A 57,671-nucleotide genomic window follows, 5' to 3' on the forward strand; every position below is an offset into this window, starting at 1 on the left:
TTTTTCATATGAAAAATTTTCGGATTACCTCGTTGTGCGCCAGTCTGCTGGCAGTGGCTGTGGGCGCGCTTTCGTCCTTCACCCACCCCTTGGCCGACCGCGAAACCCGCTCGGTGGGCTCGTTCACCGAAATCAGCCTCGGCGGCTCGGCCCGGGTGGTGGTGAAGCAGGGCAGCCCCCAGAGCGTGGCCGTGGAAGGCAGCAAGGAAGACCTGGCCGATTTTGAAACCGCCGTGCAGGGCAGCAAGCTGCGCCTGGCCTTTCGCGACCAGGAAGGTAAGATGTTCAACAACAAAAAGCACGGCCCCGTGACGGTGTACGTGACCGCGCCCAGCCTCACAGCGCTGCGCGTGGGCGGCTCTGGCAAGATGGAGGTGAATGGCGCGCTGCAAGCCGATGCCATGGCTTTGGCCGTGAGCGGCTCCGGCGATTTGCTGGTGCCGCAGCTCCAGGCCGGGCGCCTCGAAACGGCCGTGTCCGGTTCGGGCGATGTGACCGTGGGCGGCACCTGCCCCAGCAACGACATCCGCATCAGCGGCTCGGGCAAAGTGCGCGCTCACGACCTGAAAACTGAAACCAGCCGCGCCCGCATCAGCGGTTCGGGCGATGCCCACGTGTATGCCAGCCGCACGGCCGAGGGCACCATCTCGGGCTCGGGCGGCATGTACGTGGCCGGGGGCGCGCAGCTCAGTAGCAGCACGCGCGGCAGCGGCCGGGTAGTGAAGGAGTAGGTATTCAGTTAAGCGTTAAAAGGGAAGAGTCAGAAACGTCTGTCATCCTGAGCGCAGCGAAGGAACTTATCACGCCAGCAGCAGGAATTACTGCAAGCTGTTTCCTCGTGATAAGGTCCTTCGCTGCGCTCAGGATGACAGACGTTTCTGACTTCTAAATTGGCCTGCGGGTATAAAATTCGGGCATCTGCCCGGGGCGGGCCGACCGCCCGCGAATGCAAGCCGTACCTTTGCCGGGCCGCTTGCCGGCTTTGCGTTTCACCCAATACCACCCCGTGTATCTTCATCAAGTGGCGGCCTACCTCCCGGAGGCCGTCGTTACCAATGCGCACTTCACTCGAATTAACGGCTTGGCCAGCGAGTGGATAATTGAGCGTACCGGCATTCAGGAGCGCCGCAAAGCGGGCCCTGGCGAAAATGCCAACACCATGGCCATTGCCGCCACCCGCGCCGCGCTGGCTGCTGCTCCCGATTTTGCCCAGGCTAGTGTCGACCTTATCGTGGCCGGCACCTACACGCCGCACGACACCATTTTCACCGCCGCGCACGCCGTGCAGCGCGATTTGGACATCAACGAAATCCCGACCGTCAGCATTTCCTCGGCCTGTTCTTCGTTGCTGAATGCCGTGGAAATTGTGGAGGGCTACTTTGCCATGGGCAAGGCCAGCCGCGCCGTGGTAGTCGTAACCGAGCACAACACGGCCTACAACAACGAGGAAGACACCATGGCCGGCCACCTCTGGGGCGACGGCGCTGCGGCCCTGCTCATTAGCAAAGAGCGGCTGAGCCCCGACGACCTGCACATTGCCGAAGTCATCACCGGTGGCGCGGCCCCCGTGAGCAAAGCCGACGAAGCCGTGACCCTGAAGCCGGTAGAAAAAGGCATTGTAATGCCTTTCGGCCGCGACGTGTTTCAGCAGGCCTGCACCTACATGGCCCGCGTGACGCAGACGCTGCTCGATAAGCACCACATTGCCACGCCCGACCTGACCTACCTCATCCCGCATCAGGCCAACCTGCGCATCTCGAAAAACGTGACCAAAGCCCTGGGCATCGACCCCAGCCGTGCCGTGAGCAACATCGAACGCCTCGGCAACACCGGGTGCGCCGGAGCTGCCATCGGCCTGGCCGAGGTGTGGGACACGCTGAAAAGTGGCGACAAAGTGATTATCACGGTGTTTGGCGGCGGGTATTCCTACGGGGCCATGCTGCTGAATAAATAAGTAAGAACAAAAGCAGGACGTCATGCCGAGCGCAGCCGAGGCATCTCGCGTGGGGTAGTAAGCCAGTCATTAGGGTTTACTACCACAAGCGAGATGCCTCGGCTGCGCTCGGCATGACGTCATTTGCAGAATAATATCAACCCCATGCTACCTCCTGCTGCTGCCTTTCTGCCCGAAATCATCTTCCAGACCAGCCGGGCCAGCGGGCCGGGCGGGCAGAACGTGAACAAGGTGGAATCGCGGGTAGAGCTGCGCTGGCACCTGCTCAACTCGGAACTCCTCACCGACGAGCAGAAGCAGTTAATTCTGGAGAAGCTGGCGGGCCAGCTCACGGCCGATGGTTTGCTGTTGCTCGTCGCGCAGGACGACCGCAGCCAGCTCCGCAATAAGGAGATTGTACTGGCTCGCTTTCACGAATTGCTGCTGCGCAGCCTGCGCCGGCCCAAGCCCCGCAAGGCAACCAAGCCCAGCAGAAGCGCCGTGCGCAAACGGCTGGAAGGCAAGAAGATTCAGGGCGAGAAGAAGGCCAGCCGACGGCGGCTGGAGTAGCAAAAATGGCCGTGCGTCGGTAACTTGGCGTTTATGAAACGGCCACGTGTTTTCATTTTCCTGCTACTGCTACTTGGCGCGAGTTTGAGCAGTTGTGAAGACTGTAGCCAGCAAACCTGCGACTGCTTCTCCGAATTCGAGGATGCGATTCAGCTGCGCTTCGATTTGGACAGCCTGCACCAGGGGTTCCGGCGCGCCGATGTACGCGGCGCCTATGTGGTGCGCTTTGCCCCGCCCGGTTTTGCCACGCCGCTCGATACCGCGCGCGAAGAGCGGCAGAGCAGCCAGGATTTTTATCGGTACGGCATCGTGCTGAACGAGCTGTTCCTGCCCCGCAACGGCACCTACGGGCCAGTGGGCTACAACTACGCCGTGGTGTTGCCCGCCAGTGGCCGGCGCTACCTGATAACCGATATTGAGTTGGCCGGCGAAACCCGCGGCAGCAATTGTTGCCGCTGCTACCGCAACACCCGCAAACGCCTGACCCTCGACGGTACCTACCTGGTGGCGGAAGACCCCAGCCGCGGGCCCGCCGCCGTGCTGCGCCGCTAGCGCCCCACTGGCAGCGCTAGTTCAGGTCCAACCCAAACAGCACGCCAAACCAGGGCTTGTGCTGATACACCCAGTGCGGGCCGTCGGGCCCGAGTAGCTGGTCGATGCCGGCGGCGAGGCCGATGTTGAAGGCCCGCGCGTCGTAGATGGCGGCTAGGCCGCCGTGCAGCACCACGCCTTCATAGTCGGCGGCAGTAGGGCGGGTGGTAAAGGTCACGTCATCGGTGATGAACGTGGAGCCTGCACCGATAAAGGCCCCGTAACCCAAACCCGTGGCCCGAATGTGCGGCGTGTTCCCAAACGGGGTGGTGCGCTTGGTGCGCAACGAATAAAAGTCGAGCCGCCGGCCCACGTATATGGCAGCGTTGAAATTGGTGTTGAGCTGCACCGGCACCCCACCCTGCGGCGGCCGCACCTTGAACGGGATGGTAAACACGTCCAGGTCGAGCCGGCGGCGTAGCAGCCACAGCCGGTTGTTGGGCTGCAGGCGGTAGCGGTAGGTGAGGGGCCGGCCAGTGGGCGCGTCGGGCGTGAGCAGCAGAGTGTCGGCGCGCTGCTGCACGTACAGTTGCCGGCGCGAAGCCAAGGCTGCGAGGGTATCGGCGGCCGGGCGGTGAATGACGCGGTAGTAGTCATCGTCGAGTTGCGCCACGTTGCCCAGCACCGCGCAGCCGCTTAGGGCCAGTGCGGCGGCGGCCAAGAGGGAGCGAAATAATAAAGAGGCAGCGTTTGTCATCCTGAGCGTAGCGAAGGACCTTATCACGACTGGACGGTTTGCATTAACTCCAACGATGCGAAGCGTGAGAAGGTCTTTCGCTACGCTCAGGAGGACATACTCCCGGGATTAATCCGCTACAGCAGCGTGCCGCGCAAAATCAGCAGCGCCACCGAGAAGTAAATAATCAGACCCGTGACGTCGACCAGCGTGGCCACGAAGGGGGCCGACGACGTGGCTGGGTCCAGGCCCAGCTTCTTGAGCAGCAGCGGCAGCATAGACCCCGCCAGCGAGCCCCACAGCACAATGCCCACCAGCGCAATGCCCACCGTGAGGGCCACCAGCGCCCAGTGCTCGCCGTAAATGGGCGTGATGGATTGCCAGATGGCAATGCGCCCAAAACCCACCAGGCCCAGAATCAGGCCCAGGGCCGAGCCGGTGATGAGCTCGCGGCGCAGCACCCGCCACCACTCGCCCAGCGTGAACTCGCCCAGCGCCATGGCCCGGATGATGAGCGACGTGGCCTGCGAGCCCGAGTTGCCGCCCGAGCTGATGATGAGCGGCACGAACTGCACCAGCACAATGGCCTTTTGCAGCTCGCCTTCAAAAAACTGCATGGCCGAAGCCGTGAGCAATTCGCCCAGAAACAGCACCACCAGCCAGCCGGCCCGTTTCTGCACCAGCGTCAGCAGCGGCATGGTGAGGTAGGGCTCATCGAGCGCCTCCGAGCCGCCGAGCTTCTGCATGTCCTCGGTGTCTTCCTGCTCCCGGATGCTCAGAATGTCGTCAATCGTCACGATGCCGAGCAGAATGCCCTGGTCCGACACCACGGGCAGGGCGTTGCGGTCGTTGCGCCGGAAAATATCGATAGCCTCCTCCTGGTCCTGGGTGGCGGTGAGCTGCACGAAGCGGCGGTCCATCAGCTCGCGCACCCGCGCCGTGGGCGCCGCCAGCAGAAACTCCCGGATGCGGATGTCGTCAATCAGCACGCCGTGCGTGTCGGTTACGTAGAGCATGCTTAGCGTTTCCGACTGCCCGCCGTGCTGCCGGATGTAGTCGAGCACCTGCTGCACCGTCCAGTTCTCGCGAATGGCAATGTAGTCGGGCGTCATCAGGCGGCCCACCGAATACTCGGGGTAGCCCAGCAGTTGCAGGGTCACTTTGCGCTCTTCCTCGCTCAGGCTCTGCACGAGCTCGGCCACGAAGTTGGCGGGCAGAAACTCCAGCAGGGCCGTGCGGTCATCGGGCGACATCTCGTTGAGGATGTCGGCCATCTTGTCCTGAGCCAGGTTGTCGAGAAAGTGCCGCTGCACTTCCAAATCGAGGTATTCAAATACCTCAGTGGCCAGCTTCAGTGGCAGCAGCCGGAAGATGATGAGCTGCTCCCGGTCCTCCTCGGCCTCAATGAGGGCCACCAGCTCCGACGGCTGATAATCGCGGAGCAGCTGCTTGAGCTTAAAAAATTCGCCCTCCTGAATCAGGGACGTGATGGTTTCCACGGTCTGCGGCTGCATGAAAAGAGGAGGGGAGGTGCTTCGCTAGGCAAGCGGGGTTGATGAAAAGAATAAGCGCCGCAAAAGTAGGGCCGAGCCGGCGGTAAACGAGTGCCGTGAGTGGAGAAAAGCAGGATTACAATTGTCATCCTGAGCGCAGCGAAGGACCTTCTCACGGCCACGCCGTATGCGAGGGCCGGTGAGCCACTGAAATTTTGTCAAAAGAGGAGAAGATTCCTCACTCTGCTCAGGATGACAGAAATCCCCATTGCTCTCCGCCCAAATCCTCCCGGCCGCCCCATCTTGCCGCCCCAACTCCGTGCTCATGCCCATTACTAATTCTGCCGCCGCGCCCCTAGGCACCCTTGTGGTGCTGGGTGGCGGCGACGACGACCCGTTTCTGCGCCTGCTCGCCGGCCTGCTGCCCGACCGCAATGCGCCTATCGAGGTGTTCACTACGGCTACCCGCCGCCAGCCTGCCCGCACCGCTGCCGCCTATGCCCACGCCTGGCACCAGCTGGGCTGCCCCCACGTGCGCCACCTGCAAGTGAACGAGGACCACCCCGCCGACGACCCCGCCACCCTGGAGCGCCTGCGTCGCGCCGCGCTCGTATTCATGAGCGGCGGCGACCAGGAGCGCATCACCGATTTCCTGCTTGGCACCGAGTTCCTGGCCATTCTCAAGCAGAAATACCAGACCGAAGCGGGCTTCATTGTGGCCGGCACCAGCGCCGGTGCCTCGGCCATGGCCGAAGTGATGCTCGTGGACGGCCACGGCTGGCGCAGCCTGCTTGGCGGCCGCATCGAGGTGAAGCCCGGCCTGGGCCTGCTGCCCGGCGTGCTGCTCGACCAGCACTTTGCCGAGCGTGGTCGCTACCCGCGCCTGATGCATGCCGTGCTGGCCCAGCCCGACTTATTAGGCATTGGTCTGAGCGAAGAAACGGCCCTTATCATTCGTCCTGGCCAGCCGGTAGAAGTGTTTGGCGAAGAAGCCGTCGTGGTGGTTGATGCCGCCGACCTCAGCCACAACAACCTGCCCGGCTTGCCCGACGGCGCGGTTATCAGCGGGCATGGCCTGCGCCTGCACCTGCTGGTGGCCGGCCAGCACCTGGACCTGGCAACACGGGAAGTATTCAATAAGTGAGTGATTTGACGAGTGGAAGCGCGGGCTGGAAACCAAGCCGGCTCGTTCACTCAGTCACCCATCAAATCATTCCATTCTTGCTAAAGTCCGGGCACCAAACCCGGCTACCTTTGCGTTGATGGCCCGAAAATATTCCGTGCGTTTCATGCCAAACTCTCGTTTCTGGTCGCGGCGCGTGCCGGGCCTGCTGCTGGTGCTGCTCACGCTGCTGCCGTGGGCCTGCACCCGCAAAACCGTTTCCTTCAACAGCACCCCCGAGCCGCCTGTGCTGGCCGTGGCCGATACGCTCACGCGCACTTCGGACACGCTTGGCGGCAAGCCCTCGCTCAGCACGGCCCGCAAAGTGGTGCTCACCAAAGAGCAGGAACGCCTGGCCAAGGAACAGGAAAAGGATACTCAACGCAAGGCCAAAAAGCCTAAGAAGAATGTATTTCTGGGGGAGCGCATCAAACGCGCCTATGTGAAGACCGGCCCCAAAGGGCGCAACCAGAAAATCACGATTTTCTACTTTCTGAAGTATCCGAAGCCGCTGAATGCCTACGCGCCGTCGCATTACTACTACGACACCAAAAAGCATAAAATCCTGCCGCTGGCCGCTATTGAGGACGAAGAGCCCAACCTAAAAATCCTGCACGGGCCCTATAAAGTCGTGCAGAACAACAAGGTGCTCGAAACCGGCTACTACGCCCTCGGCACCAGGCACCTGCGTTGGGAAACGTTTAATAGCAATGGCATTCTGCTGACCAAAACCCACTACGAAATGGGCTTTCCGCGCGATGCCAACGTGAGCTACTACGGCGAAGACCGTAGCCTCATCAACGAGGTGGTACCCTACGTGAATGGCAAGCTCGAAGGCGAGTACGCCAAGTTCCTGGTGAACGGCCAGCCCGACTGGCGCGGCCAGTTCGAAAACGGCAAGCGCGTAGGCGTCTGGACCAAGTACTGGGGCTTCCGCGCCCGCCGCCGCTACGAGTACCAGTACGGCGAGTCGGGCTACGACCCCGAAGTGACCGAACCCGAGCTTATTCGCCAGTACAACCGCAACGCCGTCCTCATCTACGACAAGGAAAAAAACTACGACCACCGCAACGACCCCGAAGCCGTGGACCGGCCCGGGGCCACGCGCCGCCCCGGCTACACGCCGCGCCCCGCGCCCCGCGCGCCTGGCAGAGTGCAGCCTAAAAACAAGAAGTAGCACTGGCTAGTGGGCGCTTAATAAAACGCGTCCTCAAAATGCTCGATGCGGAAGCCGGAGCTGAGCAGCGTGAGAGCCAGAATGTCGAAGCGGATGTCACCGCGCCAGTCCATTTCTTCCTGTAAGTGCGTGGCCGCCAACCGGAATAGCTCCTTCTTGCGCGCCGATACGAAGGTTTCGGGCTCGCCGAACTGGCCGGAGGAACGGGTTTTTACCTCGGCGAATATTAACAGGTTCGTGCCCAACTGTAACACCAAATCCACTTCGGCGCGGCCGTGGCGGTAGCCGCGCGCCAGCACTTGGTAGCCTTGGGCCAGCAGGTAGGTGGCGGCGGCTTCCTCGCCGGCCTGGCCAAGTTGGTGGGGTGCGTGGGCCATTGGGAGCGGGAGAAGGTCGGCTACATGGGCTGGCTGAGCCCGCAAGCTAGCCGAATAGCCTCTGCCTGGCAAGCATCTGCCAAAGCTTGCGGCCGGTCGTACCTTTGCGGTTCGATTTCGCCCTTGCCGCTTATGGTTTCTTCCGCTCCTTCGTTTTCGGCTTCGCTGCCTGCTGCCAGCCTGGCCGCCAACCGCGCCGTGCAGGTGCACCGGTTGGGCTTGGTCGAATACGTGCCCACCTGGCAGTTCCAGGAGGCGCTGATGGATGCTACACTGGCCATCAAAACCCAGAACCGCCTCGGTGAGGCTACCGGTGCCGCGCCGGTGCTCACGCCCAACCATCTGCTGCTCTGCGAGCACCCGCACACTTACACGCTGGGCAAAAGCGGCAAGCCCGAGCACCTGCTGCTGAACGACGAAGCCCTGGCCGCGCACGAAGCCAGCTTTCACCGCATCAATCGGGGCGGCGACATTACCTACCACGGCCCCGGTCAGCTGGTGGGCTACCCCATCCTCGACCTCGACAACTTCCGGCCCGACATTCACTGGTACTTGCGCACGCTGGAGGAGGCTGTCATCCGCACGCTGGCCGAATATGGCCTGAATGCCGGCCGCATTGCCGGCCTCACCGGCGTGTGGCTCGACTGGGAAGACGGCGCGCTCAACCCGCGTAAAATCTGCGCCCTTGGCGTGAAGTGCAGCCGCTGGGTTACGCTGCACGGCTTCGCCCTGAACGTGGCCCCCGACCTATCCTATTTCGGCCACATTGTGCCTTGCGGCATCACCGACAAAGCCGTAACCTCGCTGGCCCGTGAGTTGGGCCCCGGGGCTACCGTCACCGTAGCCGACGTGCAGAAACGCCTGCTGCCGCACCTGCTGGCCCTGCTCGGCGGCACGGAATCTGCTCCGCAGGCAACCGCGCCAGCCTTCACCCCGAAACCTGCATAGCGGCCCCTGGCAATCTGGTAAATCCGCTTAGTCCGTACGACGTTGTAATGAAGCAAGATATTTCGTTTGACCCCATCGAAGGCGTGTCTGTGGCCGTGGTGCTGGCCGCCGACCAGGCGCTGAATGCTGAAGGCCAGCCCATCTGGCAGGTCTACCTGCTGAATGAGAATGACTTTCCCCTCGAAAACGTCATCATCAATGCCAACGGCTACGGCCAGCAGCCCGATGGCGAAAAAGTCCGCACTTCCACGCTGCGTTATCTCTTCGAAGAAGTGCCGCCGCACGCCGCCGTGCCCGTCGAGCCCCTCGACCCGTCGCTGTTTCACCTGAACAATCAGTACTGGGTGAGCTACTACCGCGGCCCCCAGATTTTCGATAAAAAATTCATCTTCGTGCCCGATTCCATCGTGCCCGACAACTTCTCCCACATTCCCCTGCTCGACCGCGTGGGCGTGCTGCATAGCTAAAATTTCTCTGGTGTTGTCCCGCCCGTTGGGTTCAGCTCTCATGCCGTACTTTATGAATCATCTCGATATTCCCTTGGCGTTGTCCTGGATGTGGGCACTGCTGGTATCGTTGTTTGCCGTGCCGTCCATCATCTACATCGCGCACCTCAAAAACATGCTCGACACCCCCAACGGGCGCACCGTGCACCAGTCGCTCACGCCGCGCCTAGGCGGGGTGGCCGTGTTCGCCGGCTTCATGTCGGCGCTCACCATCTTCGCGCCCCTGCAGAACGGCGTGAAGGAGCTGCTGGCCGGTTGCATCATTCTGTTTTTCGTGGGCCTGAAGGACGACCTCGTGGGCATGTCGGTATCGAAGAAATTCGTGGGCCAGCTCCTGGCCACCGGCATTGTGATGATAATGGCCGACGTGCGCCTTACCAGCTTCCAGGGCATCCTGGGCATCGGCACGCTGCCGGTGGGCATCAGCTACGCCTTCACCTTCTTCGTAATTGTGGGCATCACCAACGCCATCAACCTCATCGATGGCCTTGACGGCCTGGCCGGCACCATTGTGCTCATCATCTGCAGCACTTTTGGCTACTATTTCTATGCTTACGGCGGGGCCAGCTTTGGCAACTACGCCTACGTTGCCATTTGCCTGATTGGCGGCCTGCTGGGTTTTCTGCGCTACAATTTCCACCGCGCCCCCATTTTCATGGGCGACACCGGCTCGCTTGTCTGCGGCTTCATCGTGTCGGTGCTGGCCATACAGTTCATCGAAATGGGGCTACGTGTAGGCCAGCCTTTTGCCGCTTCGGCTCCGTCGGTAGCGGTGGGTATTCTGTTCGTGCCGCTGTTCGATACCATCCGTGTGTTCTCGTTGCGCATGGCCGCCGGCAAGTCGCCCTTCTCGCCCGACAAGAACCACATCCACCACCGCATCCTAGCCATGGGTTTCCAGCAAATCAGCACTGTGCTGCTGCTGGCGCTGCTCAATGTCATCGTCACGCTGTTCGTTATCCGCTTCGCCTACCTGGGCAATACCATCCTCATTGCCGCGCTGGCGAGCTTCTCGGTGCTGCTTAGCATCTTCTTTGGGGTGTACCAAAGCCGCCTCACCCGCCGTCAGCTGCAAGCTGCCCAGGCCTCCGGCCAGTAACCGTTCGCCCCATGCCCGCCGCCCGCCTCTTGCGCCTGCCCTTGCCGCGCCTGTTCGGCTGGCTGCTGGCGTGCGTCTGCTTGTTGGCCGGCCAGGGCACCCAAGCCAGCGAGTACCGGCAACTGCCGCCGGCTTCGCCCACCGCCCTCTCGGCCGATTGGCTGATTCACGACGCGGCCCGCAACCGCCTCATCTTCTACCTGCCCGGCTACCACCAGCCCGCCCACGCTTACTACCAGTGGGTCCGTATTAGCCGCAACCAGTTGTTTCCGCTGGCCTTTGCCGCCCAGCCCGGCCTCAGTCTTTTCTTGGATAATCGGTTGGTATTCACTGCGCAGACTGCTACCACTTACTCGCTCGACTTAGCCCGTTTACTGCCTGCCCAACTACCACCCGGCCGCCACCTGCTGGCCGTGTGGCAGCCCGATGGCTCTCCCGCACTGGCCTCGTTTTCGGGGGTAGCTACCGTAGCCGGCACTCCCGCTGCCGGGCTGCCCAAAGCCGCTGGCTTGGCCCTGCCGCGCCTGCCGGCTCCACAAGGCCAGAACGTATACCTGGGTTTCCTGCTGCTGTTGGGGCTTTCCTACGGGGCCATCCGCGTCACCTACCAGCCCGGTCTGGCCCGCATCTTCCAGATTGAAGAACTGTTTGGCGTGAGCGGCGACCAGTCCGCTTTCCTTGTCAAACCAGCCTTTTCGCTGCTGAATTTGCTGCTGGTCCTGCTGTTCGCCCTTTCGTTTGGCCTGCTGCTCACCGCCATCCACACCGACTTGCAGAGCCTGCCGCTGCTGCGGCAATTTTTCAACGTGCCCGAGTCGGCCATCGTTGGGCGGGTCGTCCTCTACACGGGCATCATCACGGCTTTTGTGTTTGGTAAGTACCTGTTTCTGTCGCTGATGGCTTATATCTTTGGTCTTCAGCCCCTGGTCGATGTGCAGTACCGCGAGTTTTTGCGTACCACGCTTTTGGTAGGCCTGATTCTGCCGCTGGTGCTGCTGTTGTACCTCAGCCTCAACGGTACGTTTCCGCACACGGTAGCTTGGGCTGCCAGCACTGCCATCGGCTTGGTGTTGGTTGGCACGGTGCTGCGTGTAGCCCGCACATTGCACCGGCAAGCCTCTCTGCTGAATCTACATTTGTTTGCCTACCTTTGTGCTACCGAAGTACTGCCTCTTTTGGTGATACTTAAACTTATTGTCTTTACATACTGATTGATTTCGACCTCGCGGCCGAACCAATTCTCTTCCGACTCTTATTGTCCTAAGCATTACCCCCTTCCTTACTGTATGGCCGAGAGTGCAGAAAAGCCGGGCACAGGCCGGCACGCCAAGCGCATTAGCAGCATCCTGGTTACCCAGCCAAAACCCACCAACGACGTTTCCCCCTACTTCTCCATTGCCGAGAAATACGGCATTAAAGTAGATTTCCGGGAGTTTATTGACGTGCAGCCGGTGTCCTATAAGGACTTTCGGAAGGATAAAATCAATATCCTCGACTACACGGCTATTATCTTCACCAGCCGCAACGCCGTCGACCACTTCTTCCGCATCTGCCAGGAAGCCAAGCTTGAAATGCCTGCCGAAATGAAGTATTTCTGCATTTCGGAGCAGACCGCCAATTACCTGCAGAAGTACATCGTGTTGCGCAAACGCAAGCTCTTTGTGGGCGAGCGCACAGCCGCCGACCTGTTCGATGTCATTAAAAAGCATAAGGGAGAGAAGTTTCTCTATCCCTGCTCCGACATTCGCAAGGATGACCTGCCGGTGTTCATGCGGGCCAACAACCTCAAGTTCAGCGAGGCCGTCATCTACCGCACCGTTGCCAGCGACTTGTCTGACCTATCCGATGTGAAGTACGATTGCATCGCGTTTTTCAGCCCTTCCGGTATCAGCTCCCTGTTCATCAACTTCCCCGATTTTGTGCAGGACGGCACGCGCATTGCCGCCTTCGGCCCCACCACCGCCAAGGCCGTCATCGATGCCGGCCTGATTCTCGACATCGAAGCGCCCCATCCCAATGCCCCATCCATGACCGGTGCCATCGAGGCCTACATCCGGCGGCACGCGCAGACCGAGGTCAACAGCAAGGCCTCTAAAAATGATATAACCAACGAGTAAGGCGTCAATCGGATTAGATTTTTAGTTGTTTGAGACCGGTCTGGGAATTCCTGGGCCGGTTTTTTTTGTCCGAATTTTTTGAAGACGGATTTTGAGTTACATTTGGAAGCTGTTCTTCAACACCGGCCCACCCGCCTCTTCCGGTCCTCTCTCCCTCTTCTTAATCCTCTGTACCTTACACCCATGAAAGGAACTTTACTCGCAACGCTGTTGCTTTCGGCAACGGTTGGCTCGGCTTTGGCTCAGCAACAACCCCAGTTCACCCAGTACAGCCTCAATGGCATGTCGCTCAACCCGGCCTACGCAGGCATCAAAGGCTACGGAGAGATAAACGTGCTCGGCCGCTATCAGTATTACAACTACGGCACGTTCGGCGGCGCCAATGGCTCGCCACGCACCGGCCTGTTTACGGCTTCATTACCCATTCTTGCCATCAGCGGCGGTGTCGGTGTGAGTGTGTATTACGACCAGGTCGGCCAGTCAAAAATGACCAATGCCGCCCTCTCATACTCGCAGCACATCAAATTGGGAGAGGGCAAGCTTGGCATCGGCATCCAGGGCACCTATACCTACTTGGGCAAAGGCACATACATTGCCATCGACCCTGACGACATCAACGTGCCCAAAGACGCTTCCGACAGCAAGTTCGATGCCGGGGCCGGGGTGTGGTATGAAACTCCCAAGTTTTATGCTGGCCTAAGTGTCAATAACCTGTTCCGTTCGGGCTACACTTTCAAGAGCGAGGCAACCAGCAGCACCACAAGCGTGGCCAACAAATACATCGCCGAAAACCACGCTTATTTCACCGCCGGCTACAATATCGAGGCCTCCTCGTCCGTTACCGTCACTCCAAACATCCTTGCCAAAGCAGTGCTGCCAGGCAAGTACTCCGATAGCAATAAATTTGGAAATAGCAATAATTATTCATTCGAAGGTGGCGTACGTGCTACGCTCGACGACAAATATTGGATAGGTGCCAACTATCGGCATCAGGAATCCGTTTCAGGACTATTAGGCGTGAGCTTTGCTAAGGACAATGCATTGCGGTTGGGTGGTGCTTTCGATATCATTACCATCAACCAGGCTGCCCGAGCATTTAGCTCGTACGAAATCATGCTCTCCTACCGGCTGCCAAAGCCGAGCCTGTTTACCCATCCGGCTGTGCGCACTCCCCGCTACAGCTTCTAATTTTACTATTTTTTTATTCTAGCCCAAAATTGGCATTATCCTATCGGGTTAGGATAAAATTTAGTCTGGCTCACAAGTAACAAATCGGATTAACCGAGTTATTTACGCTGTTCGGCGTGTTTTTAGTAAAATTGGTTGGTTTTGGGAATGGCAGGGTATTGCACAGTATCCTAAAAAAGTGTAGATTTGCCAGCCCATCTAAATGTACTTTAGCGGTATCGGCAATTAAAACAGAATCTCTAACTCTCATGAACAAGCTTTTAGCAGTATCCCTTTTCGCTATCTCCGGTGCATTATTAGGTGGGTGCGGATTTGGTAAAGGCCCTCAGGGTGACCTGGTTGGGGCTGAAGACCGTCCCATCTTTAATCCACAGGAAGTGCCTTATGGCATGGTGCCCTGCCCGGGCGGCACGTTTCACATGGGCCAGACTGACCAGGATATTTCCGCGTCGATGGTGAACATGAACAAGCAGGTGACTATCGCCGGCTTCTACATGGACGAAACCGAGATTACCAACAACGAATACCGCCAGTTCGTCGATGCCATCAAGCAGGACTCGCTGGATGTGCTGGGCGAAGAGTATGTGATGACCGAACTCTACCCCGACACCACGGTGTGGGTGCGCGACTTCACTTACCACATGGGCGACCCGCTGCTGGAGTATTATTACACCCACCCCGCTTTCGACGATTATCCGGTGGTGGGTGTGGACTGGTTTGCCGCCAAATATTTCTGCAACTGGCGCACTAAGTTCCGCAACGCCGCCCGCGAAGAAACCGGCTTTGCCAACGACCCCAACTTCCGTCTGCCCTCCGAGGCTGAATGGGAATACGCCGCCCGCGGTGGCCGCGACCTTGCTACTTACCCCTGGGGTGGCCCGTACCTGCGCAACAGCAAAGGCTGCATGCTGGCTAACTTCAAGCCCGGCCGTGGCGACTACGCTTCCGATGGCTTCGCTTACACCTCCGAAGTAGGTTCGTTCTTCCCCAACGATTTCGGCCTGTACGACATGGCTGGCAACGTATCGGAGTGGTGCGATGATGCCTACATGGAAGCTTCGGTGCCGGTGGTGTGGGACTTGAACCCCACTAACCCCGACGACAACGAGCCCCGCAAAGTAGTACGTGGTGGTTCGTGGAAAGACATTGCGTACTTCCTCGAAACCGGCACCCGCAACTTCGAATACCAGGATTCGGCCCGTTCTTACATCGGCTTCCGTTGCTCGATGATTCAGATTGGCATGGGCACCAACAGCTCGCTCAACTAATACCAAGCGTAACATCACCCTCCCCTCAAACACCTTACTTTCAACCCCTCTCAATCGAAAAATACTATGGCAGCTAAACATAGCTTTCTCTACGATACGCTGATGCCCAAAATCTACGGCATTGGTGCAGCAGTTGTAATTGTTGGTGCTCTTTTCAAAATCGAACACTGGAATGGTGCCGACACCATGCTCATCGTTGGTCTGGGCACTGAAGCCGTTATCTTCTTCCTCAGCGCTTTCCAGCCCGCTCATAAGGAGCACGACTGGTCGCTGGTGTACCCCGAACTGAGCGAAGGCTACGACCCTTCGACCGGCAACCCGAGCTTCTCGAATGAGAGCAACAACGGCAAGGGCCTGACCATGAAGCTGGACGACATGCTGAAAAATGCTAACGTAACTCCCGAAGCGCTCACCAGCCTGGGCCAGGGCCTGAACCGCCTGAGCACCACGACGTCGCAGATGTCGCAATTGGGCGAAGCTGCTAACGTGACCGACGAATACACCAAGAAAGTGCGCTCGGCGGCCGATTCGCTCGATAAAATCAATGTGGCCTACGGCAACACGGTAGAAGCCATCTCGGCCATGTCGAACGCTACTTCGGATGCCAAAGAGTACCACATGCAGGTACAGAACGTAACCAAGAACTTGGGCGCACTGAACGCAGTGTACGAAATGGAACTCCAGGATGCCAACACGCACTTGAAGTCGATGAACCAGTTCTACGGCACCCTCAGCAAGGCCATGGACAACATGACCCAGGCCGGCAAAGACACCGAAAGCTTCCAGAAGCAAGTGTCGGACCTGACCAGCAACCTGACTTCGCTGAACCGCGTGTACGGCAACATGCTGAACGCTATGCGTGCTCCCGCCCAATAAGCGCGTGCTGGCAAGGTAGTTAGTTCATCATCCACTTATTAGCGGAAACAAACAATGGCAGGTGCAAATGAAACCCCGCGGCAGAAGATGATTGGCATGATGTACCTCGTGCTGACCGCTCTTCTGGCGCTCCAGGTAAACTCAGCGATTTTGCTGAAATTCAAATTTATTGATGACAGCCTACTGGGTGTCAACGATAAAACTTCGATTGGTGCGGATGGTACAGTAAAAGGCATCCAAGCAGCTGTTCAGAAGAACAATAACCAAGCGCGTGATTTGGCCGTGCTTAAGCAGAGCGAAGAAATCCGTGCGAAAACCAAGGATTTGGTGTCCTATCTGCGTGATGTTCGCCAAAAGCTACTGACAGCCACTGAGAACAAAGGTCCGGAAATGACCAACCTCAGCGGCGAAGATAAAGTAGCTATTACAATGCTGGGTGGCAAGCGTAATGGCTTGGCTTACACGGGCCTGAAGCCCAAGCTGAATGAATACTCGGAGTATATCAAGCAGTTTGTGCCTGGTGCTCAGCCGCTGGCCATCGATGCAAAAGACGATGCTCGGGTAACGGAAAAGGCGCAGAAGTCGAAAAACTTCGAAGAGCTCAACTTTGAGAACACGCCGGTAGTAGCCGCTTTAGCTACCATCTCGCAGAAAGAAACGGAAGTGCTGAAGTACGAGGCGGATGCGTTGTCGGCCTTGGCCCAGAAGGTAGGTGCTAAAACGATTGTATTCGACAAAATTGGTGCTTTCGCTAGTGCTGAATCAAATACGGTAGCCGCTGGTACTAAGTACAAAGCCGAATTGTTCCTGACGGCTTCGGCTTCGACAATCAGCCCCCGTATGACGCTGAATGGCAACTCTCTTTCGGTAGGTCCTGATGGCCACGGCAAAGTAGAGTTCACGGCTCGCCCTGGTGGGTTCGATGCTTCGGGCAATGCCAAGGCTTCGTGGACTGGTACGATTCGCTTCAACCAGAACGGTCGCGATACTACTTTCACCGTGAAAGTGCCTTACACCATCACCAAGCCGGTGATGCAGATTCAGTCGGCTTCGGTGCAGGCGCTGTACTTCAAGTGCGGCAACAAGCTGAACGTATCGGTACCCGCGCTGGGCGCCCAGTACAAGCCTAGCTTCTCGGCTTCCGGTGCTTCGGCTATCCAAGGCGCTAAGGTGGGCGATGTGACGCTGATTCCGAACTCGAAGGAAGTAACCCTGAACGTAAGCAGCGGCGGCAACGCCATCGGTTCGCAAACCTTCCAGGTACGTCCCATTCCGAAGCCTTCGATTGAGGCTTTCGCTGGTGGCCGTCCGGTGAATGACAAGCAGGGTACCCCCGGCACTGCCATTCGCTCGTTCAGCCTGCGGGCTATTCCGGATGCTGGTTTTGCTACCTTCCTGCCCGACGATGCTAAGTTCCGCGTGTCGCGCTATGAGGTAACGCTGGTGCGTGGCAAGCGCCCCGCTATCGGCACCAAAACCATCACCGGTCCTACCGCTGACCTGAGCGATGTAGTGAATGCCTACCGCGAAGGCGACCGCTTGTACGTGGAAGTGAAAGACGTGCAGCGTCAGAACTTCCAGGGCAACGTGGAGGCCGTGAACATGAGCCGTACGTTCAACATTCCGTTGCTATAATATTTGTGGCTTGGCCACGTTAGCGAACTATCCTACAGACAATTTGCTTTTGCCCGTTATGAAATCTTTGCACACGCTGGCGGCTATCGCCGCAGGCTTATCGCTCTCGCTGACTGCTTCCGCGCAGGAGCAGGCCACTACGGCCAGCAGCACCGGTTCGCACCGGCCCATTCCGCTCTCCGACCAGATGTTCCGCAAGAGCATCTGGCGTCAGGTTGACCTGCGCGAGAAGCAGAACAAGCCGATGTTCTCGGAAGGCAAGGAAATTAGCCGCGTGATTCTGGATGCGGTGAAGCGTGGTGAACTGCAGGCGTACAAGAACGATTCGCTGACTTCCACCTTCACGGCGGCCGAGGTGCAGGGCAATAGCTCGTACGTGGATGCAGTGGACAAGCTGAGTGCCGATGAGATTGCGGCTGGCTTCAAGCCGGAGTCCGGTGGTGATGACTGGGGTGCTCCGGCTCCTAAGAAAGTCGCTGCCAAAAAAGTGCCGAAGCTGGATGCCGCAGGCAAGCCGATGAAGGACAAAAAGGGTAAGGTTATCATGGTGAATGCGCCGGCAGCGGCGACGGTAGCTGTAGCCAAGCCCATCGGCAACGAATACCGCCCGAAGGACCTCTATGAGATGGAGATTAAGGAGGATATGATTTTCGACAAGAAACGGTCGCGGATGTATCACGACATTAAGTCCATCACGCTGCTGGTACCTTCGACGCTGGCTTCGAACACTTCGGGCATTGAGAAGCCCATTGGCACGTTCAAATACAGCGACCTGGTGAAGGTGTTCCGCGCTAATCCGCAAAACGCTATCTGGTTCAATGCCGAGAACGATGCGCAGCACAAGAACCTCGCTGATGCGTTCGAGCTGTGGTTGTTCAACTCCTACATCACCAAAGTGTCAAACGCTGGCGACAGCCGCTTGGATGACATCTACGGTGGCGCGCAGCAAGGCATCCTGGCTGCTCAGCAGACCTCGGCTGACTTGATTGAATACGAGTACAATCTCTGGTCTTTCTAAGTCCATAACGTTGAAAAACAAAAAGGCCACCGCATTGCTGCGGTGGCCTTTTTGTTTGCTGACATTTACTTAAACTGGCAGTTGGCGGGGCGGCATGGGGTGCGCGGGGGCATCGTGCTCGGCGAAGTAGGTTTGGAGGATTCTGGCTTTGGCTTTGCCCACTTCGGCCACTAATTCCGATTCGGAGAGCTCGCGGATTTTTTTGACGGACTTGAACTTGTTGAGAAGCTTGTCGGCGGTGACGGGGCCAAGGCCTTTGACGTCGGTAAGCTCGGTTTTGAGGGTGCCGGCGTCGCGGCGGGAGCGGTGGAAGGTGATGCCGAAGCGGTGCACTTCGTCGCGCATGCGCTGGAAGAGGCGTAGCGACTCGCTCCGTTTGTCGATGTAGATGGGGAGCGGGTCGTTGGGAACGTAGATTTCTTCGAGGCGCTTGGCGATGCCGATGATGGCAATCTGGCCCCAGAGGTTGAGGTCTTTCAAGGCCTTAACGGCCATGCTGAGCTGGCCTTTGCCGCCATCGACGATGACTAATTGCGGGAGGCTGGCGCCTTCGTCAACCAGGCGGCGATAGCGGCGGGTGACGACTTCGTACATCGAGTCGAAGTCGTTGGGGCCGATGACGGTTTTGATGTGGTAGTGGCGGTAGTCTTTCTTGCTGGGCTTGGAATTGCGGAAACAGACCATGGCCGCCACCGGGTTATCGCCCTGGAAGTTGGAGTTATCGAAGCACTCAATGTGCTTGGGGAGCTCGGTGAGGCGCAGGTCCTTTTTGATGGTTTCCATGATGCGCACCTCGTTCACATCCTTGCTCTTCTCGTTCATGCTTTCCTTTTCCTTGCGGGCGTAGAGCACGTTTTTGATGGCTAATTCGAGGAGCTTGCGCTTGTCGCCAATTTGGGGGACGGTGAGGGTGGTGCCGGGCAGGGGGAGGGTGACAGCGACGTTGGTGAGAATTTCCTTCGACTCGCTTTCGAACTCCTGGCGTAGCTGCATGATGAGTGGAGCCAGAATTTCAGCGTCATCCTCATCGAGCTTTTTGGTGACCTCGAGGGATTGGGTGAGGATGATGCTGCCGTTCATCACCTTGAGGTAGGTGATAAAGCCCGATTTTTCGTTGCTGGCGATGGCAAACACGTCGATGTTGGTGAGCGTGTCGCTGACGATGGTGGACTTGGCCTGGAAGGCTTCCAGCTTATCAAGCTTGACCTTGAACTGATGAGCCAGTTCGTACTGCATATCCTGGGCGGCGGCGCTCATGCGCTCCCGGAAGTACTGCTTGGGGATGCGCAGGTCGCCGTTGAGGATGTTGCGGATTTGCTGGATGTAGGCGTTGTAAGTGGCTTCGTCCTCCTTGGCGATGCAGGGGGCGTTGCAGTTGCCGATTTGCAGTTCCAGGCAGGGCTTAAACTTGCCGGCTTCAACGTTGGCGGCGCTCAGGTTGTAGTTGCAGGTGCGTAAAGGGTAGAGGGCGCGAATGAGCTCTAAAAGCACATTAAGGGACGTACCGTTGGCGTAGGGGCCGTAGTAGCGCGAGCCGTCGTTAATCTTGTTGCGGGTGGGGATGAGGCGCGGGAACCGCTCGTTGGTGAGGCAGAGGAAGGGGTAGGTTTTGCCGTCCTTGAGCAGGATGTTGTACTTGGGCTGGTGCTGCTTGATGAGGTTGTTTTCGAGCAGGAAGGCGTCGGATTCGCTGTCGACAATGGTAAACTCCAGGCGCTTAATGTTGCGGACCAGCTGCCGGGTTTTCTTGTTGTGGTCGTTTTTGGTGAAGTAGCTGCTCACGCGCTTGCGCAGGTCGATGGCCTTGCCCACGTAGATGATGCCCTCGTCGTCGAAATACTTGTACACGCCGGGCTTGTGGGGCAGGGCGGAGATTTGGGCTTGCAGTTCGGGGTTGGCGGCCATGGCGCAGAATTAGACAAACGGATTCGGCAGAACGCGGCGAGGAAAAAGGCCGCAGTTCAGCGTACGGAAATAACAAAAAATGACCGGCAAAAGTCGCCGGTCATTTTTGAAAAAGGGCAAATTTCGCGGTTCGAAACGGAGCCTAAATGTCTTTGTCATCCAAATCGCCGGCGTCGGGCACCTGCATTTTCTGGTCGGCGGGGATGGTGTCGCGCTGGCCGCCGTAATACTTCGAGCAGTCGATTTCCATGCTGAGTGGGGCGGTGGGTCGGGGGAAGGGCCCCGTGTTGATGCCAATGCTCTTGTCCTTATACACCTTCTGCATAAAAAGGCCGTAGAGCGGCAGGGCCTCGCGGGCACCCTGGCCGTAGGTGCCGGTGCGGAAGTGGATGCTGCGGTCTTCGCCGCCCACCCACATGCCGCAGACAAGGTCGGGGGTGATGCCCATGAACCAGGCATCAGAGTAGTTGCTGGTGGTGCCGGTTTTGGCCCCGATTTCGTAGGGGAACTTGAAGCCGGTGTGCAGGATGGTGCTGGTGCCGCCGGGCTCGGTGGTGCTGGCCTGCAGCATGTTGGTCATGATGAAAGCCGTTTCTTCGCTGAGCACCTCCTTGGTCTGGGGCACGAATTCGCGCAGGACGTTGCCGTTCTTGTCTTCGATGCGGGTAACCATGATGGGGGTGGTGTGCACGCCCTTGTTCACGAACGTGGAGTACACGCCGCACAGCTCGTAAATGCTGCAATCGGAAGTGCCAAAGCCCATCGACGGCACGGCATCGACGGGCGAGGTGATGCCGAGGCGCTTGGCGTAGGTGGCAATGGTTTCGGGGCCGAGCTTCATCACCAGCCAAGCCGTGATGGAGTTCATGGAGCGGGCTAGGGCCTGGCGCAGCGTAAAGGTGCGGCCCGAGAAACCGCCCTCGAAGTTGTGGGGCGTGTAGGCGGCGCGGCCAGCCACGGCGGGGAAGGTAGTGGCCACGTCGGGCCGCGGGTAGCAGGGCGAGTAGTTCTGGTCGATGGCCGCGGCGTACACGATGGGCTTGAACGTGGAGCCGGACTGGCGCTTGCCCTGGCGCACGTGGTCGAACTTGAAGAACTTGTAGTTGGGGCCGCCCACCCAGGCCTTCACCTGGCCATTGAGCGGGTTCATGGCCATAAAACCGGCCTGCAGGTAGCGCTTGTAATACTCCAGCGAGTCGTAGGGCGACATTAGCATCTCCTTCTCACCCTGCCAGGTGAACACCGGCATCTTGTATTTCTTGTGCAGGTAGTAGTTCACCGAGTCGCGGTTGCCGTCGTACTGGTCCATCAGCGACTTGTAGCGCTGGGTGCGGCGCATGGAATTGACGAGGAAGTTGGGGATAACCTTGCCATTCTCGTCGCGCCAGGGGAGTTGGCCTTTCCAGTGCTGCGAAAACCACTTTTGCTGTAGCGTCATGTGCTCAGCCAGCGACTTCTCGGCGTACTGCTGCATGCGCGAGTCGATGGTGGTGTAGATTTTCAGGCCATCGGCATACAGGTCGTGGTCGGTTTCCTTGGCCCAGCTTAGCAGCGACTTCACCACCTCGGCGCGGAAGTAGGGGGCCAGGCCCTTGCTGGGATTCTCCACTGAGTAGTGCAGCACGATGCGCTTAGCGGTGTCCTGGGCCAGCTCGGCGGTGGTGATGTAATTCGATTTGGCCATCTGGCGGAGCACCCAGTTGCGGCGCTTGCGCGAGCGGTCGGGGTGAGCCACGGGGCTGAAACGGCCCGGCGCGTTTACAATGCCGACGAGCGTCGCGGCCTCGGGCGTGGTCAGGTTTTTGGGCGACTTGTTAAAGAACGTCTTGGCGGCCGTGTTGATACCGAAGGCGTTGGAACCGTACTCCACGGTGTTGAAGTACATCCGAATGATTTCACGCTTCGTGTAGTTGCGCTCTAGCCGGATGGCCAGAATCCATTCCTTCGTCTTCGTGATGAGCAGGCCCATCTTGCCGGTGCCGTTGAGGGTACCGTCATTCAGGTCGCCGCGGGTCCGGAACAGCACCTTGGCCACTTGCTGAGTGAGGGTGGAGCCGCCGCCGTTGTGCGAGAAGGTGAGCACGCCGGTTACGGCCCGCATCACGCTCTTGGCATCAATGCCCGAGTGCTGCTCGAAGCGCACGTCCTCGGTGGCAATGAGGGCATCAATCAAATTCTGCGGCAGGTCCTTGAAATCGACGGGCGTGCGGTTCTCGCGGAAATACTTGCCCAGCAGCACGCCATCGGCCGAATAAATTTCGGAGGCCAGCTCAGAGCGCGGGTTTTCGAGGCTTTTGAGGTTGGGCATGCGCCCGAACAGGTTCAGGAAGTTGCCGCTCACGGCCAGCACAAACAGCGCCAGCCCCAGCACGCCCGCGCCAAACAGCACCCACATGGTGCGCACAAACGCCGTAAAGCGGCCGGAACGGGCCGGTTTCAGGGGTTGCTGCGGCTTGGAACGACGAACGGGGGGAGGAGTGGGCATCTGGGGAGTTAAGAGTTAGGAGTTAAGAGTTAGAAGTTGAAACATCAGACTGGCCTAACCACGGCGCAAAGGTCCGAATGCCAACTCATAACTCATAACTCCTAACTTTTAACTCATTTATACATGCGCTGATAGAAGCTCAAATATCCCGCCAAATCACCGCTGGCCTGCAGTAGCACGAGGTTTTCGGGGCTGATAACGAGCGTCTGGTAGCCGGCTCCGCGCAGTTTGGCCAGCGGCGATTGCGGCCCGCGCAGCTTGGTGGCGTAGCTCTGGGCCACCTTGGCCCAGGGCAGGGTTTTCACCACCACCAACTCTTGGTCGACTCCCAGCGCGGCGGTTTCCACCGTCAGGTTGTTGGCTTTGAAGAAGCGGCCATTATAAGTAGCCAGCTGCTCCTTCAGGCCCGTCGCGGCCGGCGAGTCCTTCGGAAACACCAGCACCACTGCGTGGGGGCTGTTTAGCTGCGTGGTGTAAGCGGTGGCCGGGGCCGAAGAAGCCGTGCTGGCTCCGGTTGCCGGCGTGGCGGCTGGAGAAGCAGCGGCAGGCGTTGCGGTCGCAGGAGCCGTGCTGCTAGGCGCTGGCGTCGATGTGCCGGGCGTGGCACCCGTCGCAGTAGCGGCTTTGGCGGCTGCAGCTTTGGCGGCGGCCTCATCGGCCAGCTGCTTGCGGGTGGGCCGGCCCTTGCGCACCGGGGCGGCCGGAGGCGGCGCCATGGCAGTAACCGGCGAGCCAGCAACAGGGCTGCCAGCCGGGGCGGAGTTCGGCGCGGGCAAAGGTGTAGCCGGGCTACTCGAAGTAGTGGGCGAAGAACCCGTAGGAGAAGAGGCTGGCGCGGCGGCAGCAGCGGCTTTTTTCGCGGCCGCTTCGTCAGCTAACTGCTTGCGCGTGGGCCGACCCTTGCGAACCGGAGCCGCCGCGACTGGTGCCCCGCCCGGAGTAGTTGCCGGAACTGCTCCCGAAGTGGGAGCGGCCGCAGCCGGGTTTGCCACGGGTGCCGGAGCCAGCGGGGCTGGCGCCACCGAGCCATTCGGCGTTATTTCAGCCGGCTTGCCAGTGGGCGCTTTCCGTTCCTCGCCAGGCACTGGCTGTGGTTTCGGTGCGTCGCTTGCCGGGGCGGGGCCGAGGGCTTTGGCTGGCGTTTCGTTTTCCTTGTAGAAAACGCGAATGCGGTTGTTCACCTCGCCAGGGCGGAACTGCGAAATCACCGGCTTCTCCGTCGAGGCTAGCGCCCCGGCCAGTGAGCCGCTTTCCTGCTTGCCGTAAGAAGCTGCCAGCGCTTTTGCCTGTGGTTGGAGCGGGCTGTCAGGATACGCTTTGATGAATGCTTCTACCGATGCTTTGGCGGTGAGCGGCTGCTGCGTGCGTGCCACCAACAGCGTTTTCAGGTAGGCCACCCGGTCGTTCAGGTCGCTTTTCGGATACTGCTTTTCGGTGCGCGCCAGCACCGTGTTGGCCTTGCGGAATTCCTGGTTGACGTAAAAAGTAAACGCCGAGTCGACGCGGCTGGCCACGGCATTATGCAGGGCCAGCTCGTGCTCGCGGTAAAGCGGGTCGGCAATCAGCTTGGCATAAATCGACTTCGGAAACTCGCGTTGCAAAGCGGCCGCGTACTGTGCCGTTTTGGCCGCGTCGGGCTTGTCTTTGTAATAGAGGTAGAGCAGGTAATAAGCATCTGGCGCGTGCTCGCCGCGCTCGTAGCGGGTCACCTGCTGCTCATACGTTTCGAAACCTTTTTCCCGCTCCTTCAACTGTTCTTTATAAATGCCGCCCAACTCGTACAGCGCCGCTTCCACTTGCCGGTTCGAGGTCGACAATTGGCCGGGGTCGGTTGGAATGGCTGCGCGGTATTGCGCCACAATTTTATCGCGCGCCGCCGTAGGGCTGGCCGCGGCTACTCGGCTGGCCGAGTCGGCCTGGGTGCCATTCACGGCGGTGGTCGAGTTGCCGGTCGTCGTCAGCGGTGTACCGCCGCCCGCCACGGTATTGGGCGACGAAGCCGTTTGCCGGTTCGTGCGCCAATTGTCCTGCAGCTGGCGGTTGCCCCACTTGCGCAGGAATTCGGCCCGCGCCGTGCCCAGCAGGGTCGGGTTGTCGAAATACCATTGCCCTGCTGCCGCTGTGGCGGTGGGGTCGAAACCTGTCACATCGGCCGCCGCTGCGTTCGCCCCGGCAGGCGCCAACCCACCACCGGGCAAGCTGCTGCCAATATCGCTGGCCGATGAAGCGGCCCGGTTGGCCAGGTCGGCCGCGCGGGCCTGGGTTTTCTGCAGCGCTGCCAGCCGGTCGGCCTCGCGCTTGCGGTTGGCCAGCTCGGCGTCGGCGTAGGTGTTCAGGCGCTCCGTCAGCTCACCGGGCGCCAGCTTGGCCAGCGCCTGCAGGCTGTCCTGCGTTTCGATGATGGTGTACTGCTTGGCGAAGTCCTTCAGAATGTCGCTGCGCTCCTTGATAGCCAGATAGGTCTTGGCCTCCTTGTTCAGGTTCTGCACCGTACTGTCGTAGTAGGCGGCTGCCAGCGGGTACTTGTGCAGGTTCTCGTAGTAGATGCGGCCCGCCAGCAGGTAGGCGTAGCTTTTCTGGAAGCGGTTGGTCGTGGTGGCCTTCACCGATTGCCGCAGCAGCTTCAGCGCCTCAGGGTAGTTCTTTTCGCGGTAGTTCAGCCGCGCCATCTCGTAGTAGATTTTGTCGCGGTAGTCTTTGTTCTTCAGGTCCTTCAGCAGACCAGCAAAGTTTTTGTCTAACCGCTCCCGGTCCTTCGTGCTCAAGTCCGATACCTGCGCCATCATCAGCTTGGCCTGAAAGTCGAGTTCATACGGCGGGTTGCGGGCCAGAATCTGGTCGAGTTGCTCGTAGGCTTTCTTGTTGTCGCCGGCATCCTGGTACAGCTGCGCCAGCAGGTAGCGCGTGCGCGACCGCTCGTTCTTGTACTCAATCAGCGGAATGGCCTTTTCGAGCTGCACAATGGCCTTGGCCGGCTCTTCGGTACGCAGGTAATAGTCAGCCCGCGTCAGAAACAACTGGCGCGCATCCTCGGGCCGGCCCTGCTCCTTATCCAGCAAATCCGACACTGCCTTGGCGCTTTCCAACTCGCCCTGCGCCATAAAGGTGCGCATTAACCCAATCAGCGCCTCGTGCTTGGCATTGTCGTCCTTGCTCGTCGAGTTCACGTACTTAAACGTCAGCGCGGCGTCGTCGAACTGCATCATATAAAAGCGCGCCCAACCCACCAGCACGTAGGCATCGTCCGTCCAGTCCGAGCCCGGCCGGTGCTGAATCGGCATCGAAGCGCGCTTGATGATGTCATTCAAGTCGGCGCGGCTGGCTTTCACGCTGGCACTATCCAGCGTCGGGAACAGCGGCAGCGGCTGGTTGTAGTCGTTGGGTCGGGAGGTGGTGTAGAGCTTGTCCTCCAACCCCCGCAGCTTCTCGCGGGCAATGAAAAAGGCGTTGTCGCGCGCCGCCACGTTGTTGAACGCGTGCGAAACAATGTTCTTATCCGAGGCGCAGCCCGCCGCGCCCAGCCCCAGCAGAACCAGCAGCGTCACCCAGCGATATGTCAGCAGTTGATGTGTCAAAATCAGCGTAAAGGAAAAAGGCCTGTCCGAGCAGCCGGAACGCCGAAAGCGGCCCGAAATGTTCGACGGCTCTGCCAGATAACGGAGCCGAACGGGTAAAATTACGTTTTTTCGTCGGCCACGCCCGCCCGGCCCGCGCCGTACCTTTGTCGCCCGCTCTTTTACGCCCGCCCATGCCCGATTCGCCTGCTCCCCAGCCCACCGGCAACAGCCGCCTGCAAGCCGTGATGAAATATTCCGGTCTGGCTTTCCAGATGCTGGCCATCATCGGCGGCAGTGCCTGGCTGGGCTACTGGCTCGACGGTCGGTTCAATACCCAGCCCTGGCTCACCATCGTATTGCTGTTGCTGGGCGTGTTCGTGGCCGTATTCCAGGTCATCCGCAGCCTCACCAAAGAGTCGCTGTAAGGCGCGCCTGAAACCTTCGTATCATCCATGCCCAAGTTTCTGCGCCAGTTTCTGGTCTTCACCGCCGCGCTGGGCCTGCCCATCTACGTGCTGCATGTGGCGTATGGTACCGCAGTAGTGCACCCGCGCACCGGGCTCATTTTCGCCGTTATGGCGGCGCTCACGTACTTCGCCTATAGCCTCACCGCCCGCCTCGTGGCCCGCGACCCGAACAGCCTGGCCATGGGCTACCTCATCGGCATGACAGTCCGGCTACTGGTGTCGCTGGGGCTCGTCACGTGGCTGCTGGCGGGCGGAATTGCGCGCGAGCCGAGGGGCGTTTGGACCTTCCTCGGGGCCTTCTTCATCCTGTACTTTTCGTGGGCCGGGTTTGAAATCTGGGCTACTTTGAGTAACTTGCGGCCGATTTCAGGAAAGCAAGTAACGCAATGATAATGCGTTAGCCCGAAATTACTCATTAATTAACTTTGGATGAAGCGTTTACTCTCGATTCTTCTTTGTTTCGTTTCCCTCTCCGTTTTCGCTAACGAGCCCGCCGGCGAGGGCGCAAAGGCCGAAGGCTTCAATCCCGGCGAAATGATTTTGCACCACATCGGCGATTCGCACGAGTGGCATTGGCTGGCTACCGACAACGGCAATTTCACCACCTACCTGCCCATCATCGCCTACCGCCCCGGTAAAGGTGTTTCGGTGTTCTCCTCGAAGCACATTTCCAACGGCGAGTCGGAAGGTCCTGCCAAAGAATACGACGGCCTGAAGCTCGACCACGAGAAGCTCGTGAGCACCGATGGCAGCAAAGTCTACGACTTCTCCATCACCAAGAACATTGCTGCCCTCATCGGCAGCGCCGTGCTGATGCTCGTCATCTTCACCGCCGTCGCCAGCGGCTACCGCAAAAACCACGGCCGCGCCCCCAAAGGCATCCAGTCGTTCTTCGAGCCCATCATCGTTTTCATCCGCGACGAAGTAGCCAAGAAAAACATCGGCCCCAAGTACGAGCGCTACATGCCGTACCTGCTCACGGTGTTCTTCTTCATCTGGTTCAATAACCTGTTGGGCCTCACGCCCGGCGCGGCCAACCTCTCCGGCAACATCGCGGTGACCATGGTGCTGGCCCTGATGACCTTGGTTATTACGCTGGCTTCGAGCAACAAGTACTACTGGGCGCACATTTTCGCCACACCCGGCGTGCCTAAGCCGCTGCTGCCCATCATGATTATCGTAGAGGTGATTGGTATTTTCACCAAGCCTTTCTCGCTCATGATTCGTCTGTTCGCCAACATCACGGCGGGCCACATCGTGGTGCTGAGCTTCATCAGCTTGGTGTTCATCTTCAAATCGTGGGCTGTAGCCCCGGTAACCTTGGCATTCGGCCTGTTCATTAATGTGCTCGAGTTGCTGGTGGCCCTGCTGCAGGCCTTCATCTTCACGCTGCTCACTTCGATGTACATCGGTGGCGCGGTGGAAGACCACCACGATGCCGACCTGCAAATGGGCTACGACGACGGCTCGGCCTCGACTCACGCTCACTAATCTGACTTAACAGGCCGGGCGCCTGCCGCCCGCCAACTGGCTGTTTCGGCCAGACCGTGGCAATCCCCCCCCCCCCCCGCTGCGGGACTGACGAACTTTTTCTTTTTCCCCTTTTTCCAATTTTTATGTTGCTCTCTTTGTTGTTGCAAGTAGCTGCTATGGCGGCTAACTACGGTCCTGGTCTGGCTGTAATGGGTGCCGGTATCGGTGCTGGTCTGGTTGCTCTGGGCGTAGGCCTGGGCATTGGCCGCATCGGCGGCAGCGCCATGGATGCTATCGGCCGTCAGCCGGAAGCTTCGGGCAAAATCCAGACGGCTATGATTATCGCCGCCGCTCTGATTGAAGGTCTGGGCCTGTTCGCAGTCGTAGTCTGCGTACTCATCTGGACCAAGCTCGTTTAAGGCAGTCGGCCGGGCCTGTGAGGGCTCGGAAGTAGTAAGGAAGCCCGCCGCCCGCTGCTGCACATGCAGGTGGCGCGGCGGGCTTACCTGCTCCTACTCTCAGTCATTGTCCTAGCCGGCTGTTTATTGCCCGGCTACCCATTTTAAACGCATTATGCCAGCTTTCTTATCCCCCGAACTCGGCCTGATTTTCTGGCAACTGGTTATCTTCCTGCTGGTATTGTTCCTGCTGGCGAAGTTTGCCTGGAAGCCGATTCTGCTCGCCCTCAAAGAGCGCGAAGACAGCATCGAAGGCGCCCTGCGCATGGCCGACCAGGCCAAGATTGAAATGCAGCAGCTGAAAGCCGGCAACGAGAAGTTGCTGACCGAAGCCCGCCTCGAGCGCGACCGCATGATGCAGGAAGCCACCCAAATGGCCAACCAGCACCGCGAAGCCGAAAAGGCCCGCGCCACCGCCGAAGCCAACACCATCATCCAGCAAGCCCGCGAAGCCATCCAGCAGGAGAAAAACGCGGCCTTGGCCGAAGTGAAAAACACCGCCGCCAAGCTCTCGCTCGACATCGCCGAGCGCATTCTGCGCCGCGAGCTGACCGACCCCGCCGCCCAAACGCAGCTGGTCGATTCTTACCTGAAAGACGTTAAACTGAACTAGGGTCTCGGGGACTTAGGGTCTTAGGTACTTGGTGATGTTCGACGAACTATTGCCAGGAAAACCAAGACCCCAAGTCCCAAAGTCCCCAAGACCCTAACTAATAATATGGCTGACCAACGAGTAGCGGCCCGCTACGCCAAGTCGCTCCTCGACTTGGGCAAGGAGATGGGCACCCTGAGCGCAGTGAAAGAGGACATGGACCTGCTGAGCAAGACCATGGCCGAAAGCCGCGAGCTGCGCCTGCTGCTGCGCAACCCGATTGTGAAGCACGACAAGAAGCTGGCCATCCTGAACGCCATCTTCAAAGGCAAGGTGTCGGACATGACGCTGCGCTTCTTCACCATCCTAACCGAGAAAAACCGCGAGTCGGCCATCGAAGGCATCGGGCCCGAGTTTCTGGCGCAGTACAACGTGATGCAAGGCGTACAGTCGGCGGAAGTAACGTCGGCTGCCCCGCTCACGGCCGTTGCCCGCCTCGAGATGCGCAAGCTGGTAACCCAGCAAACCGGCCTCACCGACGTGCAGCTCACCGAGAAGGTAGACCCCGAACTCATCGGCGGCTTCGTGCTGCGGGTGGGCGACAAGCAAATTGACGATTCCGTGCGGACCAGCCTTCGCAAGCTGCGCACATCGCTGCAAGAAAATTCTTACCAACAAAAACTGTAGGGTATAGGTGAAGTCGGGATAGGGAGCGCGCTCCCGTCGTCCCCCGCCCCATATCCCTTGTTCCCTATACCTTATTCCCCCCAAAAATGGCAGAAGTACGTCCGGATGAAGTCTCCGCAATCCTGCGGCAGCAACTGTCCAATTTCAAGTCGGAAGCCGAGCTGGAAGAAGTCGGCACCGTGTTGCAGGTCGGCGACGGCGTGGCTCGCATCTACGGTCTGAGCAAAGCCCAGGCCGGCGAACTGATTGAATTCGAGAACGGCCTGCAAGGCCTCGTGCTCAACCTGGAAGAAGACAACGTGGGTGCCGTAATGCTCGGCGACTACTCGGAAATCCGGGAAGGCGCCACGGTGAAGCGCACCAACAAAATCGCCTCCATCAAAGTAGGCGAGGGCATCGTAGGCCGCGTGGTAAACACGCTGGGCCAGCCCATCGACGGCCGCGGCCCCATCCAGGGCGAGTTGTACGAGATGCCCCTGGAGCGCAAAGCCCCTGGCGTAATCTTCCGTCAGCCCGTGACCGAGCCGATGCAGACCGGCATCAAGTCGATTGACGCGATGATTCCGATTGGCCGTGGCCAGCGCGAACTGATTATCGGTGACCGCCAGACCGGCAAGTCGGCTGTGGCCATCGATACCATCATCAACCAGCGCGAATTCTTCGAGGCCGGCCAGCCGGTGTTCTGCATCTACGTGGCCATCGGCCAGAAGGCTTCTACGGTAGCCCAGGTAGTGCAGGCCCTCACCAAGGGCGGCGCCATGGATTACACCGTGGTAGTAGCCGCTTCGGCTTCCGACCCGGCTCCGTTGCAATTCTACGCGCCTTTCACGGGTGCGGCTATTGGCGAATTCTTCCGCGATACGGGTCGTCCCGCCCTTGTGGTGTATGATGACTTGTCGAAGCAGGCCGTAGCTTACCGCGAGGTGTCGCTGCTGCTCCGTCGTCCTCCGGGCCGCGAGGCATATCCTGGCGACGTGTTCTACCTGCACAGCCGTTTGCTGGAGCGGGCCGCTAAAATCAACTCCTCGGACGAGATTGCGCGGAACATGAACGACCTGCCTGACAGCATCAAACACCTCGTGAAAGGCGGCGGTTCGCTGACGGCTCTGCCCCTGATTGAGACGCAGGCGGGTGACGTATCGGCTTACATCCCGACCAACGTAATTTCGATTACGGATGGCCAGATTTTCCTCGAGACCAACCTGTTCAACTCGGGTGTTCGCCCGGCCATCAACGTGGGTATCTCGGTATCGCGCGTGGGTGGTAACGCTCAGATTAAGTCGATGAAGAAAGTGGCCGGTACGCTGAAACTCGACCAGGCCCAGTTCCGCGAACTGGAAGCCTTCGCCAAGTTCGGCTCCGACCTCGACGCCTCGACCAAGCTCACCATCGAGCGTGGCCGTCGCAACCTCGAAATCCTGAAGCAGCCCCAGTACTCGCCCGTGAAGGTGGAGGACCAGGTGGCCATCATCTATGCCGCCACCAACGGCCTGCTCGACACTGTGCCCGTGAACCGCGTGCGGGAGTTCGAGAAGGAGTTCGGCCAAGTGATGAACTCGCGCTACCCCGACGTGCTGAAGGCCCTGAAAGCCGGCAAGCTGGAGGATGCTGGCACGAAGGCCATCCGCGAGGTAGCCAAGGACGTTTCGGCGAACTACGCTGTGAAGTAGATTGATTAGATGGTTGAATTGTTGGCTGGTTGAATTGAGGGATAATGCCCCGAATACAGACCACCAATAATTCAACAACTAAGCAATCCAACAACCCAACAATCAATAAATGGCAAGCTTAAAAGAAGTCCGCAACCGCATTCAGTCGGTGAGCAGCACGCAGCAGATTACCAAAGCCATGAAGATGGTGGCGGCGGCCAAACTGCGTCGTGCCCAGGACAACATCGTGCGAATGCGGCCCTACGCCCAGCGTCTGAATGCCATCCTGACCAACCTGACCCGCAACGCCGACGATGACATCGTGAGTGACTACGGCGTGGCCCGCGAGGTGCGCAAGGTGCTGGTGATTGCCATCACTTCCGACCGCGGCTTGGCCGGCGCGTTCAACACGAACGTGTTCAAGGGCGTAAACGCGGCCATTGCTTCGCGCTACAGCAACCTGCCAGCGGCCAACATTTCTGTGATGGCCATTGGCAAAAAGGCGCACGACTACTATGGCCGTCGTGGCCAGACGGTGGGTGACTATACGCACGTCTTCGCCAAGCTCTCGTTCGAGACGGTGCGCGCGGCTGCTGAAGTGGCGATGGACGGTTTCCGCAACGGCATTTACGACGAGGTGGTGATGGTCTACAACGAGTTCCGCAACGTGGCGACGCAGATTATCCGCACCGAGCAGCTGTTGCCGCTGGTGCAGGAAGAAGTGCCCGCCACGGCTACACCAGAGTCGAATGTGGACTACTTGTTCGAGCCTTCGAAAGAGGAAATCGTGCAAACGCTGATTCCGCAATCCATCAAGATTCAACTCTACAAGGCGGTGCTGGAAAGTAATGCCTCAGAGCACGGCGCCCGCATGACGGCCATGGATAAGGCCACCGACAACGCCGGTGAGCTGCTCAAGGCCCTCAAGCTGACTTACAACCGGACGCGTCAGGCGGCCATCACGACTGAGATTCTCGAAATCGTGGGTGGTGCCGAGGCGCTGGCCGCGGGGTAATCAACTTCGTGATTGGTAAAAATGAAAGGCTCGTTTCCGCAAGGAAGCGAGCCTTTTTTGATATTTGAAACCTTGCGTTTTAACTGGGACTCATAAAGCGTGCGCAACGCAAGCCGATTGGGCTTTACAAACCATTTTGCTGTACGGATGCTTTCCACCTTGTTTCTCTAAAATCAACCCGTGAATTCATGCAAATAGGCATCAGCTCTTTCGGCGAAGTCGCCCCTGCTCACCTTGCTGGCCAAGACCACGCCGCGGCCCAGCACATGCAAGAACTGCTGGCGATGGGTAAACTGGCCGATGAAGTGGGCCTCGACGTGCTGGCCCTCGGCGAGCACCACCGCCCCGACTTCATCATCTCGGCTCCCGAAGTCATTCTGGCTGCTGTGGCTGCCATCACCAAGCGCATTCGGCTCAGCAGTGCCGTTACGGTGCTCAGCTCCGTCGACCCGGTGCGCACGTTTCAGAACTTTGCCACCGTCGACCTCATCTCCAACGGCCGGGCCGAGATTATTGCCGGGCGCGGCTCGTTTATTGAGTCGTTTCCGCTGTTCGGTCAGGATTTGAAGGACTACGATGCGCTGTTTATTGAGAAGCTTCAGTTGCTGCTCAACATCAACGAAAACGAGGTGGTGACGTGGCAGGGAAAGCACCGCGCGGCCATTGCAGCCAAAGGTGTGTACCCGCGCCCGGCGCAGGCCAAAATCCCGGTCTGGATTGGCGTGGGCGGCACGCCGGCATCGGTGGTGCGGGCCGGGCAGCTGGGGCTGCCGCTTACCATTGCCATCCTGGGCGGAGCGCCCGCGCAGTATGTGCCGTTTGCCGAGCTCTACCGAGAGTCGGCCCAGAAAGCCGGCCACGATGTGGCCGCGTTGCAGTTGGCCATCAACTGCCATCTGCACTTGGCCGATACAGCCGAGCAGGCCCGCGACGAGTTTTTCCCGCCCTACTCGCAACTGATGAACCGCATTGGCCGCGAGCGCGGCTGGTCGCCCATGGACCGCCGCCACTTCGATTACCTGTGCGGTCCGCAAGGCCCGCTGTTGGTGGGCGCGCCGCAGGACATTGTCGCCAAGCTGCTCTACCAGCACCAGCTGTTCAGCAATACCCGTTTTCTGGCACAGTTGGTCATCGAAGGCATTGCGCCCGAAAGTGTGCTGCGCTCGATTGAACTGCTCGGCACCCAGGTTGCGCCCGCCGTGCGTACTGCACTGGCGGAGAAGGCCGTAGCATAGCCTTCGAGAAAGTAAAAACCCCAGCAGTAGCCTCAAATAAAAAGCCCCACCGGAATTCCGGTGGGGCTTTTTATTGAATCATCTTCGGCGGGTTATTCGATAACCAGACGCGTGGTAGCCGTTTCGGTGCCGGCCTGCACGCGCACCACGTAGAGGCCGGTGGGCAAGTCGGCCACATCCAGCTGGCTGCGGGTGCCGCCCGTGCTCAGCGCGAGCACGCGCGTGCTCACCACTTGGCCCAGCGCGTTCAGCAACTCAACGCGGGCCGTGCGGGTGCTGCCCAGCGCCAGCAGGCTCAGGGTGAAGGCGCGGTGCGCGGGGTTGGGGTACACCGCCAGGGTACCGCCGGCCAGCGCCTCACGCGTAGCCGTGGGCGTGAGCGTGGTGAAGGCCACCGTGAGCGGGGCCGAAGTCCCGCCTCCCGGATAGTTGGCCACAATGGTCACGCTGTAAGCCTTGCTGCTTGCCAGGCCGGTGAGCACCACGGGCGAGCCGGTAGCTGTAATGGTCGCGGCCGTGCCGCCCTGCGGCGTGTAGGTCACCGTATAGCTGGTAGCCCCAGCCGCGGGTGTGAAGCTGATGGTCGCGCCCGTGGCCGTGATGCTGCCTGCCGCCGCGTTGGTCGGGGCCGGAGCTGGCGTGCTGAAGGTCGTCACGACGGCCGGCGAAGTCTGGCCGGCGGCGCAGGTGGTTACCAGGCTCACGGTGTAGGCCGTGCCCGGGGTCAGGTTCGTCAGGCTCACCGGCGAGGCCGTTACCGTCTGGGTCGTAGCCGTGCCGCCCTGCGGCGTCAGGGTCAGGGCGTAGCTCGTGGCGCCGGCGGCGGGCGTAAAGCTCACGCTGGCTGCCGTGGCGCTGATGCTGCCCACGGCCAAGCTGGTGGCGGCCACGCAGCTTGGCGTGGTGGTGGTGAAGGTGGTCGAAGCCAGCGGCGAGGTTTGGCCACCGCCGCAGTTCGTCGTCACCGTCGCCGTGTACGAAGTGCCGGGCTGCAGGCCCGCCAGCACCACGGGCGAGCCCGTAGCCGTCTGGGTTAGGGTAGTACCGCCGGCCGGCGTATAGGCCACGGTGAAGGACGTGGCACCAGCCGCTGGCGCGGTGAAGGTGAGCGTTGCCCCGGTGGTGGTGATGCTGCCGGCCGCCAGGTTGGTCACGGCCACGCAGGGCGTGCCGGTGGTGAAGGTGATGCTGGCCGCCGGCGAAGTCTGACCCGCGGTGCAGTTGGTCGTAATAGCCACCGTATACAGCGTGCCCGGAGTCAGGCCGGCCAGCGTCACCGGCGAGCCGGTTGCGGTTTGGGTCTGGGCCGTGCCGCCTTGGGCGGTGTAAGTCACCGTGTAGCCTGTCGCACCAGCGGCCGGCGTAAAGCTCACGCTCGCGCCGGTGGTCGTGATGTTGCCCACGGCCAGGCCGGTAGCCGCCGGGCAAGGCGGGAACGGCGTGGTGAAAGTCGTCGTCACTGCGGCCGAAGCTTGGTTCGAGGCGCAGTTCGTCACCACGCTCGCCGTATACAGCGTACCGGGTATCAGATTAGCCAGCGTCACGGGCGAGCCGGTAGCGGTTTGGGTCTGGGCAGTGCCACCCTGGGGCGTGTACGTCACGGTGTAACCCGTAGCGCCCGCGGCGGACGTAAAGGTGAGCGTAGCGCCGTTCGGAGTCAGGTTGCTAGCTGCCAGGCCCGAGATGGCTGGGCAGGGCGGGAAGGGCGTGGTGAAGGTGGTCGAGGCCGCCGGCGAATTCTGGTTACCCGCGCAGCTCGTGGTGATGGTTGCCGTATACAGCGTGCCGGGAATCAAGCTAGCCAGGTTCACCGGCGAGCCGGTGGCCGTCTGCGTCTGGGCCGTGCCGCCCTGGGGCGTGTAGGTCACCGTGTAGCTGGTAGCACCAGAGGCGGCCGTGAACGTCAGCGTCGCCGAATTTGGAGCTAGGTTGCTGGCCGTCAAATTGGTCACGGCCACGCAGGGCGGGAAGGGCGTGGTGAAAGTCGTCGTTATTGGCGTCGAAACCTGGCTGGCGGCGCAGGTGGTCACCAGGCTCACGGTGTAGGTCGTGCCTGGGGTCAGGTTCGTCAGCGTTACGGGCGAGGCCGTAGCTGTCTGTGTCGTGGCTGTGCCGCCCTGCGGCGTAATGGTCAGCGTGTAGCCCGTGGCGCCGGCAGCCGGCGTGAAGCTCACCGTCGCGCCCGTCGGGGTCACGTTGCTGGTGGCCAAGTTAGTAGCCACCACGCAGGGCACGGGCACCACGCTGGCTTCGAGCGCCAGACGGGTTTTCAGCGGGGTCGTATTTATCAGGGTGAAAGCGCCGCTGGTACCCTGGAAGTAGAACGTAGCCGGCCGCAGCGGGTCTTCTACCTGATAGCCGAGGCTCAGGTTGTTGTCCAACTCCACGATGGCCACGTAGAAGCTGTTGCCGACCGTAACATCCGGTACCGCAATAGTCGGCGACGCCGTGGCCGAAGGCCGGGTTTGCGTGGCCGAAGTGTAGAGGATAGTCCCGGGAGTGCCGCCGGTGCCGGTGGCATCATACAGCCGTACCTGGTAGGTGGTGCCGGCCGTACCAGCATTCACAAAAGTGGGCGTGATGCTCGTGACCCGGCTTGGTTGCGGCAGGGTGTACTTGGCTGCCAGCACACCCCCGGCTACGCCTACGCCCACACTCGTGGGGTTCAGCGCCTGCGCGCCATCCACGTAAGCCAGCCGGCTGGCCGACACTACCTGCGTGTAGGTCTGCACGTCGTTGGTCGTGTTGCCATCGGCCGGCACGCGCACGGTCATGTTGTTGGTGCCCGCGTTGGTGAGCGGGTAAGCGGCAAACGTCACCGTCGTGCTGGCGCCCACGGCCAAGCTGGCCACGGTCTGCGTGTTGGTGAAGGTGTTGGCGCCGGCTACCGTCAGCGTTACGTTCAGGTTGTTGAGGATGGCGGTGCCGTTGTTTACCACCACGGCCTGCACGGTGTGCGGCGTGGCCAGCAGCTGCGGCAGCTGCCCCAACGTGTAGATGGCAGACACTCCGGCGTCGTTGGCGGTGCCGCCCCCGGTTACGCAAATGGAGAAGGTGCCCGCATCGGTGCTGGCGCTGCCGTAGGAATACACCCGCGCGTAGTAGGTCGCGCCCACGGTCAGGCCCGTTAGGTTCACCGTTTCGGTGCCAGCGTTGCCAGTAGCATCGGCGCAGCCAATCGTCACGCCGGGGCACGAGCCGCTGCGGATGTCCAGCACCGCGTCGAAGGCGGTGCCACCCGTCACGGCTACCGTGTGCACCGGGCTGGTGGCCACAAAGCGGTACCACACGTCATCGTCCGACGAGCCCACGGCGCCCGAGCAGGTTGCCGGCCCAATCGACTGGGTGGCACCCACCGTTGTGCCATTCGTAGCCACGCACGTCGAGCCCGGTGTGAGCAGCGTGGCGGCCGAGCATTCGTTGTTGGCCACGCTGGACGGGGCCGTCGGCTCGAACCGGTACGTGCGGCCCGCGTCGGGACGCACGGTTTGGCGATAGTTCAGCGTGCTGCTGCTGTAGTACGAATCAATAGCGGAAGCCAGGTCCCAGGTTTGCGCTGAGCCCTTGATGAATAGCACCTCCTGCCCCGTGCTCGCGCCGCTGCCTTTGAGGCCCGCGCCCGAGGCCCGGAAGGCATCGGTGCCCGTGTTGTTTGCCGTGCAGGGGCCGTACACCAGCTCCACGCGGTTGCTGCCCTCGTACAGTTTCACCTGAAAGCTGAACTGTGCGTACTGCACCGTGTTGGTCATCGCCTTGTCGCGCACGTTGGTCCACTGAATGGTGCACACGCGGCTGCCCGTGCTGCCGCTGGTTTGCACGTAGTAGCCCGCGCCGCCCAGCCCGGCTTCGAGGTCACAGTTAAACGGAGCGATGATGTTGACATCGGCCGCGTTGGTGCTGGCAAACACGTCGGCTCCCAGGTTGATTTCCGGCGTGAAAAACAGTGCCGGCGACGACGGGGCCGAACTGCCCAGCTTGATGAAGCCGTTGGTGTTCAACACAAACTGTGTGAACGAGCTGCCGTTGAACGCGAAGTTGAACCCAATGCTGGTGGCCGCCGAGTTGGCATCATCCGAGCTGGCCACGTTGATGAAGCTGCCCGTGCCCGCAATGCTGCTGAAGGTGCCGGCCACGTTGGTCGCGCCAGCCGAACTGTAGTTCAGCGACTGGCCGTGGGCGGTGGGGCTGTTCAGCGCTAAGCCGAGCACGCTGGCCGAAGCCAACGCCAGTCGCCGCGCCCAATTCCCCGAAAGTAAAGGTTGTTGCATAAAAATGTACAAAGTGGAAAATGGAAAGCCCTTCGCGCACTATGCCGAAGTTATTATAGGTCGGAAAGTTAAGCCCGCGTTTTGCAAGCCGCCTAATCTGCGGGCTGTTATCCGGCCGGTTTGGAAAAATAATTTCTTGGATATTCAATTTAAAAAAACGCTGAACCTGGCAGTGGCCTTTGGTCGCGCCCCTCAGCCGGCTAAAAACAGAAAGCCCCGCCAGTAGAAACTGGCGGGGCTTTCGCTACCCGGTTGGGAGATTCGTCGCTTAGTAGCGGTACAAGTCCGACTTGAACGGACCTTCCACCGGCACTTTGATGTAGTCGGCCTGCTTGGCGGTCAACTCGTCCAACTCCACGCCGATTTTGGCGAGGTGCAGGCGGGCCACCTTCTCGTCGAGGTGCTTGGGCAGGGTGTACACTTGGTTCTCGTACTGGTCGCCGCGCTCCCACAGCTCCAGCTGGGCCAGCGTCTGGTTGGTGAACGAGTTCGACATCACGAACGAGGGGTGGCCGGTGGCGCAGCCCAGGTTCACGAGGCGGCCTTCGGCCAGAATAATCACCTCTTTGCCTTCAATGGTGTAGATGTCTACCTGCGGCTTCACCGTGTCCTTGGTATGGCCGTAGTTGCCGTTCAGCCAGGCCATGTCAATCTCATCATCGAAGTGGCCGATGTTGCAGACAATGGCCTTGTCCTTCAGGGCACGGAAGTGCTCCTCGCGGATAATGTCGCAATTGCCGGTAGTGGTGATGACGATGTCGGCGCGCGGAATGGCGTTTTCCATCTTCTTCACCTCGAAGCCGTCCATAGCTGCCTGCAGGGCACAGATGGGGTCAATTTCGGTCACAATCACGCGGGCGCCGGCGCCGCTCAGCGAAGCAGCGGTACCTTTTCCTACGTCGCCGTAGCCAGCCACCACGGCCACTTTGCCGGCCATCATCACGTCGGTTGCGCGACGGATGGCGTCCACGGCCGACTCTTTGCAGCCGTATTTGTTGTCGAATTTCGACTTCGTCACCGAGTCGTTCACGTTGATGGCGGGGAAGGGCAGGCTGCCGTTTTTCACGCGCTCATACAGGCGCAACACGCCGGTCGTCGTCTCTTCCGAAACGCCTTTGATGCCGGCGGCCAGCTCGGGGTAGCGGTCCAGCACCATGTTGGTGAGGTCGCCGCCGTCGTCCAGAATCATGTTCAGCGGCTGCCGGTCTTCGCCGAAAAACAGCGTCTGCTCAATGCACCAGTCAAACGAAGCCTCGTCCATTCCCTTCCAGGCATATACTGGGATGCCCGCGGCGGCAATGGCCGCTGCGGCGTGGTCCTGCGTCGAGAAGATGTTGCACGACGACCACGTCACTTCCGCGCCCAGCGCCGTGAGGGTCTCGATGAGCACCGCCGTCTGAATCGTCATGTGCAGGCAGCCAGCAATGCGCGCGCCTTTGAAGGGCTGCGAAGCGCCGAATTCCGCGCGCAGGCTCATCAGGCCGGGCATTTCGGCCTCGGCGAGGCGGATTTCCTTCCGGCCCCATTCGGCCAGGCTCATGTCCTTCACTTTGTAAGGAACGTAGGTTTTCGTCGTGGTTTCCAACGGTATGCGGGTTAGTTGATTATATCGCGTTGCAACTGCAAAGATACGCGGTTTGTTCGCCTGCGGGCACAAAAAAGCCCGCACCGGGTGGTGCGGGCCTTGCTATGCCAGGCAAACGGCCAAGCAAATGAGCGAAAGCTTAGTTATTCGCGATGATGACGGCTTGGAGCTGCTGCGCTGCTGGAACCCCGCTTCCGGCAATCCCTCGCACAACGACGGTATATATCTTGCCGGATTCGAACGTTTTGCTGCCTGTGCCCGCCCCCGTGCCGTCGCCCACCATTGCTACCACTGGCGTGCGCGGAGCGGCGGCCGGTGTAACGGATAAGCTAAGCGCCCCGGCGTTTACCACAACAAAGGCAGATGCCGTTCCAAAAGCCACATCAGTGGTCAGGTCGTTGGGAGTGCCGGTTGGCGTGGCCGCAGGAATTGATAGCCGGACCGGGGTAGCCGCCCCAACCCCCAAGTGCACCAGGCGCACCTTGGCGGTGCCCGCTGCCGGGGCCGTCAGGTCGTCGGGAATGGCCAGCAACGAGGCGCTGCCGATGGTGGCCGTCGGCGAATAGGCAAATACCGAATAGTTCTGGCCCTTCGCCACGGCGACGGTCTGAGTCGACACCACGGCCGAGCCATTGTTGATGCGAATGGTCGCATTTCCTGCGTTCACATTCGTGTAGGCAGTGCTTTGCCCGTAGTTGAGCTGTGCCACTTGCTGGTCGTTGGCAAAAGCAGTTATCTGCGTATTGGCGGCCGCAGCAGCGTGCGAAATCAGTACCCGGCCCTGGTCAACTGCGGGTGTAGGGGCGGGCGTATCGGTTTTGCTGCACGCGGCCAGCAGCACAGTGGCTGGCAACACGGCCAGCGCGGCGCGGCGAAAATAGGCGGAAGGATTCATGAATAAGGACAGACTAAGGTGAAATCAACCACGCCGAAAGACATCAGCTGGTTGGCACTGAACGTGCAAGCGGCCGGGTAGGTTGAGCCACCCCCACATAAAGCCGCTTACGGCGGGTTGGCATAGCTCCCGGTCGGTGCCTATCTTTGTTCCTATGCATCAAGGTTCAGGGGTTTTGCCACGGGCGTGGCGTTTGCGGGCAGGATTGGTTCTTGCTTTGGCCAGTTTCTCGGGAGTTTCAGCTTTCGCCCAGCAGGCCCCGGAGGCTCCTGCCACCATTCGCCTGCTGCCTGAGGATGCCCAACGGGGCCTCAACGGCCACCAGCAGAACTTTTACTACCTGCCACCCGGCGTAGAAGGCGAAAACTATGTGAACGCCGGCTTTTTCGGGCAGAAGCTGCGCCCGCTGCTGGCCGGCAACCAGGAAGCCCTCGACCAACTCGACCTGTACAAGCGCCAGAAAACCCAGTTTCTGATTGACCGCATCGTGGCTGTGGGCTCGTTTGGCCTCTATGGCCAGCAGATTTTTGCGCACGGCGACCGCCAGTATTTCGATGGCGCTACCCAGCAGGTAGCCGCTGGCGTGTTTGTGGCCAGTTTGGTTGCCACGCTTTTCATCAACCGCAACACCAACAGCTATTTCCAGCGAGCGGTAGGAGCCTACAACGGCACCAACCACGGCGGCCACGGAGCCGTGTGGCCCCGCCTGCGCCCCGACGGCCTCGAAGTAGGCCAGCTGCGCTCGGGCCAGCCCACACTAGGCCTGCACTGGGCGGTGCGCTAAGCTAAGCGCTGCGTTTTTCCGTATAGTCTCCGCAATGGACTACCCCTTGCCCGAAGCGGCCCGGCGGTACGTGGCCGCGCACCTGCACGACGACCCCGCCCACCTGGCCCTCCAAGCCCGCCGCCACCCCGGCCTGCCCGTGCCCGAACTCGTGCGCCAGATTCAGGCCCGCCAGAAAGCCCGCGCCAAACTGCCCTCCTGGGCCGACAATCCCGAGCTGATTTTTCCGCCCGCGCTCTCGGTCGAACAGGCCTCGTCGGCGCGCACGGCTGCCTTCAAGGCTGGGCTGGTGGGCGGCGCGCGCCTGGCCGACCTTACCGGTGGTTTCGGGGCCGACTCGGCTGCCTTTGCCGCTCGCGTGGCACAGGTCGACTACGTGGAGCGCAACCCGGCCCTGGCCGAAGTGGTGCGCTACAACTTCGGCCAGCTTGGACTTGAGAACGTGGCCGTGCACGCAGCTGATGCCGTGGCTTTTCTGAAGGAAAGCCCGCACCACTACGACTGGCTCTACCTCGACCCGGCCCGGCGCGACACGGCCGCCCGCAAAATTTTTCTGCTGCGCGACTGCGAGCCCGACGTAGTGAAGCTATTGCCCCTGCTGCTGCACAAGGCCGACAAAGTGCTGCTCAAAACTTCCCCCATGCTCGACATTGAGCACGCTGTGCAGGGCCTGGGCCACGTGCGCCGGCTCTGGGTGGTGGCCGTGGATAACGAGGTGAAGGAAGTGCTCTACGAGCTGGGCCAGGAGCCCGCCGTCGACCCTGAGCGCTACGCCCTGAACCTGCGCCGCGACGGTACGCAGCAGGAGTTTCGCCTCAACCGCGCCCGCGAGGCCCGCGCTACCCCGCGCTACGCCGAGGCCCAGCAGTACCTCTATGAGCCCAACGCGGCCGTGCTCAAAGCCGGGGCATTTCGCAGCATCGGCACCGCTTTCGAGTTGCTGAAGCTGCATCAGCACAGCCACTTGTATACCTCAGATGTGCTGCGGCTTGATTTTCCGGGGCGCGTCTTCAAAATTCTGGCCGTGGAGAAAGCCGATGCCGTGGCCCTGAAGGCTCACCTCGGTCCCGAGGCCCGGGCGCACGTTACCACCCGCAACTTTCCCGATTCGGTGGCCGACTTCCGGCGGCGCACGGGTATTCGCGAGGGCGGCGAGGTCTACCTGTTTGCCACCACCGACCTGCGCGGCCGCCCCGTGGTGCTGGTGTGCGAAAAGCTGACGCCGCCGGTGCAGACTGCTGAATAATTGGCATCAACTCGCACAAATCCGGCGGCTGGCGGTTGAGGCAGGAATGGATGCGCTTGAATTCAGGCGTGCCGCATACTTTATTCTGTTGGAGGTAATGCGTTTTACTGATAAAATCTGCGTCGTCACGGGCGGTACTTCCGGCATTGGCCGGGCCACCTGCGTGCGGCTGGCGGCCGAAGGCGGCACCGTTGCCGTGTTGGGCCGCGACCGCGCCGACGGACTCGAAACCGTCCGAATTATAGCCAAGGCCGGCGGCAAGGCGGTTTTCCTGTCCTGCGACTTGATGAAACCACGCGCCATTACCACCACCGTGCACAAGGTACTGGCCAAATACCACCGCATCGACGTGCTGGTGGCTGACGCCGCCATGATGACCTTCGACAAACTAATCGACCTGCCCCTGCCCAAGTGGGACGAGCTGATGCTCGTGAACCTGCGCTCGCTGGTGCAGCTCACGCAGCTCTGTCTGCCGCACATGCCCTCGGGCAGCGCCATTGTGGCCATCAGTTCGGTGCACGCCTACCAAACTACCGCCAACGTGGTGCCCTACGCCACCAGCAAGGGCGGCCTCGAAGCCTTCGTGCGCGGCCTCAGCATTGAACTCGACCGCAAGCAGACGCGCATCAACGCCGTAGCCCCCGGGGCCGTGGACACGCCCATGCTCTGGAGCAACCCCAACGTGGAAAACGGCACCGAACAAATCGACCGAGCCACCGTGGGTACCCCCGAGGAACTGGCCGCTGCCATTGCCTTCATGGCTTCGGCTGAGGCCAGCTTTGTGCACGGTACCACGCTGGTGGTAGATGGTGGCCGGCTGGCGCAACTGTAGTATGGCAACGCAGTAGAGCGCAGCAATTGTGCTCCGTCAGATTCTCCACTTGGAAGCTAACGCGCCAAAGTAGCCAGCTCATTACTGCTAATAGCCCGAATTTCCGTAGTTTTGTACCGCGCCCGCCCGCCGGTTTCGGCCCGGCGGGCGCTTGTTTTTATCTATTCCGCCCTTTTCGCGCTTTTCATGCCCTATCTGTTCACTTCCGAATCGGTTTCGGAAGGCCATCCCGATAAAGTTGCCGACCAGATTTCCGACGCCATTCTCGACGAGTACCTGCGCCAGGACCCCACCAGCAAAGTAGCCTGCGAAACCCTCGTAACGACCGATTTTGCCCTGGTCGCTGGCGAAATCAAATCGAAAGCCCACGTCGATGCCGAGCCTATCGTGCGCGAAACCATCCGCCGCATCGGCTACGACAAGCCCGAGTACCTCTTCAACGCCGACACCTGCGAGGTGATGAACCGCCTGCACGAGCAGTCGCCCGACATCAACCAGGGTGTGGAGCGCGCCAAGGACGAAGACCAGGGCGCCGGCGACCAGGGCATGATGTTCGGCTACGCCAGCCACGAAACGGCCAACTACATGCCGCTGGCCCTCGACCTCTCGCACCGCTTGTTGCAGGAGTTGGCCGCCATTCGCCGCGAGAAGACGGACATGCCCTACCTGCGCCCCGATGCCAAAAGCCAGGTCACCATCCGCTACTCCGATGACCATAAGCCCGAAGCCATCGATACCATCGTTATCAGCACCCAGCACGACGAGTTTGATGCCTCGGAGAGCGTGATGCTGGATAAGATTAAAGCCGACGTGCTGGCCGTCCTCATCCCACGCGTGAAAGCCGGCCTGAGCGCCGACGTGCAAGCCCTGTTCACCGACCAGATTACCTACCACATCAACCCCACGGGCAAGTTCGTTATCGGCGGCCCGCACGGCGATTCCGGCCTCACCGGCCGCAAAATCATCGTCGATACCTACGGCGGCAAGGGCGCCCACGGCGGTGGCGCCTTCTCGGGCAAAGACTCGTCGAAAGTTGACCGCTCGGCTGCTTACGCCGCTCGCCACATCGCCAAAAACCTGGTGGCCGCCGGCGTGGCCGACCAGGCCCTGGTGCAAGTCGCCTACGCCATCGGCGTGGCCCAGCCCGTTGGCGTGTTCGTGACGACCTACGGCACCATCAAGGCTAAAAACGCTGCTGGCCAGCCCCTGACCGACGGCGAAGTAGCCGAGAAGGTGAACAAGCTGTTCGACCTGCGCCCCTACGCCATCGTGAAGCGCTTCGGCCTGCAGAACCCCATTTTCGCCCAAAGCGCCGCTTATGGCCACATGGGCCGCCAGCCCGGCACCGTGAACGTGGTGATGCCCAACGGCGAAACCAAAACCTTCGAAACCTTCACTTGGGAAAAGCTAGACTACGTGCCCCAGATTAAGGCCGAGTTTGGCTTGTAATTAGCTTTAAGCCATCAGCTACTAGCTGTTAGCTTCTGGTTGATTCAACCTGAAAAAAAGCCCCGCCTGATAAATTCAGGCGGGGCTTTTTTTCAGGTTGAATCAACCAGAAGCTAACAGCTGAAATTTAGTGCGTCAGTGCCTTTTCCTTGTGCTTGGTAATCTGACGGCGCAGACTTTCGGTGGCGGCATCGGCGGCAGCTTCGAACGAAGCAGCGTCTTCCTGGCTGAAGAGGATGTTGCCGGGCACCAGCAGCTTTATCTCGACGGTCTTGTTCTCGATGCCGTCTTTGTTATTAAGGCGCATGATGACCTCGCCTTCGGTCACCTTATCGTAAAAAGTTTCCAGCTTATTCAAACGTTGCTGCACAAAATCGAGCAGCTTCTTGTCGGCGTCGAAATGCACCGAATGCATCTGTACTTTCATAAGGTGGGTGATTTAGAGGTAAAAGGGTACTACAAAACTCAGGCCCGGGGATGGGCTTGTTGAAATACGGATTTCAGTCGGTCGACGGACAAGTGCGTGTACACCTGCGTGGCCGCCAGGCTGGCGTGCCCCAGCAATTCCTTGATGGAATTCAGGTCGGCGCCCTTGCCCAGCAGGTGCGTGGCAAAGGCGTGCCGCAGTGCGTGCGGGTGCTGCTGCGCCTTCGAGGTGGTTATCTGGCTCAGATACCGCTGCACAGTGCGGTACACGAACTTCTCGTACATAGCCTCGCCCTTGTCAGTAAGCAACAGCGGGCCCGCCGCCGCGCCAAACTCCTGCGCCCGGCTAGCTTGGTAGGCCTCGATAACGCGCAGCAGCGTGGGGTTCAGGGGCACGAGGCGCTGCTTGTTGCCTTTGCCGGTTACGCGCACGGTGGCAGCCCCCAGGCTCACATCGTGGGCGTGGATGCCGATAAGCTCGGAAAGTCGAATACCGGTGCCATACAGCATCTCCAGCACCAGTTGGTCGCGCAGCCCAGCAAAGTCGTCGCCGAACTCAAAGGAGTTCAACAGGCCGTTCAGGGCTTCTTCGGGCACGAATTCGGGCAACTTCTTGGCCATTTTGGGGGCCGTGATGCGCAGCATAGGGTTGCTGGCAATGGCGCCGGTGCGCAGTAAGAACTTGTAATAAGAGCGCAGGCATGCCACTTTGCGGTTCACGGTGCGCGGGTCGAGGTTTTCCTGCATCAGCTCCACCACCCAGCCCCGAATGAGCGGGTGTGTGGCCTGCGTGGCATCGTCCAACTCGTAAGCCGACTTCAGGTAGGCCGCGAACTGGCCCAAATCGGTCTGGTACGAAACCAGTGTGTGCGGACTGTAGCGCCGCTCAAAGCGCAAAAAATCGAGGAAAGCCTGCATACCGGTCAACAAAAATGCCCGGCGGGTGGGCCGGGCATTCAAGGTAGCATTTTTTTAGTTTCTGACAAGCCATCTTGAGAAATCAGGACGCGAAAAAACCGGCCGGCTTGCCCGTATGAGCAAAGCGGCCGGTTCTCCGTTCAGAAAACGCGGTGCGAATCCGAAAGGCTATTCGTTGTTGTCCTGGCCGTAGGTAGCCAGTTTGTAAACAGCCTTCTGCTTCATCTTGCGCTGCGTGATGCTGGGCTTCTGGAAGAACGTGCGACGACGCAGCTCTTTCAGCACGCCGGTGCGCTCAAATTTCTTCTTGAAACGCTTCAGAGCGCGGTCAACCGATTCGTTGTCTTTGATTTGAACGATAATCATATCAGGGAGTGAGGGAGTTTTCTGAGAAGTGCGGTATAAACCGGGCCGCAAAGATAATCACGGATTGGTCGGATTCACAACGGATTTCACTGATTTTGTAGCCGATTCCGGCTCAGCCTCAAGGCCAACCGGCCTTACGACGTCACAAGAGCCGTTCAGGGCGTCTACAAAATCCGTGAAATCCGTTGAAATCCGTTCAATCTGCGGTTCTATTTGAGAAGGGCGCGGGCAATTACCAGTTTCTGAATTTCGCTGGTTCCTTCGCCGATGGTGCACAGCTTGGCGTCGCGGTAGTATTTCTCGGCCGGATAATCTTTGGTGTAGCCGTAGCCGCCGAAGATTTGCACGCCCTCGTTGGCGGTGCGCACGGCCACTTCCGAAGCGTAAAGCTTGGCCATAGCTGACTCCAGGTTCACGTTCTGGCCGCGGTCTTTCAGGTCGGCGGCACGGTAGGTGAGCAGACTGGCGGCTTCTACTTCGGTGGCCATGTCGGCCAGCTTAAAGCTGATACCTTGGAAGTTGCTGATGGGTTGGTTGAACTGGTGACGCTCCTTGCTATACTTGGTGGCGGCTTCCAGCGCTCCCTGGGCGATGCCCAAGCTGAGCGCGGCAATGCTGATGCGGCCGCCGTCGAGCACCTTCAGGCTCTGCACAAAGCCATCGCCCACTTTGCCAATGACGTTCTCGACGGGCACTTTGCAGTCGGTAAAAATCAGCTCGGTGGTTTCGGAGGCACGCATGCCCAGCTTGTCTTCCTTGCGGCCAGCTTCGAAGCCCGGCGTGCCGCGCTCGATGATGAAGGCCGTCATGCCGTGCGAGTCGCCTACTTCGCCGGTACGCACAATCACCACAGCTACGTTGCCGCTTTTGCCGTGGGTGATGAAGTTTTTGGCGCCGTTGATGATGTAGTGCTCGCCGCTTTCGTCGAGCACGGCGGTGGTGCGCATGTTGCCAGCGTCGGAGCCGGTGTTGGGCTCGGTGAGGCCCCAGGCCCCAATCCACTCGCCGCTGGCCAGCTTGGGCAGGTATTTCTGCTTCTGCTCTTCCGAAGCGTGCTGCAGGATGTGGCCGGTGCACAGCGAATTGTGAGCCGCCATGCTCAGGCCGATGCTGCCGTCGATTTTCGATAGCTCGGCAATGGCCGTTACGTACTCCATGTAGCCGAAGCCGGAGCCGCCGTACTGCGTGGGCACCAGCACGCCCATCAGGCCGAGCTCGCCGAGCTTGCGGAATATTTCAATTGGAAACTCCTGGCTCTCATCCCATTTCATCATGTTGGGCTTGATGTGCTGGGTGCCAAAATCGCGCACCATCTGCGCAATCATGGTCTGGTTTTCGGTCGCTACGGCTTCCATTTCGGGTTTGGGGAACAAAGGGTGGGATTTTAGAAAAAGGCTGGGCGTACCAACGCTCTTACTGCCAAGCAACAGCATTGGGGACACGAAAGTACGATTCTGACCGTTGGCAGCGGGGGCGGGAGCACGCTGCCAAAGGCCGATTCTTGAACGGGCGCGGCAAAAGCGTTACTTTTGAGGCTTTTTGGGGGAAATCTGGCCGAGTGCTAATTGACAAAGGCCGGATTTTTCATTTGCTATCGTAACATTCAGGGCTAATGCCAACTTCTTTTTTTCGTTTCTGCCGAATGCTCGGGCTGTTGGCATTGCCGCTCGGGCTGTTGCTCTCGTCGTGTGCTTCGAACCGCTACTATAATCAACGGACATTGTTTCGCCTCACCGACAAGCAAGGCCGGCAACTCGATAGCACCAAGATGCGCATTGCTGTCAATCGTACAGAGCGCAATTACCTCATTCAGCCCAACGATTACCTCGAAGTGCGAGTGAATACGAACAAAGGCGAACGTATTCTCGACCCCAACGGCGAGCTACAATTTGGTCAGCCTAGCGGTGCCTTGCCAAGTCGGAGTAGCATTTCTACCAGTACTGGCACGCAAGGCGGTGGCCGCGGGGTAGTGGGGGGGCGGACCGGAGGACAGAATACCGGTAGTGCTACTTCCGGCTCCGAATTTCTGGTACAGGCCGATGGTACGGTTGTCTTACCGCTCATCAACCGAATTAAGCTCAGCGGCTACTCGCTGTTGCAGGCCGACAGTGTCCTGCAGGTGCGCTATAACGAATATTATAAAGATGCCTTCGTGACCACGCGGGTAACGAACAACCGTGTGTTTGTGTTAGGCGCGCCAGGGGGATTAGTTGTCAGCTTGGCAAATGATAACATGAACCTAATCGAGGTATTGGCCTTGGCCGGCGGGCTCGACGGTAATAGCGGCGGCGGTGGCGGCAACAATTCGGGTTTCTACCGCTACGGCGGCAAAGCCAGCAACATCCGTATTATTCGGGGAGACCTGAAAAATCCACGCGTGCAACAGGTGGACCTGACTACTTTGGAAGGAATGCGGCGAGCTAACCTGCAAATAGAGCCCAACGACATCATTTACATCGAGCCCGTGCATCGTCCCTTGCTGGAAACCCTAACGGATTCCGCGCCGATTATCAGCCTTGCTTCGCTGACGCTCACAACGACGCTCTTCCTTATTAACTTATTTAAGTAAATACTAACTGCCGCGATAGTCCTATTCGTTTGCATTGCTCGGCCGGCTTAGGCCGGCACTTTCTGTACTTATGGCCAATAATGAGAATGCTGAGCTAGAAGAGCTTATCCGGAATGCCACCGGTGGGGCGTCGGCGGGGAACGCCGCTGCGCCAACCTCTATTCCTGCCGATAGTGATGATGAAGCAGTTAGCTTTGATATCACTACGTTGGTATTGGTGGCCCGCCGCAGTTTGCTGTGGATAATGCTGTTGCTCGTATTAGGTGGTACCGCTTCATGGCTTTACCTACGTTATACCAAGCCAATTTATAAGTCGTCATCGTTGCTCAAGATTGATGAGCGCAATGAAGGCAGTGCCCTGGGCCTAGCAGGGCAAATGGTGCCTGCTGTGGCCGATAAGACTCACAATTCCAAATTGGCAGGTGAGGTAGAGTTGATTAAATCCAATATTATATATCGTCGGCTGAAGGATTCGCTAGCCTTGGATGTGAATTACTACGTGCAGGGCACGGTGTTGGAGTCGGAGCTGTATGGTAATTCGCCGTTCAAAGTCATTTATAAGGTGCAGGATAACAACGCGTATAATCGACGATTTGAACTCAAATTTATCGATGCTAAGCGGGTGAGAATAGAGTACAACGAGCAGGGCCGCCCCCAGATTGTAGAGTCCGCGCTGGGCACCAACATGAAGCTGCCTGGCCTGACGATGTTGCAGGTCGTACCCACAACTTATCTGACGCCCGAAGCGCTGGAGGAGAGCTATCACTTTACCATTCAGGATGATATCTCGGTTAACAAGTACCTTGATAAGAACCTATCCGTGGAAATCGTGAATCCGGAAGCCAATACTATTGGCATATCGTTCAATGATTTTAATGCCGTTAAGGCACAGGATATTGTAAATAAAATCGACTCGGTATATCTCGAGGAAAAGCTGGCAAGTAAAAAGGAAGCGACCCGGCAAATGATGCAGTTTCTAGATAAGGTTATTGAGAAGAATGGCAAAAGCCTGGAGCAAGCAGAGAAAAAGCTCCAAAATTTTGCGGAGACTACTGGGACGTACGACGCCAAATCAGAAATAACCACCATTACAACGAAGCTGGAGAAGCTGGACGAAGAGCGGACGAAACTGCAGGAAAAAGCAGTGTTGCTGGACCAGATAGCACAAATGGCCGAGCAGGAGCGTTTGACGCGCGATGAGTACCAGACCGTGCAGCAAAGCATTCCAGCCTTAGCTATGCTGGAAGACCCAATGTTGACGGACCAACTCAACGAGTTGAACAGCTTGCAGTGGCGGTTGCGGCAGATTTCGCGTTCGTATACTGATAAAACAGAAGTAGTACAGTCCAAGCAAGCCGAAATAAATTTCACTCGCACTACCATCAAGAAACTATTGCAGCAAAACCAGCGCCTGCTACAGGCGTCGCTCAATAAGTTGAATGCGCAGTACAATCAACTGACGGGAGTATTGGGTAGCTTGCCAGGGCGGGTAACCGAGCAGGAGCGCTTAAAACGGCCGCTGGACTTATTTGGCAAATCAGTTACTGAGCTGATGGACAAGCAGGTGGAATTCGGTATTGAACAAGCAGGGGCCACTGCCGACTTTAAAATTCTGTCACCCGCTTCGCCGCCCGCCGCACCTATATCGCCCAACCGTCTGCTGGTATATGCTATTGGGCTGATAGGCGGATTGGTGCTTGGCCTAGGCCTGATTGCGGTGCGCTATTTTATGCATAACACCGTAACGAACGTGCGCGAATTGGAGCGTTCCACCAAAGCGTCGGTTTTAGGTATCATCCCAACTTACGACAAAGAGAAAATGGAGGTGTCGCGCTTGGTTGTGGATAAAAATCCCAAGTCGGCCATTTCCGAATCCATCCGCTCTATTCGAACGAACCTGGACTTTATCAGCTCATCGAAGAAAAAGCGGTTAATTTCAGTGACTTCTACCATCTCAGGTGAGGGTAAAACTTTCGTGACGGTAAACCTGGGCGGTATCATTGCCTTGTCGGGCCAGAAGGTGATTATCCTTGATTTGGATATGCGTAAACCGAAAGTAAACTTGGCTTTCGGTGCCGAAAACATCAAGGGCGTCAGCACTATTCTGATTGAACGGCATGGAATAAAAGAGTGTATTCAACAGACTAGCATCGAATCGATGCAGTTTATTTCAGCTGGTCCAACACCGCCCAACCCGTCAGAGTTGATTCTTAGTGCGCAGTTCGACAAAATGATTGAAGAACTGTTCCTAACCTATGACGTGATTCTGATTGATACCCCACCAGTAGGCTTGGTAACTGACGGAATCCTGATTATGCGCAAGGCTGATATTCCGCTCTATATTGTGCGAGCTGGTTACTCTAGCAAAGCTTTCCTAAAGAATATCAACCGGCTTATTCGGAGCAATAACTTTACTCGCATGTGCACGATACTTAACGATGCTCAAAGCGGCGGCGGGTACGGGTACGGGTACGGGTATGGCTACGGCTACGGCTACGGCGCTTATGGCCAAGGCTACTACGAAGAGCCAGCGACAAAGGAGCTGACTTTCGGCCAGAAGCTGAAAAAGTTCTTTACCTAACCGCTCGGCGCACAATGGCTTCGTTATGGCAACGGCTATTCGGCGGCGGCGCGGAAACGGCTTCGGCGGCTCCGGTGAGTGGGCCGCCGGCGCTGGCATTGCTTGGGACTGATATGCACTCGCACCTGCTGCCCGGCCTCGACGACGGCGCCGAAACCGTGGCACACTCGCTCGACCTGCTGCGGGCGTTACGGGCGCTGGGCTACCGCAAGCTGGTGATGACGCCGCACATCATGGGCGACTTCTACAAAAACACGCCGGCGGGCATCCGGGCGGCGCTGGCGTTGCTGCGCACCGAAGCGGCGGCGGCGGGCCTGGGCGATGTGGAACTGGACTGCGCCGCCGAATATTACCTCGACGAGTTTCTGGGCCGCAAGCTGGCCGATGGCACCGAAATGCTGACATTTGGCGGCGAAAAGCGCTATCTGCTGTTCGAAACCTCGTACATGAATGAGCCGCTCAACTTCTACGAAATCGTATTCGAGTTGAAGGCGCAGGGCTACCGCCCGGTACTGGCCCACCCCGAGCGCTACACTTACCTGTACGGACGCTTCGCCGAAATTGAGAAGATGCGCCAGGAATATGGCATCTTGCTGCAGGTAAACCTGAATTCGCTGGCCGGCTACTACTCGCCGGCGGCCAAGAAAGTAGCCGAACAACTGGTCGATGCGGGCTTAGTCGATTTTGTGGGCACCGACGCCCACCACCTGCGCCACACCGACACGCTGCTGAAGCGCACCCTGCCCCAGCCGCACCTGGAGAAGCTGCTGAAATTGCCGCTGCTGAACAATACGCTTTAGATAATAGTGAATGGGGAGTGGTTAATGATTAGCGCTTAGGTTGCGCTGGCCAACCCATTAACCATTCGCCTTTTATCATTAATCACTAACTACATGGTTTTCGTCACGGGCGGCACCGGCCTGATTGGTTCTTTTCTGCTGCGGGCGCTGCGGGCGCGGGGGCTGTCCGTGCGAGCGCTGCACCGCGGCCCGGTGCCGGCCGATGCCGCGCCGGGCGTGGAGTGGCTGGCCGGCGACCTGCTCGATACCGAGCAGTTGCGCGTGGCCATCGCACCCGACGTGACACATGTTTTTCACTGCGCGGGGCTGGTGTCGTACGCACCGCAGGACGAAGACCTGCTGCTGGCTGTGAACGTACAGGGTACCGCCGCCGTGGTCGATGCCTGCCTGGAGCGGCCCGGCATCCGGCTGGTGCACGTGTCGTCGGTAGCGGCGCTGGGTGGGCCAGCGGCGGGCGCCCAGCCCGGCCCCGGTGGCCGCACCGTAGTAACGGAAGCTGCCACCTGGGACCTGGGCGCTTCGCACCCTGCCTATGCTACCTCCAAATACCTGGGCGAGCTGGAGGTGTGGCGCGGCGTAGCCGAGGGACTTGATGCCATAATGGTAAATCCATCGGTAGTGCTGGGCCCCGGCGACTGGAGCCGTAGCAGCACCCGCCTGCTGCGCTACGCCCACCAGCAGCACCGCTTTTACACCCGCGGCCTGCTGAACTTTGTGGACGTGCGCGACGTGGTGGCCCAACTGCTGGCGCTGGCCTTCGACCACCCGGAAATTAGCGGCGAGCGGTACATTTTGAGTGCCGAAGCGGTGCCGCTGGGTGAGTTTCTGCGGGCGGCGGCAGCGGCTATGCAGCGGCGGGCGCCCTCGGTGGCGGTGCCCGACTGGGCCGCCGAAGTCATTTGGCGGCTTGAGCATGCTCGCGCGGTGCTCACGGGCGCGCGGCCGCTGATTACGCGCGATACGGCTCGCGCCGGGCGGCAGCCGGTGGTGTACGGCCACGCCAAAGTACAAAGTGCTACCGGGCTGGCATTCCGGTCGTTAGCTGATACGCTAGCGTGGTGTGCGGCCGGATTGGCCGAAAAAGCGCCTGTTTCGGAAGGCGCTATCGCATCTTAACTAAAACCGGATTGCACGGTTTTAGCCAATAATTGTTATCATTGATATAAGAGAGCCGCCCGGGCCGGCCAGCCACCCGCTGAACTGTAGCGGCCCACTCCGAAAACCCGGCTGCTCGCCCCGATTACTCCTCTTAACCGCGGAATTATGCGCATGAACGAACATTTTGAAAACCCCCGCGCCGTGCTGGACACCGTACGCCGCTTCGAGCGCATGCTAGCCCAGCAGGAGTCCGTTTTCTTCGACCTCGAAGATTTCGAAAATATCATCGACCATTACGTTACCGGTGCCGAGTTCGATAAGGCCCTGCAGGCCTGCGAGGCCGCCCTGGGCCAGTACCCCTTCTCGACCGAGCTGCTGATTGACCGCGCCCAGGTAATGGCTATGCGCGGCGACTACACCGAAGCCGAGCGCCAGATTGACGCCGTAGCCGCCCTCGACCCCACCAACGCCGACGTGGCCGTGACTCGCGGCATTATCAGCACGCAGCGGGGCGAATTTGCCGAGGCGGTAGCCTTTTTCCGCGCCGGGCTGGAGCAGGAGCCCGAGCGTGAAGACATTCATTTCAACCTCGGCCTGGCCTTCCAGAGCTGGCAGAAGTTTAAGAGCGCGGCCAAGCACTATAAGCAGAGCCTGCGCCTGAACCCCGACAACGAAACCGGCGTGCAGGAGCTCCTGCACTGCCTCGATATTACAGGCCGGCTGGAAGAGCACGAGGACTTCTTTAAGCGGTTCACCGACGACGACCCGTATTCGGCCACGGCCTGGTACAACCTGGGCCAGTACTGGTACCGTCGCGAGGATTTTGTGAAAGCCGTAGAGGCCTTCGACTTCGCCGTGACTATTCAGGCCGACTTTTACGACGCCCACCACTGGCTGGCCGATGCCTACGTATGCCAGCAGGAATACCGTAAGGCCATTCCGGAGTTCGAGCTGGCCTATCCGGCTGGCGAGCCCACCGATGAGGCCCTGTGCAACATCGGCGAGTGCTACGAAAAGCTGCGCGAGTGGGAGCCCGCCCGCAAATACTACCGCCAGGCCTTGGAGCTGAATCCTAACATGGACGAGGCCTGGTTTGGCCAGGGCGTGCTGCTGCAGGAGCAGGAGCGGTGGTTCGAAGCCATTCACTTTTTCCGCAAGGCCACCGAGCTGTACGACCAGAGCGGCGAGTACTGGTCGGCACTGGGCGCGGCCGAAAACCAGGTGGGCAACGTGGTGAGCGCGCTCGAAGCCTACGAAAAAGCCACTGAGGTAGCCCCCGACGACGTGCAGGCCTGGGTGAGCTGGAGCGCCATCCTCTACGACCAGGGCCATTTTGCCGAAGCCGTGGACCTGGTGCGCCACGCCGTGGAGTTGCATCCTCACGAGGCCCATTTTCACTACATGCTGTGCGCCTACCTGCTGGCCGATGGCCGCATGAAAGAAGCCTACGGCGTGCTCGAAACGGCTCTCACACTCAACTATGAGCAGCACGTACTGCTGTTCGACTACTTCCCGCAGTTGCGCGAGCAGCCCGGCTTGCAGCGCCTGATTGAGCAGTTCCGGAAATAAACAGCCGCTTCGGCTCCAGCCAATCCGGTATCGATAATTGGCAGCCGATAAGCTGCTACGTGTGTTACTTTTGCAGCTGCCCATCAAGTTGATGGGCAGCTTTTTTTTGGCGCTTTGGCTGCTGGTTGCAGCACGCTGAAGCTTATTTCATAACGATATGAACTACGACCTTTCGCAACTGCCCGAGCGCACCGCCAAGCCCCGCGAGCAGGGCTACACCATGGTGATGGACAAGGGCTTGAGCCTGCGCGAAGTAGAAGACTTTCTGGAAGTGGGCGGCGCCTACACCGACATCGTGAAGCTGGGCTGGGCCACGTCGTACGTGGTGCCTAACCTGCAGCGTAAGCTCGAAATCTACAAGGAGGCCGGCATCCCGGTGTACTTCGGCGGCACCCTGTTCGAGGCGTTCATCATCCGCAACCAGTTCGACGACTACCGCCGCCTGCTGGACAAGTACGGCATGGAATACGCCGAGGTGTCGGACGGCAGCATCGACCTCGACCACGACCGCAAATGCGAATACATCCGCGAGCTGAGCAAGGACGTGAAAGTGCTGAGCGAAGTAGGCTCGAAGGATGCCGAGAAAATCATTCCGCCCTACAAATGGATTTCGCAGATGGAAACCGAGCTGGCGGCCGGCGCCATCAAGGTCATTGGCGAGGCCCGCGAGGGCGGCAACGTGGGCTTGTTCCGCAGCACCGGTGAGGTGCGCTCGGGCCTGGTGGAAGAAATTCTGACCAAGATTCCGTTCGAGAAAATTCTGTGGGAAGCCCCGCAGAAAGCGCAGCAGGTGTGGTTCATCAAGCTGCTCGGGGTCAACGTGAACCTGGGCAACATTGCGCCCAACGAAGTCGTGAGCCTCGAAACCATTCGGCTGGGCCTGCGCGGCGACACCTTCTCGCACTTCCTCGACATGGATGCAGTGGACCCGATGTTCCGCCCCGCTGCTAAAACCGGTAAGCCCGGCACCTCCATGCCTCGTGGCTAAACGAATGTGGCGCTAGCGTACAAGCTCAGCCTGACGCGCTTTTCATGGCTGCTGTTGACCAGTCATAATAACCAACAAAAAATGCCGGCCTCCTTACGGAAGCCGGCATTTTTTGTTTGCCCGAAGGGCGAGGCAGCTTACTGCTTCGTCACCTTCATGGTCTTCTTCTCGCCCGAAGGCAGCATCACGTTCAAGATGTACAGGCCGCTTTTCAGTTCGCTCATGTTCTCCACGGGCACATCGTTGCTGCCCAAGGTGATGGCCACCTGGCGCTGACCTACCTGACGGCCGGTCATGTCGAGGATGCGCACAACTGCCGTACCGCTTACCGAAGAGTTGAGGCTCAGGTGCAAGATTTCGTTGTTGAGCGGGTTGGGATAAGCGACGATGCTGGTGTTGGTTTCAGCTGCTTTGCCATCGAAGGTTACAACGCGGGGAGCGAAGAAAGTCGACTTGCCGTCCACGTCGAGTTGCTCGAGGCGGTAGTAGCGAGCGCCAGCCTTGTTCTTCTCCGTGTCGGTGAAGGTATATGCTTTAGGAGTCGTGCTGTTAGGCGTTTCGCTGGCAACAAAACCAACGTTGCGATAAGTCTTGCCGTCGGCAGATACCTGCACGTTAAAGCCTTTGTTGTTCTGCTCGCTAGCAGTCTGCCAAGTAATCAGCGCATCAGCACCAAGGCGCTTGGCATCGAAGCCCGTGAGCGAAACCGGCAGGGGATTGTCGCGGTCGCCGAGCGTGAAGGTAGCGAACGTGCGCACACCCGATTTGGTCAGGATGTTGTTGGTCTGGTCGAGGGCATCGCGGCCGAGGCCACCGAACTGGTTACCACCGCTGGTCGAAACGAACAGGGCCAGATTAGGCTCCGGCACCGAGCCATTGCCCTGCGGGCCGAGGTTGGAAAGTTCAGTGTCGAGATAGCGGAACGTCATAGTAGCTACCAGGGGCTGGGTAGTGCTGGGGCGTACACCGAAGATGCGACGGATGCCGAAGCGGGAAGTACCGCCGTTGCTTGGCACCAGGGGCGTGTAGCTCTCGGCGGTGTTCCGGGTTACGATGATGTCGCCGGGGTTATTCGTGCCCGCGAAGAGCAGCGTTACGCCGATGTTACCAAACGTGCGGGGGTCGGGTTTGCCCTGAGCA

The 57,671-nt window shown here is 59.5% G+C and carries 49 protein-coding genes (1 of these 49 only partly in view); 35 read left to right on the forward strand and 14 right to left on the reverse strand.

The features are described from left to right. Nucleotides 1–8 precede the first annotated feature (8 nt). The 4 genes from MON38_RS13755 (at nt 9) to MON38_RS13770 (ending at nt 3,055) form a co-directional block, all read left to right on the forward strand. The gene (locus tag MON38_RS13755; RefSeq protein ID WP_241936746.1) at nt 9–731 is read left to right on the forward strand and encodes a head GIN domain-containing protein; all 723 of its coding nucleotides are present in this window, start codon (nt 9–11) and stop codon (nt 729–731) included. A gap of 275 nt (nt 732–1,006) precedes the next feature. Continuing rightward, complete coding sequence (locus tag MON38_RS13760; RefSeq protein ID WP_241936747.1) at nt 1,007–1,954, forward strand: 3-oxoacyl-ACP synthase III family protein; 948 nt, start codon at nt 1,007–1,009, stop codon at nt 1,952–1,954. Between the two features lie 144 nt (nt 1,955–2,098). Continuing rightward, on the forward strand, nt 2,099–2,503 hold the full coding sequence (gene arfB, locus MON38_RS13765) for an alternative ribosome rescue aminoacyl-tRNA hydrolase ArfB (protein WP_241936748.1): 405 nt from the start codon (nt 2,099–2,101) through the stop codon (nt 2,501–2,503). 84 nt (nt 2,504–2,587) lie between these two features. After that, complete coding sequence (locus MON38_RS13770; RefSeq protein WP_241936749.1) at nt 2,588–3,055, forward strand: hypothetical protein; 468 nt, start codon at nt 2,588–2,590, stop codon at nt 3,053–3,055. 16 nt (nt 3,056–3,071) lie between these two features. On the opposite strand, the gene MON38_RS13775 is transcribed toward MON38_RS13770, so the two are convergent. Continuing rightward, nucleotides 3,072–3,755: a hypothetical protein gene (locus tag MON38_RS13775; RefSeq protein ID WP_241936750.1), complete on the reverse strand. Its 684-nt coding sequence runs from the start codon at nt 3,753–3,755 to the stop codon at nt 3,072–3,074. Nucleotides 3,756–3,907: 152 nt separating this feature from the next. Then, nucleotides 3,908–5,284: a magnesium transporter gene (gene mgtE, locus MON38_RS13780; protein WP_241936751.1), complete on the reverse strand. Its 1,377-nt coding sequence runs from the start codon at nt 5,282–5,284 to the stop codon at nt 3,908–3,910. Between the two features lie 304 nt (nt 5,285–5,588). On the opposite strand from mgtE, the gene MON38_RS13785 reads away from it, so the two are divergent. Beyond that, a complete protein-coding gene (locus MON38_RS13785) occupies nt 5,589–6,407 on the forward strand; it encodes a cyanophycinase (RefSeq protein ID WP_241936752.1) in 819 nt (272 codons plus the stop codon). Between the two features lie 145 nt (nt 6,408–6,552). Continuing rightward, complete coding sequence (locus MON38_RS13790) at nt 6,553–7,602, forward strand: toxin-antitoxin system YwqK family antitoxin (RefSeq protein WP_241936753.1); 1,050 nt, start codon at nt 6,553–6,555, stop codon at nt 7,600–7,602. A gap of 17 nt (nt 7,603–7,619) precedes the next feature. On the opposite strand, the gene MON38_RS13795 is transcribed toward MON38_RS13790, so the two are convergent. Further along, entirely contained in the window at nt 7,620–7,979 is a 360-nt protein-coding gene (locus tag MON38_RS13795; RefSeq protein ID WP_241936754.1) for a YraN family protein, read from the reverse strand. A gap of 132 nt (nt 7,980–8,111) precedes the next feature. On the opposite strand from MON38_RS13795, the gene lipB reads away from it, so the two are divergent. The 10 genes from lipB to porN all read left to right on the forward strand — a co-directional run bounded on the left by lipB (nt 8,112) and on the right by porN (nt 18,634). After that, nucleotides 8,112–8,927, forward strand: a complete 816-nt coding sequence (gene lipB / locus MON38_RS13800; RefSeq protein WP_241936755.1) for a lipoyl(octanoyl) transferase LipB — start codon at nt 8,112–8,114, stop codon at nt 8,925–8,927. A gap of 47 nt (nt 8,928–8,974) precedes the next feature. Next, on the forward strand, nt 8,975–9,394 hold the full coding sequence (locus MON38_RS13805) for a hypothetical protein (RefSeq protein WP_241936756.1): 420 nt from the start codon (nt 8,975–8,977) through the stop codon (nt 9,392–9,394). Between the two features lie 52 nt (nt 9,395–9,446). Next, a complete protein-coding gene (locus MON38_RS13810; RefSeq protein ID WP_241936757.1) occupies nt 9,447–10,532 on the forward strand; it encodes an MraY family glycosyltransferase in 1,086 nt (361 codons plus the stop codon). Nucleotides 10,533–10,543: 11 nt separating this feature from the next. Further along, a complete protein-coding gene (locus MON38_RS13815; RefSeq protein WP_241936758.1) occupies nt 10,544–11,743 on the forward strand; it encodes a DUF4271 domain-containing protein in 1,200 nt (399 codons plus the stop codon). Nucleotides 11,744–11,818: 75 nt separating this feature from the next. Further along, nucleotides 11,819–12,649: a uroporphyrinogen-III synthase gene (locus tag MON38_RS13820; RefSeq protein WP_241936759.1), complete on the forward strand. Its 831-nt coding sequence runs from the start codon at nt 11,819–11,821 to the stop codon at nt 12,647–12,649. A 183-nt stretch (nt 12,650–12,832) separates the two neighbouring features. Further along, entirely contained in the window at nt 12,833–13,837 is a 1,005-nt protein-coding gene (locus MON38_RS13825) for a PorP/SprF family type IX secretion system membrane protein (RefSeq protein ID WP_241936760.1), read from the forward strand. A 248-nt stretch (nt 13,838–14,085) separates the two neighbouring features. Beyond that, on the forward strand, nt 14,086–15,105 hold the full coding sequence (gene porK / locus MON38_RS13830; protein WP_241936761.1) for a T9SS ring complex lipoprotein PorK/GldK: 1,020 nt from the start codon (nt 14,086–14,088) through the stop codon (nt 15,103–15,105). Between the two features lie 66 nt (nt 15,106–15,171). Next, nucleotides 15,172–15,981: a type IX secretion system motor protein PorL/GldL gene (gene porL / locus MON38_RS13835; RefSeq protein ID WP_241936762.1), complete on the forward strand. Its 810-nt coding sequence runs from the start codon at nt 15,172–15,174 to the stop codon at nt 15,979–15,981. A gap of 54 nt (nt 15,982–16,035) precedes the next feature. After that, a complete protein-coding gene (porM, locus tag MON38_RS13840) occupies nt 16,036–17,616 on the forward strand; it encodes a type IX secretion system motor protein PorM/GldM (protein WP_277881473.1) in 1,581 nt (526 codons plus the stop codon). Nucleotides 17,617–17,674: 58 nt separating this feature from the next. Beyond that, on the forward strand, nt 17,675–18,634 hold the full coding sequence (porN, locus tag MON38_RS13845) for a type IX secretion system ring subunit PorN/GldN (RefSeq protein ID WP_241936763.1): 960 nt from the start codon (nt 17,675–17,677) through the stop codon (nt 18,632–18,634). Nucleotides 18,635–18,703: 69 nt separating this feature from the next. Here the strand turns inward: porN and uvrC are convergent, their stop codons facing one another. The 3 genes from uvrC to porW form a co-directional block, all read right to left on the reverse strand. Beyond that, complete coding sequence (gene uvrC / locus MON38_RS13850; protein WP_241936764.1) at nt 18,704–20,539, reverse strand: excinuclease ABC subunit UvrC; 1,836 nt, start codon at nt 20,537–20,539, stop codon at nt 18,704–18,706. Nucleotides 20,540–20,681: 142 nt separating this feature from the next. Continuing rightward, on the reverse strand, nt 20,682–23,024 hold the full coding sequence (locus tag MON38_RS13855; protein ID WP_338423773.1) for a penicillin-binding protein 1A: 2,343 nt from the start codon (nt 23,022–23,024) through the stop codon (nt 20,682–20,684). 113 nt (nt 23,025–23,137) lie between these two features. Beyond that, entirely contained in the window at nt 23,138–26,599 is a 3,462-nt protein-coding gene (porW, locus tag MON38_RS13860) for a type IX secretion system periplasmic lipoprotein PorW/SprE (RefSeq protein ID WP_241936765.1), read from the reverse strand. Nucleotides 26,600–26,772: 173 nt separating this feature from the next. Between porW and MON38_RS13865 the strand changes: the two genes are divergently transcribed. The 9 genes from MON38_RS13865 to MON38_RS13905 all read left to right on the forward strand — a co-directional run bounded on the left by MON38_RS13865 (nt 26,773) and on the right by MON38_RS13905 (nt 34,157). Continuing rightward, on the forward strand, nt 26,773–27,006 hold the full coding sequence (locus MON38_RS13865) for an AtpZ/AtpI family protein (RefSeq protein WP_241936766.1): 234 nt from the start codon (nt 26,773–26,775) through the stop codon (nt 27,004–27,006). Nucleotides 27,007–27,033: 27 nt separating this feature from the next. Beyond that, nucleotides 27,034–27,438 carry a hypothetical protein gene (locus MON38_RS13870; RefSeq protein ID WP_241936767.1) on the forward strand — a complete coding sequence of 135 codons (405 nt, stop codon included), beginning with the start codon at nt 27,034–27,036 and terminating at the stop codon, nt 27,436–27,438. Nucleotides 27,439–27,477: 39 nt separating this feature from the next. Further along, complete coding sequence (gene atpB / locus MON38_RS13875; protein ID WP_241936768.1) at nt 27,478–28,539, forward strand: F0F1 ATP synthase subunit A; 1,062 nt, start codon at nt 27,478–27,480, stop codon at nt 28,537–28,539. 125 nt (nt 28,540–28,664) lie between these two features. Next, nucleotides 28,665–28,940: an ATP synthase F0 subunit C gene (gene atpE / locus MON38_RS13880; RefSeq protein ID WP_196287135.1), complete on the forward strand. Its 276-nt coding sequence runs from the start codon at nt 28,665–28,667 to the stop codon at nt 28,938–28,940. A gap of 154 nt (nt 28,941–29,094) precedes the next feature. Further along, nucleotides 29,095–29,592, forward strand: a complete 498-nt coding sequence (locus tag MON38_RS13885; RefSeq protein ID WP_241936769.1) for a F0F1 ATP synthase subunit B — start codon at nt 29,095–29,097, stop codon at nt 29,590–29,592. A gap of 105 nt (nt 29,593–29,697) precedes the next feature. Next, the gene (gene atpH, locus MON38_RS13890; RefSeq protein WP_241936770.1) at nt 29,698–30,258 is read left to right on the forward strand and encodes an ATP synthase F1 subunit delta; all 561 of its coding nucleotides are present in this window, start codon (nt 29,698–29,700) and stop codon (nt 30,256–30,258) included. A gap of 86 nt (nt 30,259–30,344) precedes the next feature. Beyond that, nucleotides 30,345–31,928, forward strand: a complete 1,584-nt coding sequence (atpA, locus tag MON38_RS13895; protein ID WP_241936771.1) for a F0F1 ATP synthase subunit alpha — start codon at nt 30,345–30,347, stop codon at nt 31,926–31,928. Nucleotides 31,929–32,037: 109 nt separating this feature from the next. Then, nucleotides 32,038–32,922, forward strand: coding sequence for an ATP synthase F1 subunit gamma (gene atpG / locus MON38_RS13900; protein WP_241936772.1), 885 nt, complete (start codon nt 32,038–32,040; stop codon nt 32,920–32,922). 188 nt (nt 32,923–33,110) lie between these two features. Next, entirely contained in the window at nt 33,111–34,157 is a 1,047-nt protein-coding gene (locus tag MON38_RS13905) for an LLM class flavin-dependent oxidoreductase (RefSeq protein ID WP_241936773.1), read from the forward strand. A 92-nt stretch (nt 34,158–34,249) separates the two neighbouring features. On the opposite strand, the gene MON38_RS13910 is transcribed toward MON38_RS13905, so the two are convergent. The 3 genes from MON38_RS13910 to MON38_RS13920 form a co-directional block, all read right to left on the reverse strand. Beyond that, nucleotides 34,250–38,425, reverse strand: a complete 4,176-nt coding sequence (locus MON38_RS13910) for a T9SS type A sorting domain-containing protein (RefSeq protein ID WP_241936774.1) — start codon at nt 38,423–38,425, stop codon at nt 34,250–34,252. 268 nt (nt 38,426–38,693) lie between these two features. Beyond that, nucleotides 38,694–40,010 (reverse strand): adenosylhomocysteinase, encoded by a 1,317-nt coding sequence (ahcY, locus tag MON38_RS13915; protein WP_277881474.1) that lies wholly within the window; start codon nt 40,008–40,010, stop codon nt 38,694–38,696. Nucleotides 40,011–40,149: 139 nt separating this feature from the next. After that, nucleotides 40,150–40,905 (reverse strand): DUF4397 domain-containing protein, encoded by a 756-nt coding sequence (locus tag MON38_RS13920; protein ID WP_241936775.1) that lies wholly within the window; start codon nt 40,903–40,905, stop codon nt 40,150–40,152. A gap of 217 nt (nt 40,906–41,122) precedes the next feature. Between MON38_RS13920 and MON38_RS13925 the strand changes: the two genes are divergently transcribed. From MON38_RS13925 to metK, 4 genes are all read left to right on the forward strand, one after another. Next, nucleotides 41,123–41,689 (forward strand): hypothetical protein, encoded by a 567-nt coding sequence (locus MON38_RS13925; RefSeq protein ID WP_241936776.1) that lies wholly within the window; start codon nt 41,123–41,125, stop codon nt 41,687–41,689. A 34-nt stretch (nt 41,690–41,723) separates the two neighbouring features. After that, nucleotides 41,724–42,935 (forward strand): THUMP-like domain-containing protein, encoded by a 1,212-nt coding sequence (locus tag MON38_RS13930; RefSeq protein ID WP_241936777.1) that lies wholly within the window; start codon nt 41,724–41,726, stop codon nt 42,933–42,935. Between the two features lie 97 nt (nt 42,936–43,032). Beyond that, complete coding sequence (locus MON38_RS13935; protein WP_241936778.1) at nt 43,033–43,767, forward strand: SDR family NAD(P)-dependent oxidoreductase; 735 nt, start codon at nt 43,033–43,035, stop codon at nt 43,765–43,767. Nucleotides 43,768–43,953: 186 nt separating this feature from the next. Further along, a complete protein-coding gene (metK, locus tag MON38_RS13940) occupies nt 43,954–45,216 on the forward strand; it encodes a methionine adenosyltransferase (protein WP_241936779.1) in 1,263 nt (420 codons plus the stop codon). 127 nt (nt 45,217–45,343) lie between these two features. On the opposite strand, the gene hpf is transcribed toward metK, so the two are convergent. From hpf to MON38_RS13960, 4 genes are all read right to left on the reverse strand, one after another. Beyond that, nucleotides 45,344–45,643 carry a ribosome hibernation-promoting factor, HPF/YfiA family gene (gene hpf, locus MON38_RS13945; protein ID WP_241936780.1) on the reverse strand — a complete coding sequence of 100 codons (300 nt, stop codon included), beginning with the start codon at nt 45,641–45,643 and terminating at the stop codon, nt 45,344–45,346. Nucleotides 45,644–45,681: 38 nt separating this feature from the next. Then, entirely contained in the window at nt 45,682–46,560 is an 879-nt protein-coding gene (locus MON38_RS13950) for a tyrosine-type recombinase/integrase (RefSeq protein ID WP_241936781.1), read from the reverse strand. 168 nt (nt 46,561–46,728) lie between these two features. Then, nucleotides 46,729–46,926: a 30S ribosomal protein S21 gene (gene rpsU / locus MON38_RS13955; RefSeq protein WP_241936782.1), complete on the reverse strand. Its 198-nt coding sequence runs from the start codon at nt 46,924–46,926 to the stop codon at nt 46,729–46,731. A 209-nt stretch (nt 46,927–47,135) separates the two neighbouring features. After that, nucleotides 47,136–48,281, reverse strand: coding sequence for an acyl-CoA dehydrogenase family protein (locus MON38_RS13960; protein ID WP_241936842.1), 1,146 nt, complete (start codon nt 48,279–48,281; stop codon nt 47,136–47,138). Nucleotides 48,282–48,568: 287 nt separating this feature from the next. Here MON38_RS13960 and MON38_RS13965 point away from each other — a divergent pair, with 287 nt between their 5' ends. The 6 genes from MON38_RS13965 to MON38_RS13990 all read left to right on the forward strand — a co-directional run bounded on the left by MON38_RS13965 (nt 48,569) and on the right by MON38_RS13990 (nt 56,531). Further along, a complete protein-coding gene (locus tag MON38_RS13965; RefSeq protein ID WP_241936783.1) occupies nt 48,569–49,495 on the forward strand; it encodes a polysaccharide biosynthesis/export family protein in 927 nt (308 codons plus the stop codon). Between the two features lie 70 nt (nt 49,496–49,565). After that, nucleotides 49,566–52,076 carry a polysaccharide biosynthesis tyrosine autokinase gene (locus tag MON38_RS13970; RefSeq protein WP_241936784.1) on the forward strand — a complete coding sequence of 837 codons (2,511 nt, stop codon included), beginning with the start codon at nt 49,566–49,568 and terminating at the stop codon, nt 52,074–52,076. Between the two features lie 14 nt (nt 52,077–52,090). Next, the gene (locus MON38_RS13975) at nt 52,091–52,876 is read left to right on the forward strand and encodes a tyrosine-protein phosphatase (RefSeq protein WP_241936785.1); all 786 of its coding nucleotides are present in this window, start codon (nt 52,091–52,093) and stop codon (nt 52,874–52,876) included. A gap of 93 nt (nt 52,877–52,969) precedes the next feature. Continuing rightward, the gene (locus MON38_RS13980) at nt 52,970–53,992 is read left to right on the forward strand and encodes an NAD-dependent epimerase/dehydratase family protein (protein ID WP_241936786.1); all 1,023 of its coding nucleotides are present in this window, start codon (nt 52,970–52,972) and stop codon (nt 53,990–53,992) included. A 153-nt stretch (nt 53,993–54,145) separates the two neighbouring features. Continuing rightward, on the forward strand, nt 54,146–55,543 hold the full coding sequence (locus MON38_RS13985; RefSeq protein WP_241936787.1) for a tetratricopeptide repeat protein: 1,398 nt from the start codon (nt 54,146–54,148) through the stop codon (nt 55,541–55,543). 157 nt (nt 55,544–55,700) lie between these two features. Next, nucleotides 55,701–56,531 (forward strand): phosphosulfolactate synthase, encoded by an 831-nt coding sequence (locus MON38_RS13990; protein ID WP_241936788.1) that lies wholly within the window; start codon nt 55,701–55,703, stop codon nt 56,529–56,531. Nucleotides 56,532–56,668: 137 nt separating this feature from the next. On the opposite strand, the gene MON38_RS13995 is transcribed toward MON38_RS13990, so the two are convergent. Beyond that, nucleotides 56,669–57,671, reverse strand: the final stretch of a protein-coding gene (locus tag MON38_RS13995; protein WP_241936789.1) for a T9SS type A sorting domain-containing protein. It continues 1,691 nt past the right edge of the window; 1,003 of the gene's 2,694 nt are visible here — the last part of the coding sequence; its start codon lies off the right edge, out of view — the gene reads right to left on this strand; its stop codon occupies nt 56,669–56,671.

The organism is Hymenobacter cyanobacteriorum (assembly GCF_022631375.1).
Classification (GTDB): Bacteria; Bacteroidota; Bacteroidia; order Cytophagales; family Hymenobacteraceae; genus Hymenobacter; species Hymenobacter cyanobacteriorum.

What these genes read in the sequence shown, in the direction of transcription:
- MON38_RS13755 (WP_241936746.1), top strand. Translation starts at nt 9, where the DNA reads ATGAAAAATTTTCGGATTACCTCGTTGTGCGCCAGTCTGCTGGCAGTG.
- arfB (WP_241936748.1), top strand. Translation starts at nt 2,099, where the DNA reads ATGCTACCTCCTGCTGCTGCCTTTCTGCCCGAAATCATCTTCCAGACC.
- mgtE (WP_241936751.1), bottom strand. Translation starts at nt 5,284, where the DNA reads ATGCAGCCGCAGACCGTGGAAACCATCACGTCCCTGATTCAGGAGGGC.
- MON38_RS13785 (WP_241936752.1), top strand. Translation starts at nt 5,589, where the DNA reads ATGCCCATTACTAATTCTGCCGCCGCGCCCCTAGGCACCCTTGTGGTG.
- MON38_RS13790 (WP_241936753.1), top strand. Translation starts at nt 6,553, where the DNA reads ATGCCAAACTCTCGTTTCTGGTCGCGGCGCGTGCCGGGCCTGCTGCTG.
- MON38_RS13795 (WP_241936754.1), bottom strand. Translation starts at nt 7,979, where the DNA reads ATGGCCCACGCACCCCACCAACTTGGCCAGGCCGGCGAGGAAGCCGCC.
- lipB (WP_241936755.1), top strand. Translation starts at nt 8,112, where the DNA reads ATGGTTTCTTCCGCTCCTTCGTTTTCGGCTTCGCTGCCTGCTGCCAGC.
- MON38_RS13805 (WP_241936756.1), top strand. Translation starts at nt 8,975, where the DNA reads ATGAAGCAAGATATTTCGTTTGACCCCATCGAAGGCGTGTCTGTGGCC.
- MON38_RS13810 (WP_241936757.1), top strand. Translation starts at nt 9,447, where the DNA reads ATGAATCATCTCGATATTCCCTTGGCGTTGTCCTGGATGTGGGCACTG.
- MON38_RS13815 (WP_241936758.1), top strand. Translation starts at nt 10,544, where the DNA reads ATGCCCGCCGCCCGCCTCTTGCGCCTGCCCTTGCCGCGCCTGTTCGGC.
- MON38_RS13820 (WP_241936759.1), top strand. Translation starts at nt 11,819, where the DNA reads ATGGCCGAGAGTGCAGAAAAGCCGGGCACAGGCCGGCACGCCAAGCGC.
- MON38_RS13825 (WP_241936760.1), top strand. Translation starts at nt 12,833, where the DNA reads ATGAAAGGAACTTTACTCGCAACGCTGTTGCTTTCGGCAACGGTTGGC.
- porK (WP_241936761.1), top strand. Translation starts at nt 14,086, where the DNA reads ATGAACAAGCTTTTAGCAGTATCCCTTTTCGCTATCTCCGGTGCATTA.
- porL (WP_241936762.1), top strand. Translation starts at nt 15,172, where the DNA reads ATGGCAGCTAAACATAGCTTTCTCTACGATACGCTGATGCCCAAAATC.
- porM (WP_277881473.1), top strand. Translation starts at nt 16,036, where the DNA reads ATGGCAGGTGCAAATGAAACCCCGCGGCAGAAGATGATTGGCATGATG.
- porN (WP_241936763.1), top strand. Translation starts at nt 17,675, where the DNA reads ATGAAATCTTTGCACACGCTGGCGGCTATCGCCGCAGGCTTATCGCTC.
- uvrC (WP_241936764.1), bottom strand. Translation starts at nt 20,539, where the DNA reads ATGGCCGCCAACCCCGAACTGCAAGCCCAAATCTCCGCCCTGCCCCAC.
- MON38_RS13855 (WP_338423773.1), bottom strand. Translation starts at nt 23,024, where the DNA reads ATGCCCACTCCTCCCCCCGTTCGTCGTTCCAAGCCGCAGCAACCCCTG.
- MON38_RS13865 (WP_241936766.1), top strand. Translation starts at nt 26,773, where the DNA reads ATGCCCGATTCGCCTGCTCCCCAGCCCACCGGCAACAGCCGCCTGCAA.
- MON38_RS13870 (WP_241936767.1), top strand. Translation starts at nt 27,034, where the DNA reads ATGCCCAAGTTTCTGCGCCAGTTTCTGGTCTTCACCGCCGCGCTGGGC.
- atpB (WP_241936768.1), top strand. Translation starts at nt 27,478, where the DNA reads ATGAAGCGTTTACTCTCGATTCTTCTTTGTTTCGTTTCCCTCTCCGTT.
- atpE (WP_196287135.1), top strand. Translation starts at nt 28,665, where the DNA reads ATGTTGCTCTCTTTGTTGTTGCAAGTAGCTGCTATGGCGGCTAACTAC.
- MON38_RS13885 (WP_241936769.1), top strand. Translation starts at nt 29,095, where the DNA reads ATGCCAGCTTTCTTATCCCCCGAACTCGGCCTGATTTTCTGGCAACTG.
- atpH (WP_241936770.1), top strand. Translation starts at nt 29,698, where the DNA reads ATGGCTGACCAACGAGTAGCGGCCCGCTACGCCAAGTCGCTCCTCGAC.
- atpA (WP_241936771.1), top strand. Translation starts at nt 30,345, where the DNA reads ATGGCAGAAGTACGTCCGGATGAAGTCTCCGCAATCCTGCGGCAGCAA.
- atpG (WP_241936772.1), top strand. Translation starts at nt 32,038, where the DNA reads ATGGCAAGCTTAAAAGAAGTCCGCAACCGCATTCAGTCGGTGAGCAGC.
- MON38_RS13905 (WP_241936773.1), top strand. Translation starts at nt 33,111, where the DNA reads ATGCAAATAGGCATCAGCTCTTTCGGCGAAGTCGCCCCTGCTCACCTT.
- MON38_RS13910 (WP_241936774.1), bottom strand. Translation starts at nt 38,425, where the DNA reads ATGCAACAACCTTTACTTTCGGGGAATTGGGCGCGGCGACTGGCGTTG.
- MON38_RS13920 (WP_241936775.1), bottom strand. Translation starts at nt 40,905, where the DNA reads ATGAATCCTTCCGCCTATTTTCGCCGCGCCGCGCTGGCCGTGTTGCCA.
- MON38_RS13930 (WP_241936777.1), top strand. Translation starts at nt 41,724, where the DNA reads ATGGACTACCCCTTGCCCGAAGCGGCCCGGCGGTACGTGGCCGCGCAC.
- MON38_RS13935 (WP_241936778.1), top strand. Translation starts at nt 43,033, where the DNA reads ATGCGTTTTACTGATAAAATCTGCGTCGTCACGGGCGGTACTTCCGGC.
- metK (WP_241936779.1), top strand. Translation starts at nt 43,954, where the DNA reads ATGCCCTATCTGTTCACTTCCGAATCGGTTTCGGAAGGCCATCCCGAT.
- hpf (WP_241936780.1), bottom strand. Translation starts at nt 45,643, where the DNA reads ATGAAAGTACAGATGCATTCGGTGCATTTCGACGCCGACAAGAAGCTG.
- MON38_RS13950 (WP_241936781.1), bottom strand. Translation starts at nt 46,560, where the DNA reads ATGCAGGCTTTCCTCGATTTTTTGCGCTTTGAGCGGCGCTACAGTCCG.
- rpsU (WP_241936782.1), bottom strand. Translation starts at nt 46,926, where the DNA reads ATGATTATCGTTCAAATCAAAGACAACGAATCGGTTGACCGCGCTCTG.
- MON38_RS13960 (WP_241936842.1), bottom strand. Translation starts at nt 48,281, where the DNA reads ATGGAAGCCGTAGCGACCGAAAACCAGACCATGATTGCGCAGATGGTG.
- MON38_RS13965 (WP_241936783.1), top strand. Translation starts at nt 48,569, where the DNA reads ATGCTCGGGCTGTTGGCATTGCCGCTCGGGCTGTTGCTCTCGTCGTGT.
- MON38_RS13970 (WP_241936784.1), top strand. Translation starts at nt 49,566, where the DNA reads ATGGCCAATAATGAGAATGCTGAGCTAGAAGAGCTTATCCGGAATGCC.
- MON38_RS13975 (WP_241936785.1), top strand. Translation starts at nt 52,091, where the DNA reads ATGGCTTCGTTATGGCAACGGCTATTCGGCGGCGGCGCGGAAACGGCT.
- MON38_RS13980 (WP_241936786.1), top strand. Translation starts at nt 52,970, where the DNA reads ATGGTTTTCGTCACGGGCGGCACCGGCCTGATTGGTTCTTTTCTGCTG.
- MON38_RS13985 (WP_241936787.1), top strand. Translation starts at nt 54,146, where the DNA reads ATGAACGAACATTTTGAAAACCCCCGCGCCGTGCTGGACACCGTACGC.
- MON38_RS13990 (WP_241936788.1), top strand. Translation starts at nt 55,701, where the DNA reads ATGAACTACGACCTTTCGCAACTGCCCGAGCGCACCGCCAAGCCCCGC.